This window comes from Isoptericola jiangsuensis (genome assembly GCF_048320105.1).
GTDB lineage: Bacteria > Actinomycetota > Actinomycetes > Actinomycetales > Cellulomonadaceae > Isoptericola > Isoptericola jiangsuensis_A.
In genome coordinates this window covers 399,638-456,506 of record NZ_CP182942.1, presented here as the reverse complement: position 1 = coordinate 456,506, position 56,869 = coordinate 399,638, and the positions used below count along the sequence as shown (strand labels likewise).

Genomic DNA, 56,869 nt, shown 5'->3' with positions numbered 1-56,869 from the left:
GTGCCGACGGCGTCGGTGAAGTACGGGTCCGACAGCAGCAGGGAGAGCTGCGGGTCGCGCTCGTACGCCTCGGTGATCCGGTTGAGGAACCGGGCGCGGATGATGCAGCCGCCGCGCCAGATCCGCGCCATCGCGCCGCGGTCGATGTCCCAGCCGTTCTCGGCGGAGGCCGCGGCGATCTGGTCGAAGCCCTGGGAGTAGGCCACGACCTTGGACGCGTACAGCGCCTGACGGACGTCCTCGACGAAGGCGTCGCGGTCGGTGATCTCCAGGGCGGAGGCCGCCGCGGGCAGCGCCGCGCGGCCGGCCTCGCGCTGCGGGACCGAACCGGACAGTGCCCGGGCGAACGTCGCCTCGGCGATGCCCGTGATCGGCACGCCCAGGTCGAGGCCGTTCTGCACCGTCCAGCGGCCGGTGCCCTTCTGCTCGGCCTGGTCCAGCACCACGTCGACGAACGCGGAGCCGGTCTCGGCGTCGACGTGCTGGAGCACGTCGGCGGTGATCTCGATGAGGAACGACTCGAGGTCGCCCGTGTTCCACTCGGCGAAGATCTCGCCGATCTCCGCGGCCGACGCCCCGAGACCCTGCTTGAGCAGGTCGTAGGCCTCGGCGATGAGCTGCATGTCGGCGTACTCGATGCCGTTGTGCACCATCTTGACGAAGTGGCCGGCGCCGTTCGGCCCGACGTACGTGCAGCAGGGGGTGCCGTCGACCTTCGCGGAGACGGCCTCCAGGATCGGACCCAGCGACTCGTAGGACTCCCGCGTGCCGCCGGGCATGATCGACGGGCCGAGCAGCGCGCCCTCCTCGCCGCCGGACACGCCGGTGCCGACGAAGTGCAGACCCTGGGCGCGCAGCGCCTCCTCGCGACGGATGGTGTCGGGGAAGTGCGCGTTGCCGGCGTCGACGACGATGTCGCCCTCCTCGAGCAGCGGCACGAGCTCGTCGATGACGGCGTCGGTCGCGGCACCCGCCTTCACCATGATGACGACCTTGCGGGGACGCTCGAGCGACGCCACGAAGTCCGCCATCGACTCCGAGGGCACGAAGTCGCCCTCGGTGTCCGCCTCGTCGATCAGGGACTGCGTCTTGGCGAAGCTGCGGTTGTGCACCGCCACGGTGTAGCCGTGGCGGGCGAAGTTGCGCGCCAGGTTCCGCCCCATCACCGCCAGTCCGGTGACGCCGATCTGGGCACGTGCTGTCATCGCTTCCTGCTTCCTCGTGGGGATCGTTCCCGGGGCTGCGCACGGCAGCGCACCGGCAGGCCTCGACCAGCCTAGTCGGATCGCGGACGGGCTCAGCGACCCGTGCCGGGATCCGGACACGGCACGGCTCGCCGGGTCCGTGCGGCACGTCGGTGCCGGTCAGCGCCCGGTGGCGCGTACGGTGTCGTTGTGAGCGTCACACCGCCCGATGTCCCGGAGCGGTTCTCGGCCGCCCTGGACACCCTGCGCGGACGGCGGACCCGGCCGGAGGTCCGCCTGGTCGAGATCCCCGGGCCGAAGCGCGTGGCACCGTTCAGCCTGGCGCTGGAGGGCGAGGTCGTGGCGGACGCCACCGAGCTCGCCACGGGTCGGTTCGTGGTGCTGCACGACCCCGCCGGCCAGGACGCCTGGCAGGGCGACTTCCGCGTGGTGACCCTGGTGCGCGCGCAGCTCGAGGCCGAGCTCGCGGCGGACGAGCTGCTCGGTGAGGTGGCCTGGACCTGGGTGACCGAGAACCTGGAGACCGCCGGTGTCGGGGTCGTCGCCGAGGGAGGCACCGTCACCCGGGTCCACTCGTCGAGCTACGGGGCGCTGGCGGGCACCCCCGACGCGGTCGACCTGGAGATCCGGGCGTCCTGGACGCCGGTGGACACCGACCTCGGGGCCCACCTGGAGGTCTGGGCCGACCTGATGGCCACGGTGGGCGGGCTCCCGCCCCTGCCGGACGGCGTGACGGCCCTGGACGTGCGACGACGTACCGTGGGGCCATGAGTTCCGGCGACCCCCAGGTGATCCCCGACGTCGTCCCGCTGACCGAACCTGCGGGCGGTGTCGGCCCCGTGGTCGCCACCCAGGGGGCCCTCGACCGTGTGGTCGCCGCGTTCGCCGCGGGGTCCGGCCCGGTCGCGGCCGACGCCGAACGTGCGTCCGGCTACCGGTACGGGCAGGCGACCTACCTGGTCCAGGTGCGCCGCGAGGGCGCCGGCACCGCGCTGATCGACCCCGTCCCGCTGCCGGACCTGTCGGCCCTGGGCGAGGCCGTCGGCGACGCCGAGTGGGTGCTGCACGCCGCCTCCCAGGACCTCCCCGGGCTCGCCGAGCACGGGCTGCGCCCGTCACGGGTGTTCGACACCGAGCTGGCGGCCCGCCTGCTCGGGATGCCCCGGGTCGGGCTGGCCGCCGTGGTCGCGGACACCCTCGGGCTGGGTCTGGCGAAGGAGCACTCGGCGGTCGACTGGTCGACCCGTCCGCTGCCCGCGGACTGGCTGCGGTACGCGGCCCTGGACGTGGAGGTGCTCGTCGAGGTCCGTGACGTGCTGGCCGCACGGCTCGAGGCCGCGGGCAAGTCGCAGTGGGCCGCCCAGGAGTTCGAGCACGTGCGCACCCTGCCCGCGCCTCCGCCTCGGGTCGAGCCCTGGCGGCGCACCTCCGGGACGCACACCCTGCGCGACCGGCGACGCCTCGCCGTCGTGCGAGGCCTGTGGCAGGCCCGCGACACCAACGCCCGCCAGCGCGACGTGTCCCCGGGCCGGGTCCTGCCGGACCGCGCGATCATCGCGGCGGCCAAGGCCCTGCCGCGCACGGTGCCCCAGCTCGTGGCGCTGCCCGAGTTCGCCACGAAGGGCGCCCGACGCCGTGCGGCGTCCTGGCAGCAGGCGATCGACCGGGCCCTGGCCCTGCCGGACGCCGAGCTGCCCTCGCTGCGGGGCCCGAAGACCGACGCCCCGCCCCAGCCTCGCATCTGGGCCGACCGAGACCCCGTCGCAGCGGCTCGGCTCGCCGCAGCCCGCGACGTGATCGCCGAGCTCGTCGAGCAGACCGCGGTCCCGGCGGAGAACCTGCTGCAGCCGGACGCGCTGCGCCGCCTGTGCTGGACTCCGCCCGAGCCCGCCGACGCCGACTCGGTGGCGGCGTTCCTGCGCGATCGGCTGGCGCGCCCCTGGCAGGTCGAGCTGCTCTCCGCTCGGCTGGCCGCGGCGTTCGCCGACGCCTGACCGAGGTCCCTCGTCCAGCGGCCTACCCCGGGACGGCCGCGGGGCGACCGCGGGGCCACCACCGCCGGCTCGTCCTGCGACACCTGGCACGGTCGTGCCGAGACCCTCGTGCGCGGCACGAGAGGTGATACCGCGTATCAGCTGGTCTATGCTGTTCCCAGTACTCGCGGTAGCGTGTACTAAGGGCGCGAGGCGATCCCCCGCACCCCGAGCGACGATGCTCCTCGGCACCGTCGGAACCCACAACGCAAGGGACGGAGCTGCCATGACCGTGGCCCCCCAGGCCCGCACCACCCGCGAGCCCCAGCGACGCGCACTGCGCGACGTCGTCTTCGTCGAGGGCGTCCGCACGCCCTTCGGCAAGGCCAGGCCGGACGGCCTCCTCGCCGGCACCCGGGCCGACGACCTCGTCGTCAAGGCGATGCGCGAGCTGCTGCGCCGCCACCCCGAGCTGCCCGCCGACCGCGTCGACGAGGTCGCGATCGCCGCCACCACCCAGACGGGCGACCAGGGCCTGACCCTCGGTCGCACCACCGCGATCCTCGCGGGCCTGCCGACCTCGGTGCCCGGCTACGCCATCGACCGCATGTGCGCGGGCGCCATGACGGCCGTCACCGCCACCGCGTCGTCCATCGCCGTCGGCGCCTCCGACGTCGTCATCGCCGGCGGCGTCGAGCACATGGGACGCCACCCGATGGGCTTCGACGCCGACCCCAACCCGCGCTTCCTCGCCGAGAAGCTCGTGGCACCGGACGCCCTCAACATGGGCGTCACCGCCGAGAACCTGCACGACAAGTTCCCGCACCTGACCAAGGAGCGCGCCGACACCTACGCCGTCGGCACCCAGGCCAAGTACGCCAAGGCCGTCGCGAACGGCGACATCGGCCCGGAGATCGTGCCCGTGGCCGTGCGCAACGAGGGCATCGGCTGGGGGCTCGCCACCACCGACGAGCTGCCCCGACCGGAGACGACCGTCGAGGGCATCGCCGGCCTCAAGACGCCGTTCCGCCCCGGCGGCCGCGTCACGGCCGGCAACGCCTCGCCGCTGACCGACGGCGCCACCGTGGCCCTGCTCGCCGCCGGCGAGACCGCCGACGAGCTCGGGCTGCCCGCCGCGATGCGCCTGGTGTCCTACGCCTTCGCCGGCGTCCCCGCCGAGATCATGGGCTACGGCCCGGTGCCCGCCACCGACAAGGCGCTCGCCCAGGCCGGCCTCGACATCGACGACATCGGCCTGTTCGAGATCAACGAGGCGTTCGCCGTCCAGGTGCTCAGCTTCCTCGACCACTACGGCATCGCCGACGACGACGAGCGCGTCAACGCCTACGGCGGCGCCATCGCCGTCGGGCACCCGCTGGCGAGCTCCGGCGTGCGGCTGATGACCCAGCTCGCGCGCCAGTTCGCCCAGCACCCCGAGGTCCGCTACGGCATCACCACGATGTGCGTCGGCCTCGGCCAGGGCGGCACCGTGATCTGGGAGAACCCGCACCACGCCGACTACTCGGGCCACGTCCCGTCGACCACGGAGGGCTGAGCGACCATGAGCACCACCGACCACACCGCCACGCGTGCCGAGCGCGTCACCCACGCCCTGGTGCGCGACGTCGAGCTGCCGGGCGGGCAGGGCACCCTCGCCCTGGTCACCCTGGACAACGGGCTCGACCACACCAAGCCCAACACCCTCGGGCCCGAGGGCATGGCGGAGCTGACCGGCGCCCTGCAGGGCCTGCAGTCACGGGCCGCCTCCGGCGAGGTCGCCGCCGTCGCCGTGACCGGCAAGCCGTACTACCTCGCCGCGGGCGCCGACCTGCTCGGCGTCGGCGCGGTGGCGTCGCGCGAGCAGGCGCTCGAGCTGGGCCGCTCCGGGCACACCGCCTACGAGCTGCTGCACACCATGGGCGTGCCGACCTTCGCGTTCGTCAACGGCCTCGCGCTCGGCGGCGGTCTCGAGATCGCCCTCAACTGCGACTACCGCACCGTCGCCTCCGACGCCGCCGCCCTCGGCCTGCCCGAGACCGGCCTCGGCCTCGTGCCCGGCTGGGGCGGCGCCTACCTCGTACCGCGCCTCGTCGGCATCGAGAAGGCCGTCGAGGTCGTCCTCACCCGGCCCGCGCAGAACAAGCCGTACAAGCCGGCCGAGGCCCTGAAGGTCGGCCTGGTGGACGAGCTCTTCGAGGCCGCCGACTTCCTCGAGCGCTCGATCACGTGGGCTGCCGCCGTCCTGCGCGGCGACGTCACCCCGACGCGCCGCGAGCTCGACCCGCAGCCCGTGTGGGACGCCGTCGTCACCGGCACCCGCCGCCAGCTCGACCACCTCGTCGCCGGCTCGCGCCCTGCCCCCTACCGCGCCCTGGACCTCATGGCCGCGGCGCGGGAGTCCGACCGCGCCACCGCGTTCGCCGCGGAGGACGAGGCCCTGGCGGACCTCATCATGACCGACGAGATGCGCTCCAGCGTCTACGCCTTCGGCCTCACCTCGGCGGGCAAGAAGCCCAAGGGTGCGCCGTCGTCGGACCTCGCCCGGCCGGTCACGCGCGTCGGCATCGTGGGTGCGGGCCTCATGGCCGCGCAGATCGCGCTGCTGGTCACCCAGCGGCTCGGCGTGCCCGTGGTCATGCGCGACCTCGACGCCGAACGCGTCGAGAAGGGTCTCGGGTACGTCCGCGCGACGACCGAGAAGCTCGTCGGTCGGGGCCGCATGACGCCCGAGGCCGCAGCCCGCATCGTGGCCAGCGTCTCCGGCACCACCGAGATCGAGCAGTTCGCGACCTGCGACGTCGTCATCGAGGCCGTCACCGAGGTGATGGGGCTCAAGAAGAAGGTGTTCGCCGAGCTCGAGGAGATCGTCGGCGAGGACACCATCCTGGCGACCAACACCTCCGCGCTGTCCGTCACGGAGATGGCCTCCGACCTGCGCCACCCCGAGCGGGTCGTGGGCATCCACTTCTTCAACCCGGTCGCCCAGATGCCGCTGGTCGAGGTGGTCCGCGCCGACAAGACCTCCGAAGAGGCCCTGGCCACCGCGTTCGCGATCACCAAGAAGCTGCGCAAGACGGCCGTGCTCGTCGCCGACCGGCCCGGGTTCGTCGTCAACCGCCTGCTGGTGCTCGTCATGGGCAAGGTGGTCGAGGCGGTCGAGAACGGCACGTCGGTCGAGGCGGCGGACACCGCGCTGGCTCCGCTCGGCTTCCCCATGCCGACGTTCGAGCTGTTCGACCTCGTCGGTCCCGCCGTCGGGCTGCACGTGCTCACCTCGCTGCGCGAGGACCTCGGCGAGCGGTTCCCCCGCTCCCCCGGCCTGGAGAAGCTCGTCGCCGACGGCACCCGCGTGGTGCTCGACGCCCCGGCGCCCGGGATGCACAAGCCCGTCGACCCGGCGATCCAGCAGGTGTTCGGCGAGGCGCTGCCGGTCGGCTCCACGGGACGGGCCGGCACGCCCGTCCTCGACGCCGCGGGGGTGCTGGACTCCGTGCTCACCGCGCTGACCGTGGAGATCGGGCACATGCTCACCGAGCAGGTCGTCGCCGACCCCACGCAGATCGACCTGTGCATGATCCTCGGTGCCGGGTGGGGCTTCCACACCGGCGGGATCACGCCCTACCTGGACCGCACCGGGTACTCCGAGCGCGTGCTCGGCCGGCGGATCCTGCCCGACGGCGTCGCGAACGTCCCGGCAGCCTCCGTCTGAGCACGACCCGACGAGGGCGCGCTGCTCGGCGCCCGTGACCGGCGGGGGTCGGGACGATCCGTCCCGGCCCCCGCCGGTGTCTCGTCCCGGCCGCACACGGGTCGCCCGCCTCCCGGTCTCACCGCGCCGGTATCGGACCGGTACCGCACCGGCTCATCCCACGGCACGCAGGCGCCGTCGACCGGCTGCCGTGCCGGGCGTCCCGTGCCCGGCCGGGACGTCGTCGTGCACCCCGAGGGCGACCAGCACCGACGGCACCAACGCCTTGGCGGTACGCCGGTAGCCGGCGGCGCTCGGGTGGAAGCGGTCCAGGCTGAACGCCTCCTCGGGGTAGGTCACGAAGAACGGGCCCACGACGTCCGCCAGCGAGACCGCATGGGCGCCGGCGCGGCGCACGGCCGTCGCCTGCGCCGCGGCGAGCTGGCGCGACGCGCGCGCACCCAGCACCCGCAGCGGTTGCGGCACGGGACGCAGCGCCCCGAGGTCGGGGCACGTCCCCACGACGACGGCGGCGCCACGGGCGTGCAGCCGGTCGACGGCCTCCACCAGGTGCCCGACGGAGACGGCGACCGGGACGCGGTGGGTGACGTCGTTGCCGCCCACCACGACGACGGCGACGTCGGGCCGGTAGTCGTCGTCGAGCCCGTCGAGCTGGGCGGCGAGCGCCGAGGACTCCGCCCCGACGACGGCCGCCACCCGCAGGCGCACGGGTCTGCCGAGCTTCTTCGCCAGGGCGCGGGCGAGCCGACCACCGAGGGTGTCCTTGCGTCGTTCGGCGCCGAGCCCGGCGGCAACGGAGTCGCCCAGGACGAGCAGGTCCACGGCGTCTCCGCCGAGCTTCTTGCGCCACACACGGTCGGCGTCGGGGGCGACCTCCCCGAGGGCCTTGCCGATGCGTCGGCGGGCGACGGCGGCCTGGTGACGCAGCACCTCGGTCGCCGCGAGCGCCAGGGCGGCGAGGGCGACGACGCTGGACGCGGCGAGCACGATCCGGGGACGGTCCATGCCCGAGTTCAACCAGACGGTGCTGAACCGGTGGTGACGGCGGCGTGACGGGTCGGCGTCGCGCGGACGTCGAGTTGCCGGCACCGTCCCCTCGCCGCCCGGCGGGAGCCTGAGGTCCCCGCGCTAGCCTGTCGGCATGACGGACCACGGCGGCATCCCTGTCCACGACGTCACCGAGCTCGAACAGCTCGTCGGGGAGCCCCTGCCCCGCGTCCGGGACAAGGTGCGCGACCGGCTCACCGACGAGCACCGGGCGTGGCTGGCCGCCAGCCCGCTGTGCTTCTTGGCGACGTCGGACGCGGACGGCCGCGCCGACGTGTCCCCCAAGGGCGACCCGGCGGGGATCGTGCACGTCCTGGACGACGTGACCGTGGCCGTGCCGGACCGTCCGGGCAACCGACGGGTGGACGGCTTCCGCAACGTGCTGGCCAACCCGGAGGTGGCGCTGGTCTCGGTGGTGCCGGGTCGAGGTGACACGTTGCGCGTCAACGGCGAGGCCAGGCTGGTGCGCGACGTGCCGTACGCCGACGCCCTGACGGTGCAGGGTCATCGGCCGACGCTGGTGCTCGAGATCCGGGTGCGGGAGGTCTTCATGCACTGCTCGAAGGCGTTCCTGCGCTCACGCACCTGGGACCCGGCGTCGTGGGACCCCGAGGGCCTGCCGCGCCGGGCCGAGCTCGCCCACCGGCTGGAGGCCACGGACGTCCCGCTGGCCGTGCTCGACGAGCACTACGGCCCCCGGTACGCCCAGCGCCTGTACGGCTGACGGCCCGGGTGCGCGGGGTGCCGCGTTCGTGCCCCGACGCGCACTTGGCCCGATTTGGCACCATGATGCCTCCATGAGCGAACCACGCACGATGGGTGTCGAGGAAGAGTTCCTGCTGGTCGGGCCTGACGGCTCGCCCGTGGCCAAGGCGCAGGAGGCTCTGGAGGCCTCGGGCAACGACAACAAGGAGCGGGGCACCGGCGCGCTGGAGCCGGAGTTCATGGAGGAGCAGCTGGAGACGGCCTCCCACCCGCAGGCGTCCCTGGCGGACCTGGCGGTGGAGATCCGTGCCGGCCGCGCCCGGGCGCAGGAGGCGGCAGACCGCGTCGACGCCCGGGCGGTGGCGCTGGCCACCTCGCCGATCCGGTTCACCGGGACCACGGTGTCACGGCTGCGGTACCTGCAGGCGAGGGAGTTCTTCGGCATCACGGCTCGCGAGCAGCTCACGAGCGGCTGTCACGTGCACGTCGCCGTCGCCGACGACGTCGAGGGCGTCGCGGTGCTGGACCGGATCGGTCCGTGGCTGTCGGTCCTGATGGCGCTGAGCACCAACTCTCCGTTCTGGCAGGGCGAGGACAGCGACTACGCGAGCTACCGTTCCCAGGTGTGGGCGCGCTGGCCGACGTCGGGCCCCACCCGGCCCTTCGGCACGCCGCAGGAGTACCACGCGGCGGTGGACGCCCTGGTGTCCACCGGGACGATCCTCGACAAGAACATGGTGTACTTCGACGCCCGCCTGTCGCCGCGCTACCCCACGGTCGAGATCCGGGTCGCGGACGTGTGCCTGGACCCCGACACCACCACGGTCCTGGCGGCCCTGGCGCGCGGGCTGGTCGAGACCGCGGCCCGGGAGGCGGCCGACGGCCGACCCACTCCCCCGGTCCATCCGGAGCTGCTGCGCACCGCGTCCTGGCGCGCGGGTCGGTCCGGCCTGGCCGGTGAGCTGGTGTCGCCGAGCACCTGGCAGCCGGCCGGGGCGCACGACGTCGTGGGGCAGCTCGTGGCCCACGTGCGTGACGCCCTGGTCGACGCCGGGGACCTGGACGTGGTCACCGAGCTCCTGGGCCGGCTCTGGGCGACCGGCGGTGGTGCGGCCCGCCAGCGCGCCTGGCACGCGGAGTCCGGCGGGGACATGCGCCGCGTCGTGGAGCGCGCCGTGGAGGTCACGCACTCCTGAGCCGTCCGGACGCCGCCGGGCTCGGCGACGGACCTCGCGCCCGTCAGTGGGTGGTGAGGCCGCGGGCGCGGAACACCTCGCGCACGGCCTCGGTGGCCTCCGGGGTGGGCGGTTCGGTGCCGTCGAGCTCGTAGGTCCGGCCCAGCTCGGCCCACTTGTCGCGAGCCATCTGGTGGAACGGCAGCACCTCGACGCGCTGCACGGTGCCGGGACGGACGGCGTCGATGGCGGCCGCGTGGTCGGCTACCCGGGCGACGTTCCGCGGGTCGTCGGTCAGGCCGGGCACGAGCACGAAGCGCACCCAGACGGCGACGCCGCGCTCGGCGAGCCGCCGCCCGAAGGCGAGGGTCGGGGCGAGCGAGCGGCCGGTCACCCGGTGGTAGGTGTCCTCGTCACCCGCCTTGATGTCGAGCAGCACCAGGTCGGTGTCGTCGAGCATCGTGTCGGTGGCGTTGGCCCCGAGGAATCCCGAGGTGTCGAGGCACGTGTGCACCCCGAGCTCGGTGGCCCCCCGCAGGACGCGTGCCGCGAAGGCGGGCTGCATGAGCACCTCGCCGCCCGACAGCGTGAGCCCGCCCCCGGTCGCGGCGAACACGCCGCGGTAGCGCTCGACCCGCGCCAGCAGGTCCTGCGCGAGCACCGCTCCCCCGTCCTTCATGGCCAGGGTGTCGGGGTTGTGGCAGTACAGGCACCGCAGCGGGCAGCCCGACAGGAACACCGTCATGCGGGTCCCGGGGCCGTCGACGGCGGTGACGAGCTCCCAGGAGTGCACCGACCCGAGCTCGCCCGAACGCATCAGGGCGAGACGCTCGGAGCGCTCCAGGTCCGTGGGGTCGGTGGCGGCGAGCCCCTGCAGGCCTGCGCCGGCCCGGCGGCGGGTCGTGGGGGGTCCAGCAGCACCGGGCCGGCAGTCATCTCAGATCCCTCCGTGGAAGGTCCGGTTCAGGACGTCCAGCTGCTGCTCGCGCGTGAGCCGGACGAAGTTGACGGCGTACCCCGAGACCCGGATGGTCAGCTGCGGGTAGTTCTCGGGGTGCTCCATGGCGTCGAGCAGGGTCTCGCGCACCAGCACGTTGACGTTCATGTGGTAGCCGCCGGCGCCGAAGGAGGCGTCCAGCAGCCCCGCCAGGTTGGCCACCTGCTCGGCCTTCGTCCGACCCAGCCCGGTCGGCACGATGGTGTTCGTCAGGGAGATGCCGTCCTGCGCCTGCTCGTAGGGGAGCTTCGCCACCGAGAGCGCCGAGGCGAGCATGCCGTGCGTGTCGCGTCCGTTCATCGGGTTGGCGCCCGGGGAGAACGGTTCGCCGGCCCGGCGACCGTCCGGGGTGTTGCCGGTGGCCTTGCCGTACACGACGTTCGAGGTGATGGTCAGCACCGACTGCGTCGGCTCGGCGTCGCGGTACATCGGGTGGCGGCGCACCTTGGCCATGAACGACTCGACGAGGTCGACGGCGATGTCGTCGGCACGGTCGTCGTCGTTGCCGTAGGCGGGGTAGTCGCCCTCGATCTCGTAGTCCACGACGACGCCACGGTCGTCCAGCACGGGGGTGACGGCGGCGTACCGGATGGCCGACAGCGAGTCGGCCGCGACGGACAGCCCCGCGATGCCGCACGCCATGGTCCGCAGGACGTCACGGTCGTGCAGCGCCATCTCGAGCCGCTCGTAGGCGTACTTGTCGTGGGACCAGTGGATGCAGTTCAGCGCCTCGACGTAGGTCTCGGCGAGCCAGTCCATCGTCTTCTCGAAGCGGGCGCGCACGTCGTCGTAGTCGAGCACCTGCCCGGCGGGGACCGGGGGAACGCCGGGGAGACCTGCTTGCCGCTGACCTCGTCGCGGCCGCCGTTGATCGCGTACAGCAGCGCCTTGGCCAGGTTCACCCGGGCGCCGAAGAACTGCATCTGCTTGCCCACGGCCATCGGCGAGACGCAGCAGGCGATCGCCGCGTCGTCGCCCCACGCCGTGCGGATCTCGTCGTCGGACTCGTACTGCACGGCGGAGGTGTCGATGGAGACCTTGGCGCAGAACGCCTTGAACCCGGCGGGCAGGTCCGACGTCCAGAACACCGTCATGTTCGGCTCGGGCGCCGGCCCCAGGTTGTACAGCGTCTGGAGCATGCGGAACGAGTTCTTCGTGACGAGCGTGCGCCCGTCGAGCCCCATGCCGCCGATGGACTCGGTGACCCAGGTCGGGTCGCCGGAGAACAGGGCGTCGTACTCGGGGGTGCGCAGGAACCGCACGATGCGCAGCTTGATGACGAAGTCGTCCATGACCTCCTGGGCCTGGGACTCGGTGATCCGGCCGGCCGCGAGGTCACGCTCCAGGTAGACGTCGAGGAACGTCGAGGTGCGCCCGAGGGACATCGCCGCCCCGTTCTGCTCCTTCACCGCACCGAGGAACCCGAAGTAGAGCCACTGCACGGCCTCCACGGCGGTGCGGGCCGGGCCGGAGACGTCGACGCCGTAGGACGCGGCCATCTCCTTGAGCTCGCCGAGCGCGCGGATCTGCTCCGCGTGCTCCTCGCGCTCGCGCACGACCTTCTCGCTGAAGGGCTCCGCCTCGAGCGTCAGCTTGTCGAGCTTCTTGGCCTCGATCAGGGCGTCCACCCCGTAGAGGGCCACGCGACGGTAGTCGCCGATGATGCGCCCGCGCCCGTAGGCGTCGGGCAGGCCGGTGACGATGTGCGAGCTGCGCGCGGCGCGCACGTTCGGCGGGTAGACGTCGAAGACCGCCTGGTTGTGGGTCTTGCGGTAGGTGGTGAACACCTTCTTGAGGTCTTCGTCGACCGGGTACCCGTAGGTGTTGAGCGCTCCTTCGACCATGCGCCAGCCACCGTTCGGCATGATCGCGCGCTTCAGCGGCGCGTCCGTCTGCAGGCCGACGATGATCTCGTGCTCGGCGTCGATGTAGCCGGGCGCGTGGGCGGTGATGCCGGCGGGGACGTCCGCGGAGACGTCGTGCACACCCTTCTCGCGCTCCTGCGGGAACATCTCGCTCAGCCGCGCCCACAGGGCGCTGGTGCGCGGCGTCGGCCCGGCGAGGAACGATCCGTCACCGGTGTACGGGGTGTAGTTGCGCTGGATGAAGTCGCGCACGTCCACGGCGTCGCACCACGGTCCGGGCTCGAAGCCCTCCCACGCGGCGTCGACGGCTCCGGTGCTGCGCTCTGCCTGGATGGTCATGCTCATCCCCTTCAACGTTTGGTAAGACCACAGTACGTGAAGGCCTTCACAAACGCCGTGACGCACGAGACACGTGCGGTGTCTCCTGCGTCACGCACGCCGGCAGGCCACCCACGGACCGGCCTGACCGGGCCCGAGCGGCTCAGACCCGGCGGAAGGCCGGGGACGCCGCCGCCGCGATCACCTCACGGGCCGTCGGGCCCACCACGTCCGGGCGTGCGCCACCCTCCCAGGTGCGCCCGTGGGACACCCAGCCCGTGCGGGTGCCCGCCGCCCTGCCCACGGCGACGTCGGCGTGAGCGGCGTCGCCCACCATCCAGACCTCGCGACGGTCGACGTCGCCGACCCCGAGCCGGTCGAGCGCGATCTCCACGATGCGCGGGTCCGGCTTGGACACGCCCTCCTCGCCCGAGACGACGACGGCGTCGACGTGCGGCGCGATCCGGCACCGCTCGATCTTGCCGCGTTGCTGCGCCGAGATGCCGTTCGTCACCACCGCTACCGGATGGCCCGCGCCGCGGAGCACGTCGAGGTGGTCCAGGACACCGTCGTAGACGCGCACGTGGTCGAGGATCCCCTGGCGGAACCGGCTCACCACGGCGTCGAGGTCGTCGTCACCGCCGATCCGCTCCACGATGACCCGTGCGACGTCCCGCTTCGGCGCGAACCCGCCGTCGTCCGCGGCGACGATCGCCGCCAGGTCCGCCGACGTTCCACCCGCCTCCCGGACCGCGTCGCTCGCCCACGCGGCGAACGCGTCGTCGCGGTCGACCAGGGTGTTGTCGAGGTCGAACAGCCAGATCATCGGTCACCGGCGAGGACGGTGAGCGTGTCGCGCACCGCGTCCTCGGCGCGCAGCCGCTGGGACGTGAGGATCTGGTCACGGGTCGCGTGCTCCAGGAAGGTCACCGGCAGGCCGCGGTGCACGAACGGCGTCCGCACCCCCGCCTCCGCCGAGCGCTGGGCGAGCATCGCCCCGACGCCGCCGTCGACGACGCCGTCCTCCAGGGTGAGGACCAGGTCGTGCTCCCCGGACAGCTTCACCAGCGCCTCGGGGACCGGCAGCACCCACGTCGGGGCCACGACGTCGACCGCGAAGCCGTGTGCCGCCAGCGACTCGGCGGCCGCGAGCGCCGTGGGCACCATCGCGCCCACGCCGACCACGAGGATCCTGCGCCCGGACGGTGCCCCGGGCCCCGGGGTGTGCCGGGCGACGACGTCGACGCCGTCGAGCTGTTCGAGGGCCTCGATCGGATCGACGAGCGCGCCCTTGGGGAACCGCACGACGGTCGGGGCGTCGTCGACGTCGACGGCGGCGCGCAGTGCGGCACGCAGGGTCGCCTCGTCGCGGGGTGCGGCCAGGCGCAGCCCGGGCACGATGCGCAGCATGGCCATGTCCCACATGCCGTTGTGGCTGGCGCCGTCGTCGCCGGTGATGCCGGCACGGTCGAGCACGAACGTGACGCCCGCCTTGTGCAGGGCGACGTCCATCAGGACCTGGTCGAAGGCCCGGTTGAGGAAGGTGGCGTAGACGGCCACCACGGGGTGCAGGCCGGCGAAGGCCATGCCGGCGGCGCTGGTCGCGGCGTGCTGCTCGGCGATCCCGACGTCGAAGGTGCGGCGCGGGAACTCCTCGGCGAACGGCGCCAGGCCGACGGGGTGCAGCATCGCGGCGGTGACGGCCACGACGTCGGACCGGCTGCGCCCGATCTGGACGATCTCGTCGGCGAAGACCTGCGTCCAGCCGAACCGGGAGGGCGCGACGGGCAGACCGGTCTCCGGGTGGATCCTGCCCACCGCGTGGAAGCGGTCGGCCACGTCCTCCTCGGCGGGGGTGTAGCCGCGACCCTTCTCGGTGATGGCGTGCACGATGACGGGTCCGTCGAAGGCCCGCGCGCTGAGCAGCGCACGCTCCACGGCGGCGACGTCGTGCCCGTCGACGGGGCCGACGTACTTCAGTCCGAGGTCCTCGAACATCCCCTGCGGTGCGACGACGTCCTTGAGGCCCTTCTTCAGCCCGTGCAGCCAGTCGTAGGCGAAGCGGCCCGGTGCGCCGCTGCGGTGCAGGGTGCGCTTGCCCCAGCCGAGGAACGCCTCGTAGCCGCGCGTGGTGCGCAGCGTCTGCAGGTGGTTGGCCACGCCGCCGATCGTCGGCGAGTACGACCGGCCGTTGTCGTTGACCACGATGACGAGCCGGCGGTCGACGTCGGCGGCGATGTTGTTGATCGCCTCCCACGCCATGCCACCGGTCAGGGCACCGTCGCCGATGACCGCCACCACGTGCCGGTCGTCCCGGCCGGCGACGGCGTTGGCCTTGGCGATCCCGTCGGCCCACGACAGCGCGGTGGACGCGTGGGAGTTCTCCACGACGTCGTGCTCGGACTCGGCGCGGCTGGGGTAGCCGGACAGCCCGCCCCGCTTGCGCAGGTCGGTGAAGTCCTGGCGACCGGTGAGGAGCTTGTGCACGTAGGACTGGTGGCCCGTGTCGAAGACGAAGGTGTCCCGCGGCGAGGAGAACACGCGGTGCATCGCGATCGTCGTCTCCACCACGCCCAGGTTGGGCCCGAGGTGCCCGCCGGTCCGTGAGACGTTCTCCACGAGGAACGAGCGGATCTCGGCAGCGAGCTGGGTGGTCTGCGCCGTCGTCAGCCGTCGCACGTCCTCGGGCGAACCGATGGTGCTCAGCAACCCCATGCGTTCCTCCTGCAGATCATCCGAACACTCTAAGCGCTGTGCGGGCGGGACCCGTGCAGGGCCCGCACGGTAGATTTGCGGCGTGCGTTTCCTCCAGGGCCAGCAGCCCACCACCGACCTCACCTACGGCGACGTCTTCATGGTCCCGTCGCGCTCGGACGTGACCAGCCGGTTCGACGTCGACCTGTCCTCGGACGACGGCACGGGCACGACGGTCCCGATCGTCGTGGCCAACATGACGGCCGTGGCCGGCCGGCGCATGTCGGAGACGGTGGCGCGCCGCGGAGGCGTCGCGATCCTGCCGCAGGACATCCCCGTGGACGTCGTCGCGGACGTCGTGGCGGACGTGAAGTCGAAGGACCCCGTCATCGAGACGCCGGTCGTGGTCGGCCCGACGGAGACGGTCGCCACGGTCCTCACCCTGCTCGGCAAGCGGTCCCACGGCGCGGCCGTGGTGGTCGACGGCGGCCGCCCCGTCGGCGTCGTGACCCAGGACGACTGTGCGGTGGTGGACCGGTTCGCGCGGGTCGGTGACGTCGCCGCGCAGGACCTGTTCACCCTCGACGCGGCCGACGTCGAGGCCGACGGCCTGGCCTCGACGTTCGAGCGGCTGCACGCCGCCAAGGTGCAGCTCGCCCCGGTGGTGCGCGACGGCGTCCTCGTGGGGGTCCTGACGCGCAAGGGCGCGGTGCGCTCCACCGTCTACTCCCCCGCGCTCGACGCGTCCGGGCGTCTGCGGGTGGGTGCCGCGGTCGGCATCAACGGCGACGTGGCCGCCAAGACGCGCGAGGTGCTCGCCGCCGGCGTCGACGTCCTCGTGGTCGACACCGCCCACGGGCACCAGGACAAGATGCTCGCCGCGCTGCGCGAGGTGGCGGCGGTCCGCTCCGACTTCCCGGACGTGCCCGTCGTGGCCGGCAACGTCGTGACCGCCGAGGGCGTGCGCGACCTGGTCACCGCCGGTGCGGACATCCTCAAGGTCGGTGTCGGGCCGGGCGCGATGTGCACCACCCGCATGCAGACCGCCGTGGGGCGCCCGCAGTTCTCCGCGGTGCTCGAGTGCTCGGCCGCGGCACGCGAGCTCGGCAAGCACGTGTGGGCCGACGGCGGGGTGCGCCACCCGCGCGACGTCGCGCTCGCGCTCGCCGCCGGCGCCTCGCAGGTCATGATCGGGTCGTGGTTCGCCGGGACGTACGAGTCGCCGGGCGACCTGCACGAGGACGGCTCGGGACGGCTGTACAAGGACTCGTTCGGGATGGCGTCGGCACGCGCGGTGGCGGCACGCACCGCCGGGGCCGGCACGGCGTTCGACCGGGCGCGCAAGGCCCTGTACGAGGAAGGCATCTCCACCGGGAAGATGTACATCGACCCGCGCCGCCCCGGCGTGGAGGACCTGCTCGACGAGATCACCTCGGGCCTGCGTTCGAGCTGCACCTACGCGGGCGCCCGCAACCTGCCCGAGTTCGCCGAGCGGGCCGTGGTGGGCGTGCAGTCCGCCGCCGGCTACGCCGAGGGCATGCCGCTCGCCACCTCCTGGTGACCCCGCAGCACCGCCGCCCCCCTGCCGAGCATGCCCTGGCGGCCCGTCCTCGTCGGATGACGGGCCGTCAGGGCATGCTCGACCGTCATCAGGGCATGGTCGGCGGGTAGCCTGCCGTGGTGATGGACTCGGCCCGGGAACAGCTGCGCGCACTGGCGCACGACGGCGGCTTCGCCGACCCGTGGCGTCACGCCCGCGGCGTGCTGGACCCGGCGGTCGCACGCCCCGCCGCGGTACTGGTGCTGTTCGGCGTCCTGGACGGGCTGCCGTCCGACCACGACGCTCAGGCGGAGGCCGTCTCCGCCGACCTCGACGTGCTGCTGCTGACCCGCGCCGCCACCCTGCGCTCGCACGCCGGCCAGGTCGCCTTCCCGGGCGGCCGCGCCGAGCCGGGCGAGGACACCATCACGTGCGCGCTGCGCGAGGCCACCGAGGAGACAGGCGTGGACGCCGGCGGCGTCGAGGTGCTCGGCACCCTGGCCGAGCTGCCGATGCCGGTGAGCAACCACGTCGTCACACCCGTGCTGGCCTGGTGGCGACGCCAGTCCCCCGTGGGCGTGGTGGACCCGGCCGAGTCCGCGCACGTGTTCCGGGCACCCGTGGCGGACCTCCTCGACCCGGCCCGGCGCGTCACCACCGTGCTGCGCCGGGGCGGCCAGGTGTGGCGGGGGCCCGGGTTCGAGGTCGACGACGGCGACAACCGCCACCTCGTCTGGGGGTTCACCGCCGGCATCCTCGACGCGCTGTTCGACCACCTGGGCTGGACCGAGCCCTGGGACCGCGGACACGAGGTGGAGATCGAGCCCTGACGTCTGTCGGCGGCCGGCACTGGTGTCCCCGAGCGACGAACCTCTTTCTCGCCCTCCGTCCGGGCACGCCCGACGAGCCCCTCGGCGAGGGCGAGGGCGAGGGCGAGGACGAGGACGGCGAGGACGAATGAGCCCGCCGTCGGTGAGAATGGCCTGATGGCCGCAGCAGAGATCGAGATCGACGTCGCGCTCGTGCGGGCGCTGCTCGCCGAGCAGCATCCTGATCTCGCCGGGCTCCCCCTGCGCGTGGTCGCCCAGGGCTGGGACAACGTCATGGCGCGGCTCGGCGACGACCTGGTCGTGCGCGTGCCCCGCCGGGCGCTCGCCGCGCCCCTGGTCGAGCACGAGCAGCGCTGGCTGCCTCAGCTCGCACCGGGCCTGCCCGTGGCCGTCCCGGTGCCCGTGCGCGTCGGTGTCCCGAGCCCTGCGCTCGGGTACCCGTGGTCGTGGTCGGTGGTGCCCTGGTTCGACGGCGTGCGCGCCGCGGACGTGCCGCTCGCGCGGCGACGAGCCCTGGCTTCCCCGCTGGCCGGCGTCCTGCGCGCGCTCCACACGCCCGCACCGGCGGGCTTCCCGGTCAACCCGGTGCGCGGCGTCCCGCTCGCCACGCGCGACGCGGCGGTCCGCGACCGTCTGGCCTCCGGCGTCGTGCCCGAGGCCACCGCCGTGGAGGCCCTCTGGGACCGCGTGGTCGCCGCACCCCCCTGGGACGGACCGCCACGATGGCTGCACGGTGATCTGCACCCGGGCAACCTCGTGGTGACCGAGGAGGTGCCGGACGACGTCGGGCGGGGCGACGTCGGGCTGGTCGCGGTCGCGGACTTCGGCGACCTCACCGCAGGCGACCCGGCGACCGACCTCGCGACGGCGTGGTTGACGTTCGACGCCGTGGGTCGTGCCACGTTCCGCGATCGGCTGGCGGAACGGTACCCCGCCGAGGATCCGGTGTGGGTGCGCGCGCGAGGGTGGGCGGTGTCCATGTCGACGTCGATGCTCACGTCCGGCCCCGAGCACGCCTGGGTGCTGGACATGGGACGACAGGCCCTGGAGCAGGTGCTCGGCGACGCCTGACGCCCCACACCGGGGTGCATGAACGAGCCTGGAGGCGTCGACCAGCCGGACGGCCTGCCGGGCGACGTCCGCTGCGAGGTTCCGGCCGACGTCCAGGCCTTCCTGGCCGCCGTCCAGGTTCCGACGCGTCGGCGGGATGCCGCCACCCGACCACCCCACCTCCGGCTCCGTAGCGCCGCGGGTTGCCATCCCTAGATCTGCGAGGGTTTAATACCTCGTAGATCTAGGGATGGAGGAACCGTGCACATCGACAAGGACCTCGTCGCCGCCTCGGCGACACCGCTCGTCCTCGGCATCCTGGCCGACGGCGAGTCCTACGGGTACGCGATCGCCAAACGCGTCGCCGAGCTGTCCGGCGGCCACATGGAGTGGACCGACGGCATGCTGTACCCCCTGCTGCACCGGCTCGAGCGCAACGGCCTCGTCGAGGCGTCCTGGGGGCGCGCGGAGACCGGACGACGCCGCAAGCACTACGCCATCACCGCCGCGGGTCGCGAGGCTCTCTTCGCCCGCCAGGCACAGTGGGAGATCGTCTCGGCCGCCCTCGGCCGCGCCTGGGAGTCCGTGGCGGACGCCGCCACCGGCCCGGCGGCCGGCGCACCGGCAGCGGGGACCGCCTGATGGACGAGCCCACCGCCCTGGAGACCCAGGTAGAGCGATGGCAGGACTACGTGCGTCGCCACCGCGCCATCGCTCCCGCCGACGTCGACGAGATGACCGACCACCTGCGCGAGCGGATCGCCGACCTGCAGGACGCCGGGCTGGACGACGACGAGGCCTTCCTCGTCGCGGTCAAGCGGATGGGCCGCCTCGACGCCGTCTCCCACGAGTTCGCCCAGGCCCACTCCGAACGCCTCTGGAAGCAGCTCGTCCTCGTGCCCGAGGAGCCGATCGACGGACCGGGCACCCGTACCCGCGAGCTCGGCGTCGTCCTGGCCCTGGCCGTCGGCGCCGGGACGGCGGTCAAGATCGCCGCCGAGACGCTCGCCGACGTCACCTTCGTGGCCAACGTCGCCTTCCTCGTGCTGCCGTTCCTGCTCGGGTACCTCGTGTGGAAGCGTCGACCGGCACCCGGGGTCGTCGTCACGCTGGCCGCCGTCCTCGCCGCCTGCTGCGCCGTCGTCAACCTCTACCCCTTTGACGATGGCGGATCGACGATGCTGCTGGCCGTCGTGCACGCCCCGGTCGTGGTCTGGGCCGTCGTCGGGGTGGCCTACGCCGGCGGCCTCTGGCGGTCCGCGGACCGCCGCATGGACTTCGTGCGGTTCACGGGCGAGCTCGCGATCTACTTCGCGCTGCTCGCGCTCGGCGGCGGCGTGCTGATCGCCCTGACGTTCGGGCTGCTGAGCGTCGTCGACGTCGACCTCGAGCCGGCCATGGAGGGCTGGATCATGCCGTTCTGCGTCCCGGGTGCGTTCCTGGTCGCCGCGTGGCTCGTGGAGGCCAAGCAGGAGGTCGTGGAGAACATCGCCCCCGTGCTGACCAAGGTGTTCACCCCGTTGACCACCGTGATGCTCGTCGTGTCGTTCGGCGTGCTGGTCGCCTCGGGCGGCCTCACGACGGTGGACCGCGAGCTGCTCATCCTGCTGGACGCCGTGCTCGTCCTCGTCCTTGCCCTGCTGCTCTACTCGATCTCGGCGCGCGACCCGCTGACGCGCCCGGGGCTCTTCGACGCCCTGCAGCTCGTCCTGGTCTGTGCCGCGCTGGCGGTGGACGCCCTCGCCCTGACCGCGATGCTGACCCGCATCGCGGAGTTCGGCGCGAGCCCCAACAAGGTCGCGGCGCTGGGCCTCAACCTGCTGCTGCTCGTCCACCTGGTCCGCACCGGCTGGCTCCTGCTGGGGTTCTGCCGCCACCGGCGCGGCTTCCGGGCGCTGGAGCGGTGGCAGACGACGTACCTGCCGGTATACGCCGTGTGGGCGGCGTTCGTGGTCGTCGCGTTCGGACCGCTGTTCGCCTTCGCGTGACCCGAAGACGGCGCCCCGCCGCTCCCGGGTGCGGGAGCGACGGGGCGCCGTCGTCGGGTGCTGCCGGTCAGGTCAGTCGACCAGCGAGCGCAGCACGTACTGCAGGATGCCGCCGTTGCGGTAGTAGTCCGCCTCGCCCGGGGTGTCGATGCGCACCACGGCGTCGAACTCGACGACGGAGCCGTCCGCCTTGGTGGCCTTCACCGCGACGGTGCGCGGCGTCTCGCCGTCGTTGAGCGCGGTGATACCGGAGATGTCGAAGGTCTCCGTGCCGTCCAGACCCAGGGACTCGACCGACTCGCCGACCGGGAACTGCAGCGGCAGGACGCCCATGCCGATGAGGTTGGAGCGGTGGATCCGCTCGAACGACTCGGTGATGACGGCCTTGACGCCCAGCAGCGCCGTACCCTTGGCGGCCCAGTCGCGCGACGAGCCGGAGCCGTACTCCTTGCCGCCGAGCACCACCAGCGGGGTGCCCTGAGCGGCGTAGTCCTGCGCGGCGTCGTAGATCGTGTCCTGGGCGTCCTTGACGAAGTTGTACGTGAAGCCGCCCTCGACGCCGTCGAGGAGCTGGTTCTTCAGGCGGATGTTCGCGAAGGTGCCGCGGATCATGACCTCGTGGTTGCCGCGGCGCGATCCGTAGGAGTTGAAGTCGCGACGCGAGACGCCGTTCTCGGCCAGGTACTTGCCGGCCGGGCTGTCCGCCTTGATGGCGCCCGCGGGCGAGATGTGGTCGGTCGTGACCGAGTCGCCGAGCTTGGCGAGCACGCGGGCACCCGCGATGTCGGTGACGGGCGACGGCTCGGCCGCCATCCCCTCGAAGTACGGGGGCTTGCGCACGTAGGTCGACTCGCCGTCCCACTCGAAGGTGTTGCCCTCGGGCGTCTCCAGCGCCCGCCAGCGGTCGTCACCGGCGAAGACGTCGGCGTAGTCCGACTCGAACATCTTGCGGTCGATCGAGGAGTCGATCGTCGCCTGGACCTCCTCCGGCGCCGGCCAGATGTCGCGCAGGAAGATCGGCTGACCGTCCTGGTCGCGGCCCAGCGGGTCGTGCTCGAAGTCGAACTCCATGGTGCCGGCGAGGGCGTAGGCGATGACCAGCGGCGGGGACGCCAGGTAGTTCATCTTGACGTCCGGGTTGATCCGACCCTCGAAGTTGCGGTTGCCCGACAGCACCGAGACGACGGCGAGGTCGTTCGCCTGGACCGCCTCGGAGATCTTCTCGTCGAGCGGACCGGAGTTGCCGATGCAGGTGGCGCAGCCGTAGCCCACCAGGTGGAAGCCGAGCTTCTCCAGGTACGGCCACATGCCGGACTTCTCGTAGTAGTTCGTCACGACCTGCGAGCCCGGGGCCATCGAGGTCTTGACCCACGGCTTGGACGTGAGGCCCTTCTCGACGGCGTTCTTGGCGAGCAGCGCGGCGGCGAGCATCACCGACGGGTTCGAGGTGTTGGTGCAGCTCGTGATCGAGGCGATCGCGACGGCACCGTGGAACAGCTCGAACTCCTTGCCCTCGGAGTCGGTGACCGGCACCGTGTTGCGCACGTGGGCGTGCGTCGACGGCGAGTCAGACGCCGGGAAGGACTCCTTCTCGGCCTCGTCGACGGCGTCGATCACGTCCGAGGCGTAGTTGGGCAGGTCGCGGGCGAACGCGCTCTTCGCGTGCGAGAGCTCGATGCGGTCCTGCGGGCGCTTCGGGCCGGCGATGGAGGGCACCACGGTCGACAGGTCCAGCTCGAGGTACTCCGAGAAGACCGGCTCGACGTAGGAGTCGGACGACGGGTCGAGCCAGAGGCCCTGCTCCTTGGCGTACGCCTCGACGAGAGCGAGCTGGTCCTCGGAACGGCCGGTCAGGCGCAGGTAGTCCAGCGTCACGCCGTCGATCGGGAAGATCGCCGCCGTGGAGCCGAACTCCGGCGACATGTTGCCGATCGTGGCGCGGTTGGCCAGCGGCACCTGGCCGACGCCCTCGCCGTAGAACTCGACGAACTTGCCGACCACCCCGTGCTGGCGCAGCATCTGCGTGATCGTCAGCACGACGTCGGTCGCGGTGACGCCGGCCGGGATCGAGCCGTTCAGCTTGAAGCCGACCACGCGCGGGATCAGCATCGAGACGGGCTGGCCCAGCATGGCCGCCTCGGCCTCGATGCCGCCGACGCCCCAGCCCAGCACACCCAGGCCGTTGACCATCGTGGTGTGCGAGTCGGTGCCGACGCAGGTGTCGGGGTACGCGCGAAGGACGTCCCCGTCGGCCGTGCTCACGGTGCGGGTCATGACGGTGCGCGCCAGGTACTCGATGTTGACCTGGTGCACGATGCCGGTGCCCGGCGGGACGACCTTGAAGTCGTCGAACGCGGTCTGGCCCCAGCGCAGGAACTGGTAGCGCTCGTGGTTGCGCTCGTACTCGATCTCGACGTTGCGCTCGAAGGCGTCGGCGCGGCCGGCGACGTCGATCTGCACGGAGTGGTCGATGACCATCTCGGCGGGAGCGAGCGGGTTGATGCGGGTCGGGTCGCCGCCGAGCTCGGCGACGGCCTCGCGCATGGTGGCCAGGTCCACGACGCAGGGCACGCCGGTGAAGTCCTGCATGATCACGCGGGCAGGCGTGAACTGGATCTCGGTGTCGGGCTGGGCGTCCGGGTCCCACGACGCGATGGCGCGCACGTGGTCGGCGGTGATGTTCGCGCCGTCCTCGGTACGCAGCAGGTTCTCCGCGAGGATCTTCAGCGAGTACGGGAGGCGCTCGAGCCCCTCGACCGCCGAGAGTCGGAAGATCTCGTAGGAGTTCCCTCCGACGTCCAGGGTTCCCTTCGATCCGAACGTGTCCACGCTGCTCACTGCGGCTCCTTCTTCGGGGGGCTGTCCGGCGCGGGCACCTGGGCTGCTGCTCGCAGCGGTTCCGTCGCCGTCTTGTGCGGGGCTGCGCCCGGCGTACGCACTCGTCACCGGGCAGGACCCAGCATAACCCATATATCTTGACGTCAAGATACTTAGGCGCGCCTCACCCGGGAACACCCGTCCGACGTGCGTCGTTGACCGGTCACCGCCCGAGAACGGAGACCCCGTGCCCCCCGACGTGCCCGCCGTCGTGCCCCGCGACCTGCCGACCCTGCCCGACCTCACCGTCCAGGCCGACCGTCTCCTCCACCTCGGCCTCCTGACCGACGCCGCGGCCCCCGCCCCGGACGCCCTGCGGTCGGCCGCCGTCCGGCTGGCGCAGAACGCTCCGCCGGGCTCGCTGCTCGTCGTGCACCCGCGGCACCTGCCGCCGTCGACCCTGGCCGGTCACCTGGTCCGCACCGTGCGCACCCGCGGTGGCGAGGTCGAGCGACGAGGGTTCGTCGTGGAGGACTTCACCGACGTCGACCGGCTCGAGGTCCCGTCGCACGTCCACCTGCCCGCGGCGGACGTCTACGCCGTCGCCGACCTCGACCGCGGCGACCACCTGACGAACGCGTCCCCGGACGAGGCGGAGTCGGCCCTGGCCGTCGCGGGCCGCAGCCCGCTGACCCTCGTCGAAGGGATGCAGTGGGTCCTGCAGGCACCGGACGTCCTGCAGCCGGGGCACTGCTTCATGACGATCGGCTCACGCCCCCGCAAGCCCGACGGCACCTTCGACGCCCGCACGCCCGCGTTGTGGATCTCCCGGGGCACGGGCCGCGACGGCGCCGGGCGCCGCGGTGCCGCCAAGGTCGGCTGGTGCTGGTGGCGCAACCGGCACACCTGGCTGGGCTTCGCCTCGGCGACCCGGCGGACCGACGTCTGACGGCCGCCGCAGGACCCTGCCGGGCGCCGTGACCCGGGTCGGTTCAGCGCTCCAGGACGGCGACGGCCTCGACGTGGTGGGTGTGGCAGAACAGGTCGAACGCCTGCAGCGTGCCCAGGGAGTAGCCCAGCTCGGCGAAGTAGGCGATGTCCCGCGAGAGCGCCGCCGGGTCGCAGGCCACGTAGACCACGCGCGACGGCGAGCGCTGCGCCACGGCCTCCACCACGCTCTGCCCGGCGCCGGCCCGGGGCGGGTCCAGGACCACGACGTCGACGTCGCCCGCCACCGCGCCCGTCGCGCTCCCCTCGCCGAGCACCCGGTCGACGGCACCCTGGTGGAGCTCGACCTGGGGCCGGTCGTGCACGTTGCGCCGCGCGTCCTTCACGGCACGCTCGTCGCTCTCGACGGCCGCGACGGTGCCCCGCGGCCCGACGGCGTCCGCCAACGGCAGCGTGAACAGCCCGGCACCGGAGTACAGGTCGAGGACCCGGCCGCCGCCGACGTCGCCCACCGCGGCCAGCACGGCCTCCCCCAGCACGCGAGGGGCCTGGCGGTGGACCTGCCAGAAACCGTCGCCGGCGACGCGGTAGCGGTAGGACGAGCCGGCCAGGTCGACGTTCTCGGTCACCGCGCGGCGAGCGGTGGGCCGGGTGTCGAGCCGGCCGCGGCGCCACGGCTCGCCGTCGACGAGCAGCAGCGCCTCCCCGCCGCCCGCGGGCGCCACCAGGTCGATGCGCTGACCGGGCGTCCAGGTCCGCGTGAAGACGTCCTCGGCGTCCGCGAGCGCCGTCACCTCCGGTGTGGCGAGGGGCATCGAGTCCAGTGCGACGACGTCGTGGGAACGGAACGTGCGCATGCCGGCACGGCCGGTCGCGTCGGCGACGAGCTCGATCCTCGTGCGGTAGCCGAGGCCGCCGCGCTCGTCGTCGCCGGGGGCGGCCTCGACGGCGACGTCCCGGGTGAGACCGGCGAGGCGGGTGAGCTGCTCGGCCAGCACCCCGGCCTTCCATCGGCGCTGAGCGGGCAGCGCGACGTGGGAGAGCTCGGCGCCGCCGACGCCGCCGGGCCCGGCGGCCGCCCAGGCGGGGGTCACGCGGTCCGGCGAGGCGGTGAGGATCTCGACGGCGTCGGCCCGCCAGAACTTCTTGCCGCCGTCGGTCACCACGGCGCGGACGCGTTCGCCGGGCAGCGTGTGCCGGACGAAGACGACGCGTCCCTCGTGGCGGGCGACGCAGTGACCGCCGTGGGCGACGGGGCCGACGTCGAGCAGGACCTCGGTGCCGACGTTCGGGTCGACGGGACGGGGGCGCGGGGCGGAGCGGCGAGGACGGGGCACCCGACCATTCTCCCCCGCCGCCGGCCCGGGGCGGACCAGCGGTGCGGTCAGACGCCGTCGGGGTCGGTCTGGCGCGCCGAGGACAGCTGCCACGGCACGGACGCCACGACGACGCCGGGGGTGAACAGCAGCCGCCCCTTGAGGCGCAGCGCGGACTGGTTGTGCAGCAGGTGCTCCCACCAGTGCCCGACGACGTACTCGGGGATGTAGACCACCACGAGGTCGCGCGGGGACTGGGTGCGCAGCGAGCGCACGTACTGCAGGACCGGGCGGGTGATCTCCCGGTAGGGCGAGTCGAGGACGCGGAGCACGACGGGCAGGTCGAGGGCCTCCCAGCGCGCGCGCAGGTCGGTGATCTCGTCGGCGTCGACGCCGACGGTGACGGCCTCGAGGGTGGTGGGGCGCGAGGCGCGGGCGTACGCCAGGGCACGCATGGTCGGCTTGTGCAGCCGGGACACCAGCACGACGGCGTGCACGCGGCTGGGCAGCGCCCGCGCCCCGGAGATGTCGTCGAGGGAGAGCTCGTCGCGGACGCGGTCGTAGTGGCGGTGGATGCCGCGCATGACGGCGAACAGCAGCCCCATGGCGACCAGCGTGATCCAGGCACCGTGGGTGAACTTGGTGGCGAGCACGATGACGAGCACCGCCGCGGTGAGGGCGAAGCCGACGCCGTTGACGACGCGGGACCACCGCATCTGCGAGCGGCGCCTGGGGTTCGGCTCCTTGCGCAGGCCGCGCGTCCAGTGCCGCAGCATCCCGAGCTGGGACAGGGTGAAGGAGACGAACACGCCCACGATGTAGAGCTGGATGAGGGCGGTGACCTCGGCGTCGAACGCGAGGACGAGCACGATCGCGGCCACCGACAGGGTGACGATGCCGTTGGAGAACGCCATCCGGTCGCCGCGGGTGTGCAGCTGACGGGGCAGGTAGCCGTCCTTGGCGAGCATGGACCCGAGCACCGGGAACCGGTAGAACGCCGAGTTCGCCGCCAGGAGCAGCACGAGCGCGGTGATGGCGATGACGATCCAGATGACCAGGGCGGCGCCGCCGAACACCGTCTCGGCGAGCTGGGCGAGCACCGGGTGCTGCTGGTAGTCCTCCCCCACGGGGACCCCGTCGCGCGCCAGGTGGGTCGCGGGGTCCTCGACGAACCGGATCCCGGTGGCCTGCGCGAGGAACAGGATCGTCATGAGCATCACGGCGGAGACGGCGCCGAGCAGCGTCAGGGTGAGGGCGGCGTTGCGGCGCCGGGGCGAGCGGAACATGGGCACCGCGCTGGTGATGGACTCCACGCCGGTCAGCGCCACCGCGCCGGAGGCGAAGGCCCTCGCCACCAGGAACGCGCCGGCGACCCCGAGCAGCCCCTCCTCGAACCCGCTCTGGGGGACGATGTCGAGGGCCGCGCTGTCCGCCTGGTCGAGGTTGCCCGTGAGGTGCTGCACGGCGCCGGTCACGGCGAGGACGGCGACGGCACCCACGAAGCAGTAGATGACCACCACGAACACCCAGGCCGATGCCCGGATGCCGCGCACGTTGACGACGGTGAGGGCGGCGACCAGGGCCGCGGCGACCCACTGCTCGTGCCCGCGCACCGCGGGCACCACCACCGCCACGTACTGCGCACCGGCCGACAGCGAGACGGCGACGGTGAGCACGTAGTCGAGCAGGAGCGCGGACGCCACCCCGGTGCCGGCCTTCGAGCCGAGGTTCTTCGTGGCGACCTCGTAGTCGCCGCCGCCCGACGGGTAGGCCTTGACGATCTGGCGGTAGGAGGCCACGACGACGAGCAGCACCACGACGACCACGAGGCCGACCCACGGAGCGAGCGTCGTCGCCGCGACGCCGGCCACGGCGAGCATCAGCAGGATCTCGTCCGGGGCGTACGCGATGGACGACAGGGCGTCCGAGGCGAAGACGGGCAGCGCCGCACGCTTGCGCAGCGCCAGGGGCGCAGTGCTCTCGCTGCGCAACGGGCGCCCTACCAGCAGCCGTTTGGCCGCGTCCGCGATGTCCGACACGAGGACAAAGCCTAAGCCCGCCGGGCGCTCCCGCGCGGGTCGGCGCACCACACGGTGTGGGTATAGCGTTTCGTGCTGTGCACTTCGTCATCATGGGATGCGGCCGCGTGGGCTCCACACTCGCGCAGACCATCGAGTCCCGCGGCCACTCCGTGGCGGTCATCGACCAGAACCCCGACGCGTTCCGCCGCCTGCCCCCGGACTTCTCCGGCCACCGGGTGACCGGGGTGGGCTTCGACCGCGAGACGCTGCAGCAGGCCGGCATCGAGGACACGTTCGGGTTCGCCGCCGTGTCCGACGGTGACAACTCCAACGTGCTGGCGGCGCGGGTCGCGCGCGAGACGTTCGGGGTGGAGCAGGTGGTGGCGCGGATCTACGACCCGCACCGCGCCGAGGTGTACCAGCGCCTGGGCATCCCCACGGTCGCCACGGTCCGCTGGACGGCCGACCAGGTGCTGCGCCGCATGCTCCCCCTGGGCGCCACGGACGAGTACCGCGACCCCTCCGGGGCGGTGCGGCTCGCCGAGGTGGACTACCACCCGGGATGGCACGGGCTGTCGGTGCGCCGCGTCGAGGCGGCCACGGGCGCCCGGGTCGCGTTCCTGACCCGCTACGCCGAGGGCACCATCGTCGGCCCCGAGACCCTGCTCCAGGAGAACGACGTGCTCCACGTGATCATGCACGCCGACGACGGCCCCCGGGTCGAGCGGATCCTCACGCACGCCCCCGGCCCGGAAGAGGTGCACGACTGATGCGCGTGGTCATCGCCGGTGCCGGCTCCGTCGGGCGCTCCATCGCCGCGGAGCTTCTCGCCAACGACCACGACGTGGTCCTGGTGGACAAGAACCCGTCCGCGATGCGCGTCGCGCAGGTCCCCGACGCCGACTGGCTCCTGGCGGACGCCTGCGAGACCGCGTCCCTGGACAGCGCGGACGTGTCCTCCGCCGACGTGGTGGTCGGGGCGACGGGCGACGACAAGGTCAACCTCGTGTTCTCGCTGCTCGCCAAGACCGAGTTCGGGGTCCCCCGCACCGTCGCCCGCGTGAACAACCCGCGCAACGAGTGGATGTTCGACGAGTCCTGGGGCGTCGACGTCGCCGTCTCGACCCCGCGGATCATGACCGCGATGGTCGAGGAGGCCGTCGCCGTCGGCGACCTGGTGCGGATCTTCACGTTCCACCAGTCCGGCGCCGACATCTACGAGATCACGCTGCCCGACGAGTCGCCCCTGGTGGGCCTGCGCGTCAACGACGTGACCTGGCCCACCGACACGGTGCTGGCGTGCGTCGTCCGCGGCCCGCGCCCGTTCAGCCCCACGGCCGACGACGCGCTGGAGTCCGGCGACGAGCTGATGTTCGTCACCGGACGCGAGGCGGACCCGACCGCCCTGCAGGAGCTGGTGGCCGACGGACCCGAGCTGGGCTGAGCCCCTACGCGCGGCTGGGCTCCACGACGTCGTCGAGCCGCCGCGTGGGGCGCACGACCACCCACGTCAGCCAGAGGACCAGGCCCCACAGCGGCACCCCGAGGACGAGGTGCATCGTGCCGAGCCAGCCAACCTCCTCGCTGAGGTAGAGGGGCACCTTGACCGCGAGACGGACGGCGAACAGGCCGACCCAGAACCAGCTCGCGATCGTGTAGCGCCGCACGAGTCCGGCGTCGGACCGCCACGCCGTCAGACCTGCCCACGGGCTGGGCGAGGCGTCGTCGGGGTCGTCGGGGTCGTCGGCGACGCCGTCGCCGTCGGCTGCCGCGTCCGCACCGACTCTTTCGGAGCCGACGTCCTCGGCCCCGTCGACGCCGTCCCGGGCATCGGCCGGCCGGTCGGTCCGCGCCCCGCCCGTGTCGCCGAACCCGGCGCGCAACGCCTCGACGAACAGCCCGACGAGTGGCCAGCGCACCAGAATCGAGACGAGGAACGCCACCAGGTAGGCGGCGTTCGTCCAGAGCCCGGGGGCGTAGAAGTTCTCCGCGGAGTCCGAGCGCCAGGCCCACACGACACCCACGACGATGCCCAGGATCCCGCCGGCCGCCTGCGTGACGGGGGTGCGCTGCACGAGGCGGACCGCGACCGCGACGAGCGCCGCGACCACCGACACCACCAGCGCGGTCCCCAGGTCGGTCGTGACGACGAACGCGACGACGAAGAGCAGTCCCGGCAGGACCGTCTCGACGACGCCCCGCACACCTCCGACGGCGTCACCCAGGGAGAAGGAGTCGCCCGTCACCGCGCGCATGCCGCGCCGGGCCGCCTCCTGCGCCGGGGACGGGGCCTCAGGTCGTCGCACGCTGCTCACGGGGTCCCCGTCGTTCGGTCGGTCCGTCATTCGCCGGCCCGCGCACGCAGCTCGTAGCGCGGGTTGTACATGGTGCGGCGTCCGCCGCGGTCGGTGACCATCCCGTCGACCCGCAGCCGCCGTCCGGGCACGATGCCGGCGATCTCTCGGCGTCCGAGCCAGACGAGGTCGAGCGTGTCGGTGCCGTCGTAGAGCTCGGCCTCGACCGTGGGGACGTCCTGGCTCGGGTGCAGCACGACCGAGCGGAGCACGCCCGAGGCGGCGAACCGGCGCCGGGTGCACAGATCCTCCAGGGCGGTGCAGCCCGTGACCGTCGCCGCGGCGTGCCGCTCCTCGCCGGCGGCCACGTCGTCCGTGGACGCCAGGGCCGAGCGGACGAGGGTACGCAGGGACATCAGCGGATCTCGGTGATCTCGGGCCCGCGCTTGAGCGGGTCGAAGGTCGGTTCGTCAGCGGGCTGCTCCGGGGCCTCGGAACCGGCGCCGGCGCCGTCCTTGCGGGCCTGCTGCGGCATGGTCAGGGACAGCAGGTCCCGCGGCGGGCGCGGGCTGCTGTCCCGCACGACGACGACGTTGGCGAACACGGACTCCAACGGCTTGGCGGCCTCGGGGTCCACGGCGGCCTGGCCCGACAGCACGCCCCGCAGGAACCAGCGCGGGCCGTCGAAGCCGATGAAGCGGGCGGGGCGCACGGCGGGCTGCCCCTCCGGCGTCGTCGCCGGGATGCGGGCCAGCAGCTCGCGGCCGAACACGCCCGGCACGTCGTCGACGGTGCCGCCCTGCTTGGTCAGGGACGAGGCGATCTCCGAGCGCACCTCCTCCCAGATGCCCTCCGACTTGGGCGCGGCGAAGGCCTGGACCTGCAGCACCGAGCCGTTGAGGGAGGCGGCCACACCGGTGACCTTCTGCGACTTCTTGTCGATCTCCATGCGGAGCTTGAGGCCGGGCAGGACGGGCAGCCAGATCGCACCGAGATCCACGCGGGGGCCCATCACCGACACCTGCGTGGCGTCGTAGGGGCCTCGCCCCGTGGGGCCGTCACCCTGGGGGCTCGCGCCCTCCTGCGTGGTCGGCGTGTCCACGTCCGCGGGGACGGGCTCCGTGGCCTCGGTCGACGCCTTGCGCCGGAACAGACCCACCAGGGATCTCCTTGTCTCGTTGGTCGGGGCGGCGCATGCCGTCCTGTGTCCAGCCTAGACCGCGCTCGCACGCGGTCCCGAACCGTCGGCTCAGCCCTGGGTGAACCCGCCGCTGGATCCGAACCCCGAGGACCCGCGGTGCGACCCGGGCAGCGTGCTCGCCACGAGGAAGCGGGCGTGCTCGACCCGCTGCACCACGAGCTGGGCGACACGGTCCCCGCGGCGCAGGCGCACCGTCTCGTGGGGGTCGGTGTTGGCGAGGATCACCTTGATCTCCCCCCGGTACCCCGCGTCGATCGTGCCGGGCGCGTTGACGACGGTGACGCCGTGCCTGGCGGCGAGGCCGGACCGCGGGTGGACGAAGGCCGCGAAGCCCTCGGGCAGCGCGATCGCCACCCCGGTCGGCACGACGGCGCGCTGCAGCGGTCCGAGCTCGACGTCCTCGGTCGTGGTCAGGTCGGCGCCCGCGTCACCCGGGTGCGCGTACGACGGCGCCTCGACGCCGTCGTCGAGCAGGGTGACGAGCACGTCGACGGTGCTGGGGTCGGTCGCCGCGAGGCTCGAGTCGTGAGGCACCGAGGCAGCCTATCGGACCCGATCAGGCTGCGATGATGTACCCATGAACGACGAGCACGACCGTCCCCGGGACGCTGCCGCGCCCGTGCCGCCCGCCTTCCGGGAGCGCCTCCTGCCCGGACCTGGCGCCTGGGTCCTCGCGATCGGCTTCGGGGTGCTCGTGGTGATCCTGCTGCTGCCGCTGGCCCCGCTGGTCGCCCCCGGCGCGGGAGTCCTGGCCGCGGCCGTCACGGTGGCGGTCCTGATGGCCTCCGCCCCCCTGGTGGAGGTGCGCTCCGGGGAGCTGCGCGCCGGGGCGGCACGCGTGCCCGTGGCGGTGCTGGGGCAGGTGACGCCGATCTTCAGCGCCGAGGAGATGCGGCTCGCGCTCGGCCCGGACCTGGACGCCCGCGCGTACGTGTGCCTGCGGACCTGGGCGCGCACCGGTCTGCGCGTCGACCTGCGCGACCCGCTCGACCCGACGCCCTACTGGTTGGTCTCGACCCGACGTCCCGACGAGCTCGCCGACGCCCTCGTCGAGGCGGGCGCGGGACGCTGAGCCGGCGCGAGGCCCGATCCGAGGCGGGGACGACGAAGGCCGTCACGTCGAGGACGTGACGGCCTGGGTGTCGCGTGCGGACGAGCTGCGCCGTGCCCGGCTCAGGCCGCGCACTCCGTGCAGATCATCTGACCGGACTTCTCGTAGGCCAGCTGGCTGCGGTGGTGGACGAGGAAGCAGCTCGAGCAGGTGAACTCGTCCGCCTGGCGCGGCAGGACGCGGACGGCCAGCTCTTCGCCCGAGAGGTCGGCGCCGGGGAGCTCGAAGCCTTCGGCGGCCTCGGTCTCGTCCTCGTCGACGACCCCCGACGACTTGTCGGAACGACGGGCCTGCAGCTCCTGGATGGAGTCCTGCTCGTTGTCCTCGTCGTTCTTGCGGGGTGCGTCGTAGTCGGTGGCCATGTGTGGTGTCACGCTCCGTGTTCTGGGGATCGGTACGCGCTGATAATGCGGTCCGGGCAGGTTTTGTTCCCTCTCGGCCCACGGATTGTGCACCATCCGCGCCCGCCTCGCGACATCACACGGTGTCACGCCCGTCACACCCGCCCTGACCTGCGCAGACAGTACGACTTCGACACCGGCGCCGACAAGGCCGTCAGAACGTCGGACGACTCCGCCCGAGGTGCCCGGCGGGGGTGGCGACGGCCGCCCCGGCGGGTCGGTCGGCGGCGTCCGCGTCGGCCGACTCGAGCAGCGCGACGAGCTCGCGCTGCCGCTCGGGTGCGCCCGCCACGGTCATGAGGTTCGTCGCCGGCTCGCCGCGCAGACCGCTCAGTGCCGCACCGGCCTCGGCGGCGACCAGCCCTCCGGCGGCCACGTCCCACGGGTTGAGGCCCCGCTCGTAGTACAGGTCCACGGAGCCGTCGGCCACGAGGCACAGGTCGATGGCGGCCGACCCGAGGCGGCGGATGTCGCGCACCCGCGGCAGGACGTGCGCCAGGACCTGCGCCTGCTGGGCACGGCGCGCGGCCGCGTACCCGAAGCCGGTGGCCACCAGGCTGGTGGCCAGGGAGTCGGCGTGGCGCACGCCGATCGGCTCGCCGTCGAGGTCGGCGCCCTGACCGAGCGCCGCCGTCCAGGTGAGCCCGTCGACGACCGAGTGCACGGCCCCGGCCAGCACGGTCCACCGCGCCGGGTCGGGCTCGCCGGCGACCACGGCCACCGACACCGCGTAGGAGGCGACCCCGTAGAGGTAGTTGACCGTCCCGTCGATCGGGTCGACCACCCAGGTGAGCCCGCTGGTGCCCGGCCGGTGGTCCCCCTCCTCGCCGAGCACGGCGTCGGCGGGCCGGCGCGTGGCCAGACGGCGACGCAGCAGCGCCTCGGAGGCCCGGTCCATGTCCGTGACCGGGTCGACGGCGCTGGACTTCGTGTCGGCGACCTCCACGCGCGCGGGGCGACCGCCACGCACGAGGGAACCTGCTTCGACGGCGAGGGAGCGGGCAAGGGAGCGCAGGTCGGCGATCTCGGCGGCGGACGGGAGGGTCGGTGCGTTGCTCACGTGTCCATCCTGCCCGATTCGCGCCCCCAGCGGCCGGTCCATCCAGAACCGACGTGCGGGACCAGCCAGCCCTGGGCGAGCGACAGCAGCCGGAAGCCCAGCACGAGCACCGCCACGATCACCGCCGTCCACCACGTCCACACACCGAGCTGCCACAGGACGACGGCGGCGACCGCCCCCAGGATCGCCGGCACGGCGTACAGCTGACGGTCGGCGAAGATCAGCGGCACCTCGCCCACCAGCATGTCGCGCAGCACTCCCCCGCCGATCCCGGTGAGCACGCCGACCACGGCCGACGCGAGCGGTCCGGCGCCCAGCTCCAGGGACTTGGTGGTGCCCTGCACCACGAACAGGGCGAGCGCAGCGGCGTCCAGCACGATGACACTGCGTCGCAGTCTGCTCAGCCCGGGGTGCAGGACGAACGCGGCGAGCCCGGCGGCGACGGCCGCGGTGACGAGCGGCCAGCTCGAGATCCCCACCGGCGGGGTGTCCCCGATGAGCACGTCGCGCAGGATGCCGCCGCCGAGCCCGCACACCCACGCCAGGACGAGCACGCCGAACATGTCGAACTTCTTGCGCACCGCGGCGAGCCCGCCCGAGACCGCCGACACGAACACGGCGACCAGCTCCAGTGCCGTCGTCCCGGCCGCGAGGGTGTCCATGCGCGCCATCCTGGCACCAGAGCCCCGGACGCACCCGGCGCAATGTGCGGCACACCGGCCCACCCTGCGTCCCGCACGCCGTGCGGGGTGGCACCCTCGAACGAGCGGGTCCGCCGCGCGGGCGGGCGACGTGAGGAGGAACCATGGCCGAGCTGGAGCTCGTGACGCTGCACGAGGACGCCGAGCGCCTGGTCCTGCGCGGCCCGGACGGCGTCGAGCACACCCTGTCGATCACCGAGGCGCTGCGGGCCGCCGTGCGCCGCGACCGGCCGCGGACCGAGGCGCTGCAGGCACAGTCCGAGACGCCGCTGCGCCCCCGCGAGATGCAGGCACGCCTGCGTGCCGGTGCCACCGCCGAGGACCTGGCCGTCGAGTCGGGCCTGCCGCTGGAGCACGTGCGCCGCTACGAGTGGCCCGTGCTCGCCGAGCGCGACCACGTGGTCTCCCAGGTGCGCGGTCACCGCGTCGAGCCCGACGCGGACACCACGCTCGGCGAGCTCGCCGACAGGCGCCTCGCCGCGCGCGCCGTGCCGCTGGACGACGCGACCTGGACGGCCCGCCGCGCGGGGTCCTCCCCGTGGCACGTCGAGGTGAGCTTCGTCGCGGGCGAGAGGCAGCGGACGGCCGCCTGGTCGTACGACCCGCGGGGGCGTGTCGTGGTGGCCCTCGACGACGAGGCCCGCTGGCTGGGCCAGCCGGACGACCCGCTCTCCCCCGAGATCCTCGGCGTGCCGGCCGAGGCGCCGGTGCGGCACCGTCCCGCGCCCCGACCGGACAGCGCCGCCGACGCGACCGCCCTCCTGCTGGACGACCTCGCCGACCGCCGTGGCCAGCGCCCCCACCGCACGCGTCCGCCCGCCGGGCCGCCGCCGGACGAGCTGCCGCTCGACCTCGGCGGCGCCACGTCCGGGGAGCCGGGGGCGAGCGTCGTCGACCTCGGTGCCCGTCGTGACGCCCACCGCACGGCGCAGGACGACAGCGCCGCCAGCGCGGCCAGTGCGGCCAGCGCCGTCGAAACGGCCGGCTCCGAGCCCTCCCGCCCCGGGGCTCCCGACGCCGGCCCTCCGGCACAGCGCCCCGCGCGTCCCACGCAGGACGCGGCGCGACGAGCACCGGAGGCGGAGGCTCCGGCGCGAGCCCGGCCGGCCACCGACGACGTCGGACGGACCGACACAGGACGGACCGAGACCGGACGCGCCGACCCCGCACGGGCCGGGACCGGCAGGAGTTCCGGCCACCGCCGGTCGCCAGAGGCGACACAGCCCTCGGAGCCCTCGACGCCGGCCGACCCGCCGGAGTCCGCCCCGCCCGAGCCCTCGGGCGACACGGCAGGCGACACGGCAGGCGACACGGCAGCCGACACAGCAGCGGCCGGCCGGCCCGCACCGGCACCCGCTCGCGCCCAGGCCAAGCCTGGCGGACGTCGCGGGGCTCGCAAGGGCCGCGCCCAGGTGCCGAGCTGGGACGAGATCGTGTTCGGCGGGGCGCGCCCGAGCCCGTGATCAGGCGGGCGTGTCCACGTCCAGCAGCGTGCCCGACGACGGGGCGAGGCGGCGCGCGGTGTGCGCGGTCATCCGCCGCATGTGGTGACGTCGGCACAGCACCTCGTAGGCGACCTGGCCGGCGCCCGAGGTGACGTCCCCGACGACGACCTGGTCGCCCTCGACCACCATCACGCCGTCGACGGTGCGCGCGTTGTGGGTGGCCCGCACCCCGCACCAGCACAGCGCCTGCACCTGCAGCACCTCGACGCGGTCCGCGAGCTCCACGAGGCGGGCGGACCCGGGGAACAGTCGCGTCCGGAAGTCCGCGGTGATGCCGAACGCGAAGACGTCGATCTCGGTCTCGTCGACGAGCCGCGCGAGCTGCTCCACCTGCTCCGGGGAGTAGAACTGCGCCTCGTCGCACACGAGGTAGTCGACGAGGCGGCCACGCCGCCGCTCGGCGGCGATCACCTCCCAGAAGTCGGTGACGTCGGTCACCTCGCGGGCGTCGACCTCGAGGCCGAGCCGCGAGGAGAGCCGGGCGACTCCGGCGCGGTCGTCGCGCGTGAAGATCAGCCCGTGGCGTCCGCGGGCACGGTGGTTGTGATCGGTCTGCAGGGCCAACGTGGACTTGCCGCTGTCCATGGTGCCGGAGAAGAAGACGAGCTCGGCCATGCCCCTGATCCTTCCAGACGTGCCCGCCGTCAGGGGCGCCGGGCGAGCAGCCGGCGCCGCAGGCCGAGCGCCACGGGCAGGCAGGCGACCAGGGGCAGGGCGCAGACGCCGAGCGCCGCACTGAGACCCACGCCCTGGGCGACGAGCCCGGCACCGGTCGACCCGACACCCGTGCCGGCGTCGTACCCGACGTTCCAGGCGGTGCTCGCGGTGCCGCTGCCCTCCGGACCGGCGTCGCGGAACATGATCACCAGCGTGTCGTTCTGCAGGGCGCCGAACCCCAGCCCGTAGAGCACCCCGGAGGCGATCGCGACCAGCGTGACGGCCGCCCCAGCCAGCGCGCCCGACGCCAGCGCGATGCCGGCCGCACCGACGGCGCACGCCGCGACGCTGAGCGGCAGCAGGGCACCGACGCCCTCCTTGTCGGCCCGGACCCCGGCCCACCACCGGCCGAGCGTGCTCGCCGCGGAGACGGACAGCAGCACCCACGACGCGACCCCGGCGTCCAGCGCCAGCGGGACGAACGCCGTCGCACCGCCGAACGCGCACGACGCCGCCAGCAGCAGGACGCCGGGACGGGCGAAGGTGCGCAGACGCACGGTGACGACGTCGGACGGCTCCTGCCGCGGGACGTCCCTGCTCACGGGAACGGGCTGCGCGCCGCGGGTGAGGGCCATCAGCACGGCGCCCAGGACGCCGCACGCCCCCGCCACCACGAACACGGCCGTGAAGCCGACGTGCTCGACCACCCCCACGGCGGCGGGCAGGAGCACGATCTGCGGCAGCCCGACGGCGACGCCGTACGCGCCGACCCCTCGACCACGACGCTCGGGCGGCACGAGCTCGGCGACCAGGGCGCTGCCGGCCACCACCACGATTCCGAAGCCGACGCCGCGCACCGCGGACACCGCGAGCACCCAGCCCACCTCGGGCGTCACGAGATAGGCCCAGGTGGGCACGCCCAGCAGGAGCGCGCCGACCACGGACGCCCGGCGCAGGCTCAGCACGCGCAGGATGCGCGGCATCGCGAGCTGGACGGCCACGGTCGCGGCCATCATGGCCCCGGTGGTGGCGCCCACCCCTCCGTTCTGCGCACCGCCCGACGCCGCCCACAGGGGCACCACGGACAGCAGCGGCGCGAAGCAGGAGAAGATCGCGAGGGTCGCCAGGAGCAGGAGCCGGAAGTCGCGCCCCACGCTAACGGCCGGCCACGACGAGCAGCGGGACGATCATCTCGGTGGCGGTCAGCGAGCCGTGCACGCCGGGCATCTGCCGCGCCGCGGCCGGGTGCAGCCGGGAGTCGACGACGGTGGCGTGCCCGCGGGCCGCCACGAGCACGTCCCCCGTCCAGGGCCGCACGTGCTCGGCGACGGGACCCAGCCATCCTGCCGCGATCGCCCGGTCGGCGGTGGCCACGACGGCGTCGTCCCCCAGGGAGTCCGCCCACCGGGCCGCGAGCGCGCCGACGTCCGCGCCGTCGGTGGCGTACACGTGCGTCATGCGCGGCTCCCCGCCGAGCAGCGCGACGTCCTGGGCGAGCTCGGGCCGCTCGGCGACGTCGTGCTGGTGGGCCGGCTCGGAGGTCACCATGCCGTGGTCGGCGGTGACGAGCACGAGGGTGCCCTGCGGGGCGGAGGCGGCGAGCCTCCGGATCTCGTAGTCCAGCGACTCCAGGGCGTCGCCCCACTGCCACGAGGTGGGGCCGTGCTGGTGGCCCACCCTGTCGACGTCGCCGAGGTAGAGGTAGACCAGGCCGTCGTCCCGCAGCGCCCGCAGGGTGGCGTCCACGGCGTCGGCGGCCTTCTCCGCGGTGACGTGGCGCGGGCCGCGCAGCGCCGCCCGCGTCATGCCGGAGCCGGCGAACTTCGCCCGGCCGGGCGCCACGACGTCGACGGCCGCGCCGACCTGCTCCAGCAGGGTGGCCTCGCGCTGCAGGTCGGCCGGTTCGACGCCGAAGGGCCCGGACAGCTTCTGGCCGGTCCGGTAGGGGTCGGACTGCTCCGTCCACGACACCAGCGTGGCAAGGCCCCCGGTGGCGGGATTGCGCTGGGTGTAGCCGAGCATGCCGGTCAGGCCCGGCGCGGTGCCGGTGCCGAAGGTGGCCAGCGCCGCGGCGGTCGTGGACGGGAAGCTCGTCACCAGGTGCGCCGCGTCACGCAGGTGGCCGCGCAGGAACGGCGCGTGCCCGCCCCGCTCGGTGAGGTTGTGCAGGCCGAGCCCGTCGACGAGGACGACGACGACGCGACGGGCGTCCGGCAGGCCGAGCGCGGCCTGGCAGTCGGACGAGCGCAGGCCGGTCGACGTGGTCAGGTCGAGTCCGAGCGTTCCTGCCACGGCGGGCAGGACGGCGGCGATCGAGTCGGCGCCGTAGGAGGGGACGACGAGGTCGGGCGGCAGGTCGGTCGCGGGCTGCGTCATCGGCCCGGGCGTCCGCCCGACCCGGTGGCGGCGGACAGCTCGCGGGCGAACGCCATCGCGCGGAGCACGGCGTCACGCCCTTCGGCGGCGCTGCTGACGCGCACGACGACGTCGTCCGGGGTCATCTGCCCCGTCAGCCCGTGGTCGGCGTCGCAGCTCGGGTCCGGGCACTGCGCGGGCTCGAGGTCGATGCGCGAGACGGCACCCCACCCGACGGCGAGGGTGAGCTCGGCGGCGCTGTCCCCGGGCTGGTGCTCGGCGGGCTCGGCGACGACGTGGGTGAGCGCGACGGACCGGATCTCGCTGATCGGCACGGCCTCGCTGGTCGCGGCGGCCGACGACGGGTTCGCGGCGTCGCCCTCGTGGTCGTCGACGTGCGCGGCCACCAGGCGGGTGGGCGTCAGCGCCAGGACCGTCAGGTGACGACGGACCTGGCTGTCGAACGTCGTCTCGGCCTGCACCAGGTGTGCCAGCACCGGCTCGTCGGCCAGCGCGACGTCCAGGACGTCGGTCACCAGGTCCGGGTAGTAGCCGGCCCGGTAGACGTGGGCACCGAGCTCGTCACGGAGGTTCTTGCGTGTGGTCGCGGAAGGCACCAGGGCATTCTCCCACTGAACACGGTCGCCGCGCGCGTGCCTCAGCCCGGCAGCGCGCGACGCAGCCCGTCCGCCCGGCGCCCGGCCGGCCGCAACCGGGCCGAGACGTGCAGCACGGACGCCCCGTGCTCGGCGACCACCACGGGGTACAGCTCGAGCGAGGCGAGCTCGGGGAGGTCGTCGGCCATGACCGCCACCCGGGCGAGCACGTCCTCCAGGGCGTCGACGTCGGCGGGGGGCGTGCCCCCGTACCCGTACAGCCGGGGCGCGGCGCGCACGGTGCTGACCAGCGCGGAGATGTCCACGTCGGTCAGCGGCGGGATGCCGTGGGCGACGTCGTCGAGCAGGTCGACCGCGTCTCCCGCGAGCCCGAAGGACACCATCGGGCCGAACAGCGGGTCCTCCGCGGAGCGCACCACGCACGCCACCCCGGCGGGCGCCATGGCCTGCACCTCCAGCTCCGGGTCCGCCTCGTCCAGCAGGGTCGAGGCCAGCATCTGCAGCCGCGCGACGTCGGTGCGCAGGTCCTCGGGTCCGGCGACGTCGAGCCGCACTCCCCCGAGGTCGTTGCGGTGCCGCAGCCCCGGCGACGCGCTCTTGAGCGCCACCGGCCAGCCGAGGTCGTCCGCCGCCTCGACGGCCTCGTCGGCCGTGCGGACCCGGCGCGCGGGCCACAGGCGGACGCCGTAGCAGTCCAGCAGCTCGCCCGCCTGCTCGACCCCGAGGTCCAGGGCGTCGGTGCCGGCCAGCCAGCCCTCGACGAGGCGACGCGCCCGACGCGCGTCCACGCCGTCCGGCACCACGTAGGTGCCGCGCTCCTCCGCGCGGGAGGCCGCGTGCTCGACCACCTTGCCGAGCGCGACGACGGCGTCCTCCGGCGTCGAGAACGCCGGCACCCGCACCGCCCTGCCGTCGGGCGCGGTGGCGGCGAGCTCGTCGGGCATGCCGTGCAGGCCGAGCATCGACACGACGGTCGTGCGTCCCGTGCGCGCCGCGGCGGACGCGACCGCCCGCGCGATCTCGCCCGTGCGGGGCTGCACCACCGGCACGTCGACCGCGACGACCACGTCGCACGCCCCCGGCGCGTACAGGGCGTCGACGGTGCGGGCGATGTCCGCCTCGCACGCGTGCGGCGGCAGGTAGTCGCTGGACGTGGCGACCACCAGCCCCTCGGAGACGGCGGCCTCGGCCACCAGGGCCGCGAGCGCCGCGGAGGACGCGAGGATCCCCACCCGGTTCCCGGTGGGCAGGGGCTGGTGGGCGAGCACCTGGGCGACGTCCATGAGCTGGTGGGTGTTGACCGCCTGGATGACCCCGGACTGGCGCAGCAGCTCCTCCAGGAGGCGGCGCGGGGCGCGGGTGGCGCGGACGGAGTGCCCGGGCGGGACGACCTGGCCGGAGCGTCCCGCGGTGGCGACGACGACGGGCTTGACGGACGACAGCCGCCGGGCGATCCGCGAGAACTTGCGCGGGTTGCCGATGGACTCCAGGTACAGGCAGACCACCTGGGTGGTGTCGTCGTCCTGCCAGTACTGCATGAGGTCGTTGCCGGACACGTCGGCGCGGTGCCCGGCCGAGACCATGGAGGACACTCCCAGCCCGCGACGTTCCAGGGTCGCGGTGAGGGTGACGGCAGCTGCCGCGGACTGGCAGAAGAGCCCGACGACGCCGGCGCTCGGGGGGCGCTGCGCCAGGGAGGCGCGCAGCGCGGCGCCCGGGGTCGTGGTCAGGACGCCGTAGGACACGGGTCCGACGACGCGCATGCCGGCCGCGTGCGCGGTGCGCAGCAGGTCGCGGCGCCGTTCGACGCCCTGCGGCCCGGACTCCGCGTACCCCCCGGAGAGCACGACGACGCCGCGTGCGCCCGTCGCGGCGAGCCGGCGCACCCGGTCCACGGCCTCGTCGGGGCGGACCGCCAGCAGGGCGAGGTCGACGTCGCCGACGTCGTCCCACCCGTCCGCCCGCGTCACGGAGCCGGGCACGTCCCCGGGGTGGTCGACGACGACGAGCTCGGTGTCCCCCGGGTCGGTCTCGGCGGCGTCGAGCACGCGGCGGGCCAGCAACGCCTCCGGCGAGCCGTCGTCGACGCCCGGTGCGACGAGCAGGACCCGCCGCGCCGTGAGCAGCGCGGCCATGGAGCGTGCCTCGGCCCGGTGCTCGCGGTCGGCCATGACGGCCCGGGAGCGCTCCGTCGGGTCGAGGTCGATGCCGACGGTGACGACGCCGTCGTCGAGGTGCTGGGACAGGGAGTAGCCGGCGTCGCGGAACACGCCGAGCATGGAGGAGTTCTGCGGGAGCACCTCGGCGGTGAAGCGCCGCACGCCGCGTTCGCGCGCGGCGGCGGCGACGTGCTCCAGCAGGACCGACGCCAGCCCCTTGCCCTGCAGGGAGTCGGCGATGTTGAACGCGACCTCCGCCTCGCCGTCGGCGATGACGTCGAACCGGGTGACGCCCAGGATGTCCTCGCGCGGGGCGCCGTCGGCGTCGGTGCCGGGCCGCACCGCCACGAGGGCGACCCGCTCGACGTGGTCGACGTTGACCAGCCGGCCCAGCTCGCGGTCGGTGAGGCGGCGGATGGGGGCGAAGAACCGGAAGTAGGCGGAGCGTTCGGACTGCCCCTCCTGGAACCGCTGCAGCGCGTCGGCGTCGTCCGGGCGGATGGGACGCACGTGCATCGTGCTGCCGTCGCGCAGCACGACGTCGGCCTCCCACTCGACGGGGTAGGCGGTGGCGACGGGGTCCATCCGAGCAGGCTATCCGCTGGGTGCGACGCCGACCGGTCGGTGCCGCCCGGCGACGGGCCGACGTCGGCGCACAGCCGGCGTCCACCCACCTCAGGAGATTGCCAGGCCCGCAGCAGCACCGGCCCAGCCGCGTCGGGGAGGGTCGAACCAGCCCGGAACGGTTCCGGGCCGGAAGGAGCACCACCATGAGGTCCAGCATGATTCGCAGGTCCGCCGTCGTCGGCGCCATCGGGCTCGCCGGCCTCGGTGTCGGCTCGGCCGCCGTGGCGGCCCCGTCGCCCGAGACCGCCGTGGTCACCGAGGACGACGCCGACACCGCCTCCGACGGCACCGACCGCGCGTCGAGCCTCGAGGACAGCCTCCAGGGGCTCGTCGACGACGGGACGATCACCGACGCCCAGCGCGAGGCCGTCGCGGACGCTCTCGCCGAGAGCGCGCCCTCCGGGCACGGCCGTGACCACGGTGGCCGAGGCCCGGTGTCCCTGAGCACCGCGGCCGAGACCCTCGGGCTGACCACGGACGAGCTGCGCGAGGCGCTCTCCGCCGACGGCGCCACCCTGGCGTCGGTGGCCGAGGACGAGGGGGTCTCCACCGACGAGCTGACCGAGGCGCTGGTCGCCGCCGCCGAGGAGCGGGTGGACACGGCGGTCGAGGACGGTCGCCTCACCCAGGAGGAGGCCGACGAGCGCAAGACCAAGATCGCGGACTCGGTCGCCTCCGCGATCTCGGCCGAGCAGCTCGGCACCGGTCGTGGTGGCTCCCGGCCGGAGGGCCGGCAGGGCGGCGACGACGACCAGGGCGCGGAGTCCACGCAGGAGTCCGCGAGCACGGACGCGGCGGCGTACTCCGCCTGACCGCGCGACGGGGCGGCGGCCTGCGCGCCGCCGCCCCGAGGAGGTGGACGATGACGTGGCGCAGGTTCCGCACCACCGCCGTGGCCGGGGCGATCGGCCTGGCGTCGCTGGGAGCCGCACCGACGGCCGACGCCGCACCGACCGTCGTCGGGCCGACCACCGTCGTCGCGGGCTCGCCCGCCGACGACGACGTCGAGGCGCGCTGGTCCGAGGCGCTGCAGGAGCTCGTCGACGACGGGGCGATCACCCGTGCCCGGCGTGACGCCGTGCTCGCCGGGCTCACGGGTCGGCAGGCAGGTCCGGTCGACCCTCCGGCCCCTCGGCTGGACGACCGGCTGGTGTCCCCCGGGGCGGCCGCCCGGGCCCTGGGCCTGAGCGTCGAGGCGTTCGAGACGGCGACGGCGGCCCCGGGAGCCACGCTCGTCTCCGTGGCCGAGGCCCGAGGGATCGATCCCGGCAGCCTCGTCGACGCGCTCGTGACCGCCGCGCTGGGTGGCGTCGACGACGCCGTCGGGGCGGGCCTGCTCACGACCCAGGAGGCCGCCGAGCGTCGGGCCGAGCTGCCCGGGGTGATCGCCGACCTGGTCGAGGCGCAGTCGATCCGTGGTCCGGCGGTCTGAGCCGGCACCCGCCCGGTTGCGCCGTGGGGCCTCCCGCTGACGCTACGCTGCCCTCGAACGTCCGTACGTGGCCGCCGGGCCGACGTCGGGCGCCACTTGTCCGCCGAGCACCACGAGCAGGAGCCGCACCGCATGGCGCGCACGAAGGCCGCACCCGTCGCCGAGGAACCGTTCGACGAGAAGATCGTCGACATCGACGTCGCCTCGGAGATGGAGACGTCGTTCCTGGAGTACGCCTACTCGGTGATCTACTCCCGTGCCCTGCCGGACGCCCGCGACGGCCTCAAGCCGGTGCAGCGCCGGATCCTGTACATGATGGCCGACATGGGCCTGCGGCCCGACCGCGCCTACGTCAAGTCCTCCCGTGTCGTCGGTGAGGTCATGGGCAAGCTGCACCCCCACGGCGACACCGCCATCTACGACGCCCTGGTGCGCCTGGCCCAGGACTTCTCGCTGCGGCTTCCGCTGGTGGACGGCCACGGCAACTTCGGTTCCCTCGACGACGGCCCCGCAGCACCTCGCTACACCGAGGCGAGGCTCGCCGCCCCGTCGACGGCGATGACCGCCGGGCTCGACGAGGACGTCGTCGACTTCGTGCCCAACTACGACAACAAGCTCACCCAGCCGGAGGTGCTGCCCTCGGCCGTGCCGAACCTGCTGGTCAACGGCGCGTCCGGCATCGCGGTGGGCATGGCCACCAACATGCCGCCGCACAACCTCGTCGAGGTCGTCGCCGCGGGGCAGCACCTGCTCGCCCACCCGGACGCCACCCTCGAGGACGTCATGCGGTTCGTCCCCGGGCCCGATCTGCCCACCGGCGGCAAGATCGTCGGTCTCGACGGCGTCCGGGACGGCTACCGCACGGGGCGCGGCTCCTTCCGGACCCGGGCCACGGCCCGCATCGAGAACGTCACCCCCCGCCGCAAGGGGATCGTCGTCACCGAGCTGCCGTACACGGTCGGGCCCGAGAAGGTCATCGAGAAGATCGCCGACGGCGTCAAGAACAAGAAGATCCAGGGTGTCGTCAACGTCCAGGACCTCACCGACCGGTCCCACGGGCTGCGTCTCGTGATCGAGGTCAAGACGGGGTTCGACCCGGAGGCCGTGCTCGAGCAGCTGTACCGCACCACCCCGCTCGAGGACTCGTTCGGCATCAACAACGTCTCGCTCGTCGAGGGGCAGCCACGCACGCTGGGCCTGCTGGACCTGCTGCGCGTGTGGGTCGATCACCGCATGGACGTGGTGCGACGCCGCTCGGCGTTCCGGCTCGGCAAGCGCAAGGACCGGCTGCACCTGGTCGAGGGTCTGCTCGTGGCGATCCTCGACATCGACGAGGTCATCCAGGTGATCCGCGGGTCCGACGACGCGGGCGAGGCACGCTCGCGCCTGCAGAGCGTCTTCGACCTCTCCGAGCCGCAGGCGTCGTACATCCTGGACCTCCAGCTGCGCCGCCTGACGAAGTTCTCCCGCATCGAGCTGGAGTCGGAGAAGTCCGAGCTCGAGGCCGAGATCGCCGCGCTGGAGGAGATCCTCGCCGACGAGAGCCGCCTGCGGGCCGTCGTGTCCCAGGAGATGAGCGACGTCGCCGCCGCCTACGGCACCCCCCGACGCACCGTCCTGCTCGACTCGGCGGGAGGCACGGCGTCGTCCGCCGCGGCCGCACCCGCCCGGGGTCGGGGCGCGCCCGCCATCGACCTGGAGATCAAGGACGCCCCGACCCGCGTGCTGCTGTCCGCGACGGGCCTGCTGGCCCGCACCTCCGGCGACGACGCCGAGGCGCCCGTCGAGCGTGCCGGGCGCCGTCACGCGCACGACGCCCTGCGCGGCGACGTCGCGGCCAGCACCCGGGCGGAGGTCGGCCTGGTCACCTCGGCCGGCAGGCTGCACAAGATCGCCGTGCTGGAGCTCCCCGCCCTGCCCGCGACCGACGGCCCGCCGTCCCTGTCCGGCGGCGTGCCCGTGCGCGAGATGGTCACCCTGGAGGCGGGCGAGGAGCCCGTCGCCGTCGTCTCGCTGGCCGACGACGCCCCCACGCTCGCGCTGGGGACCCGTCACGGCGTGGTCAAGCGGGTGGCGGCGGGCGACGCGCCGCGCAGCGGTGACGTGTGGGACGTCGTGGCGCTCAAGGACGGGGACGTCGTCGTCGGCGCCGCCCCCGCCACCGACGACGACGAGCTCGTGTTCGTCGCCTCGGACGCCAGCCTGCTGCACTTCGACGCCGCTGCCGTGCGCCCGCAGGGGCGCGCCGCCGCCGGGATGGCGGGCATCCGGCTCGCCGCCGGCCAGCGGGTCGTCTTCTTCGGCGTCGTGCGCGCCGCGACGCGGGACCTGCACACCGTCGTCACCGTGGCGGGCGCGTCGGGCGCCCTGCCCGGGACGGGCGGCGGATCGGTCAAGGTCACCCCGTACGAGCTCTACCCCGGCAAGGGGCGCGCGACCGGCGGCGTCCGGGCGCACCGGTTCCTCAAGGGCGAGGACGCGCTCGTCCTGGCCTGGGTGGGCGAGGGACCTGCTCGCGCCGTCGGCTCCGGCGGGCAGCCGGCCGACCTGCCCGAGGAGAGCACCCGACGGGACGGCTCCGGCGTGCCGCTCGCCGGACCGGTCGCCGCGATCGGCTGACGCCGGGCGACGGTCGGGCTAGCGGGCGATCGCCGCGGCGATGGCCTCGCCCAGGTCGACCGGGCGGGTGAACATCGGCCAGTGCCCGGTGGGCAGGTCGACGATCTCGTAGCGGTGGTGCCTCGCCAGCTCGGTGACGTACGGATGGCCCTGCGTCATGAGCCCGCGCAGCACGTCCGCCGACATCTCCGAGGCGACCACGGTGGTCGGGACGTCGAGCCGGGACAGGTCGTCGCTCAGCCGGTGCGGCTCACGCACCGTCCCGCCGGGCTGCGGGACCGCCCGCTCGCGGAACTGCCGGCGCAGGTCGTCGGTGAGGCCGACCACCGCGGCCTCGTGGTCGGCCAGGGTGATGCCCGTGCGGTCCTCGTCCACCGAGGCCGTGCCCGGCAGGGTGAGCGGGTGCACGGTGTGCCCGGCCGCGACCAGCGGCGGCGTGACGGCGTCCCAGGCGGACGCATTCAGCCAGAAACCCGGTACCAGGACGATGTCCGTCCTCCGGACCCGAGGAGTGACCACCGACACACCGGCGCCAGGACTCCTGCCCTGCCGTGCGACGGTGCCCGGTGGTTGGATCGCCGGGTGACGACGTACGAGTTCTCCGCCGACCCGTCCCGCATCGACGCCGTCTGGGTGCACGAGATCCTGTCCACCCAGGCGTACTGGGCGCTCGGACGCTCTCGCGCGACCCAGGACACCGTGATCGCCGGATCGCGCAACTACGGGGTCTACGCCACCGACGGCGCCCAGGTCGCCTACGCCCGGGCCGTGACCGACGGCGCGACGTTCGCCTGGATCGCCGACGTCGTGGTGGACCCGGCCCACCGCCGCCGCGGCCTGGGGACGATGCTGGTCGACGGGCTCATGGGCGACCTGGACACCCTGGGGCTCAAGCGCGTTCTCCTCAAGGCGTCGCCCGAGGGCCGCGACCTCTACCGCCGGGCCGGGTTCGGCGACCTCGACGACCCGGCGACGTGGCTGCTGCGCAAGCTGTCCTGAACCGTCAGAGCTCGATGCTGAGCATCCGCGAGCCGTAGGCCCGGGTGTACCCGAGCCGGGCGTACAGCCCGTGGGCACCTGTCGGGTTGGCGGTGTCCACGCCGAGGCACCCGAACTCCATGCCGTCCGCGGCCATGGCGCGCAGCCCGGCGACGAGCGCCGCGGGTGCCGCCCGGCGCCCCCGGTAGGCACGGCGGGTCCCCAGGATCCCGGTGTAGCCGAACGAGTAGCCGCGCACCGCGAAGTCGGCGTCGAAGCGCTCGTTGAGGGCGTAGGCCACCACCAACGGTTCCCCGGCGCGCAACGACGCGGCGGTCTCGGCGTCGGTGTCCGGGTCGGCGAGCAGGGCCGCGACGTCCGGGGCGTCGTCGACGACGACGACGCTCCAGTGCGGCACGAGCTCCGTGCGTCCGTTGGTCCACTGCGCGGGCGTGTGGGGCTCGCTGCCCCAGTGGTCCCGGAACGCGTCGTTGTGGGCCAGGCGCGTGGCCTCGTCGTGCTCGGGGCCGAAGCGGACGAGCCGTAACCCGTCGGGCTCGATGTCGGGCAGCGGCTCGGCGACCAGGTCGCGCAGGTCGCGACGCAGGTCGGCGTAGAAGCGGCGGTCGGTGAAGCCTGCGCGGGCGAACATCCGCACCTTCGCCGCGGGCCCGTCGTCCTCGGCGAACACGGCGAGCCGGGCCGGCAGCTCCCGGCCGCACGATGCGAGCACCTGCCGGCCGCGTGCGACCTGCCACGCGAACAGCTCGCGTCCGATCCCCTCGCCCCGACGCTGCGGGTGCACCCCGCCCAGGAGCATCACGCGCACCGTCCGGGTGTCGCCCGGCAGGGACTCCACCACCCCGTAGGCCCGCAGGACGCCGTCCGCGTCGACGCCGAGCAGGGAGTCGGTGTCGAAGTGGCGCCAGGGCGCCTCGAACAGGTCCGTGATCTCGCCGAGCACCTCGCGGTACGGCTCGGCGTCGGCCTCGGCGACGGCGTTGCGCAGCTCCAGCAGGGCGGGCGCGTCGTCGATCGTGGCGGGACGCCAGCCGAGCCCGCCGGCGGTGATGCCCGGCAGCGTGGCGGGCGCGGCGGCCCGCTGCGCGATCGGCGCGAGCGCGGGCGAGGACTCCAGGTCGGACATGCGGCGAGCGTACGTCTCACCGCTCGTCGCACGCACGGGATTTCAGGGCGTCGCGACTACCCTGGGTCGGTGACCACCACGCTCGACCTCGCCGCCGCCGACGCCCGTTCCGCCGCCCTGCACGACGCGATCCGCAGCCGCGTGGTCGTCGCCGACGGCGCGATGGGCACGATGATCCAGGCTGCCGACCCGTCGCTGGACGACTTCCAGCAGCACGAGGGCTGCAACGAGATCCTCAACGTGACCCGCCCCGACATCATCTCCTCGGTGCACGACGCCTACCTGGAGGTCGGCGTCGACGCGATCGAGACCAACACGTTCGGCGCCAACTGGTCGAACCTGTCGGACTACGGCATCGACGACCGGATCCGCGAGCTCGCCCGCGCCGGTGCCGCGCTGGCCCGCGAGCGTGCCGACGCCTTCGCCACCGCCGAGCACCCGCGCTGGGTGCTGGGGTCGATGGGGCCGGGCACCAAGCTGCCGTCCCTGGGTCACACCACCTACGACCACCTGCGTCGCACCTTCGCCGAGCAGGCGGCCGGGCTGCTGGAGGGCGGCGCCGACGCGCTGCTGGTCGAGACCAGCCAGGACCTGCTGCAGACCAAGGCCGCCGTGACGGCGTGCCACGACGCGATGCGCGCCGTCGAGGACGGCGGGGTGGGCCGGTGGGTGCCGGTGATCGCGTCGGTCACGGTCGAGACGACGGGCACGATGCTGATGGGCTCGGAGATCGGCGCGGCGCTGACGACCCTGCAGGCGATCGGTGTGGACGCCATCGGCCTGAACTGTGCGACGGGCCCCGAGCAGATGAGCGAGCACCTGCGCCATCTCGCCCGGCACGCGGAGATCCCCGTGACGTGCATGCCGAATGCGGGCCTGCCGGAGCTGGGCCCGCACGGCGCGGTGTACCCGCTGACGCCGGCCGAGCTCGCGACGGCGCACGAGCAGTTCGTCGGCGAGTTCGGCCTCGGGCTGGTGGGCGGCTGCTGCGGCACCACGCCGGAGCACATGGCCCGCGTGGTGGAGGCGGTGCGCGGGCGCGCGCTGCCGCCGCGCACCGTGGAGCGCGAGAACGGCGTCGCCTCCCTGTACGCGCACACCGACCTGAGCCAGGACGCCTCCTACCTGGCGATCGGCGAGCGCACGAACGCCAACGGCTCCAAGGCGTTCCGCGAGGCGATGCTGGAGTCGCGCTGGGACGACCTGGTGGACATCGCCCGTGCCCAGACGCGCGACGGCGCGCACCTGCTGGACGTGTGCGTCGACTACGTGGGGCGCGACGGCGTCGCGGACGTCCGCGAGGTCGTCTCGCGACTGGCGTCGGCGTCCACCCTGCCGCTGGTCATCGACTCCACCGAGCCGGAGGTGATCCGCGCGGGCCTGGAGCTGGTGGGCGGGCGCGCCGTGGTGAACTCGGTGAACTTCGAGGACGGCGACGCCCCGACGTCGCGGTTCCAGCGGGTCATGCCGGCCGTCGTCGAGCACGGCGCCGCGGTGATCGCGCTGACCATCGACGAGGAGGGTCAGGCCCGCACCGCGGACAAGAAGGTCGCGATCGCCTCGCGGCTCATCGACACGCTCGTCGAGCGGTGGGGCATGCGGGTCGACGACATCATCGTCGACACCCTGACGTTCCCCATCGCCACCGGTCAGGAGGAGACGCGCCGCGACGCCATCGAGACCATCGAGGCGATCCGCGAGCTCACCCGTCTCTACCCCGGGGTGCACACCACCCTCGGTGTGTCCAACGTGTCGTTCGGTCTCAACCCGGCCGCCCGCACGGTGCTCAACTCGGTGTTCCTGCACGAGGCGGTCCAGGCCGGTCTCGACTCCGCGATCGTGCACGCAGCCAAGATCCTGCCGCGCACGGCGATCCCGGACGAGCAGTGGCAGGCCGCGGAGAACCTCGTGTGGGACCGGCGCACCTACGACGACGAGGGCAACCTCACCCACGACCCGCTCGCCCACCTGCTGGAGACGTTCTCCGGGGTGGACTCCGCGGCGCTGCGCGACCAGCGGGCCGCCGAGCTCGAGGCGCTGCCCGTGGGTGAACGTCTGGAGCGCCGCATCGTCGACGGCGCGCGCAAGGGGCTCGAGGCCGACCTCGAGGCGGCGCTGTCCGACGGGATGAAGGCGCTCGACATCGTCAACACCCACCTCCTGGGCGGCATGAAGGAGGTGGGCGAGCTCTTCGGCTCGGGGCAGATGCAGCTGCCGTTCGTGCTGCAGTCCGCCGAGGTGATGAAGTCCGCCGTCGCGCTGCTCGAACCGCACATGGAGAAGGTCGAGGGCGCCGAGGAGCAGTCCAAGGGCGTGATCGTGCTCGCCACCGTGCGCGGCGACGTCCACGACATCGGCAAGAACCTCGTGGACATCATCCTGACGAACAACGGCTACACGGTGGTCAACATCGGCATCAAGCAGCCGATCTCGGCCATGATCGAGGCCGCCGAGGAGCACGACGCCGACGTCATCGGCATGTCCGGGCTGCTGGTGAAGTCGACCGTGGTGATGAAGGAGAACCTCGCGGAGCTGGAGTCGCGCGGGCTGGCGAAGCGTTGGCCCGTGCTGCTGGGCGGCGCGGCCCTGACCCGCACGTTCGTCGAGGACGACCTCGCCTCGGCGTTCCCCGGCGTCGTGCGGTACGCCCGCGACGCCTTCGAGGGGCTGCGCCTCATGGAGCCGCTGGTGGCCGTGGCGCGCGGCGCCGACCCGGAGTCCGTCGGTCTGCCCGCGCTGCGCAAGCGCCGGCACAACGTCGTCACGGTCACCGAGACCGCGCCCGAGGACCTGCCCGAGCGGTCCGACGTCGCGACCGACAACGAGGTGCCCGCTCCCCGTTCTGGGGCACCCGCGTCGTCAAGGGCATCCAGCTCGCCGACTACGCGGCGTTCCTCGACGAGCGTGCGACCTTCATGGGTCAGTGGGGCCTGAAGCCGGGGCGCGGGGACGACGGCGCCTCCTACGAGGAGCTCGTCCAGACCGAGGGCCGGCCACGTCTGGCGCAGTGGCTGGAGCAGATCCGCACCGACCAGATCATGGACCCCACGGTCGTCTACGGGTACTTCCCGGTGTGGTCCGAGGGGGACGACGTCGTCGTGGCCCACCACGGACCGGGGCTGGGCGGGCCGTCGGGAGGGATCCAGGCGCCGGACGGCGGCTCCGGCGGCGAGCCCGGCACCGAGCGTCTGCGGTTCACGTTCCCGCGCCAGCGCCGCGACCGGCACCTGTGCCTGGCCGACTTCGTGCGCCCTCGCTCGTGGGTGGAGGAGACCGGCCGGTTCGACGTCCTGCCCATCCAGCTCGCCACCGTGGGCGAGCCCGTCTCGGCGTACACCGCCAAGCTCTTCGAGGCGAACAAGTACCGCGAGTACATGGAGCTGCACGGCCTGTCGGTCCAGCTCACCGAGTCGCTGGCGGAGTTCTGGCACTCCCGTGTCCGCGACGAGCTCGGGTTCGCCGACGAGGACCCCACGGACGTCGAGGGCATGTTCAAGCTCGAGTACCGCGGCGCGCGCATGTCGCTCGGCTACCCCGCCTGCCCCGACATGGAGGACCGCCGCAAGGTCGTCGAGCTGCTCAAGCCCGAACGCGTGGGCGTGATCCTGTCGGACGAGCTGCAGCTCCACCCGGAGCAGTCCACCGACGCGTTCGTCCTGCACCACCCCGAGGCCAAGTACTTCTCGGTGTGAGGCTCCGGGCAGGTCCGCTCGACCTCGTGGTGGGCTCTTCTCGCAGGTCGTGACCCGCGGGGACGTTCGCCGGTCACGTATCCAGCCGCCGCTGGACGGACCTCACCGTACCAAAACGGCTCATCGCAGATAAGGTGTAGCAGCGGTCTGAAGCCGCCGGCTTCCAGGAGAGATCGGGCGATGTAGTGGGCCAGGTTGCGAAATCCGAGGGCGGAGCCGCGTAGGTGCTCGAGCCTGCCGTTGATCGCCTCGGTCGGACCGTTGCTGGTGCCGGGTAGGTCGAAGTAGGCCAGGACGTCGGTGGCACGCTTCGTGAGCGTTCGTCCGAGTCGGCGCAGCTCGACGAGGGCGGCGGGCACGGACTTGCTGACGGAGTTGATGACCGCAGTCATGAGCTCGCGGCCGCGGGCCTTGTCGGGGTGGCGGTAGGCGCTGATCATCCGCTGGTAGATGCCCCAGGTCGCCTCGACCTCGATGTGTTCCTCGACGGCGAACAGTGCTTCAAGTCGAGCGTGCTGCTTGTCGGTGAGCAGGCTGGAACCGGTGTGCAGGGTCCGCCGGGCCCGGTAGAGCGGATCCTTGGATCGTCCGCGGTGGCCGTGCAGGTCTTGCTGGACTCGGCGTCGGCAGCGGTCCAGGGCGTCGCCCGCGAGCTGCACGACGTGGAAAGGGTCCATCACCGCCGTCGCGTCGGGCAGTTCTTCGGTGGTGGCGGTCTTGAAGCCGGTGAAGCCGTCCATCGCGACGACCTCGATGCCGTCGCGCCAGGTCTTCGGGCGCCCGACCAACCACTGCTTGAACGCGTTCTTCGAGCGGCCCTCGACCATGTCGAGCAGGCGGGCAGGTCCGGCGCCGTCGCGGATCGGGGTGAGGTCGATGATGACGGTCACGTACTTGTCGCCCCTGCGGGTGTGTCTCCATACGTGTTCGTCGACGCCGATCATCCTGACGCCGTCGAACCGGGTGTCGTCGTCGATCAGGACGCGCTGGCCCTCGGCCAGGATGGCGTCGTTCGCGGTGTGCCACGCGACCGCCAACGCTTCGGCCACCCGGGCGACGGTCAGGTGCCCGACGACCAGCCCGACCAATGCCCAGCGCACCGCCGCGCGCGACAGCTTCGCCCGCGGTCCAGCAGCCTTCGTGGTGTCCTGGCGCCACACACGCGAGCATCCCGCACAGCGGTAGCGGCGCACCCTGATCAGCAACGTCGTCGGACGCCACCCGAACGGCTCATGCGCCAGACGCCGCGTCACGGTGTCTCGGATGACGCCCTCGGCGCCGCACCTGCGGCAGAACGGATCGTCCTGCCGGCCTGCGACACGGCAGTCCAGCACCGCCCGGTCGGGCTCCACGTGCTGCCCGACAGCGACGAGGCCGAGCTCGTCCAGGCGCGCGAAGGTGGTCAGGTCAGGAGCAGCGAAGGTAGCGTCACGCACGTCGAGGTCTTCCGGATGGCCAGTGTGAGAACTTCCATCCTGGGGGACCTCGACCCCTGCCCGGACGCCGTGTCACCGTGTGTCGCCCTGCGCACCTCATGCAGAAGCGCGTCGGACTGCCCGGTCGAGCCGCCAGCGAGAGTCGAGTGCCATCGACCTCGCAAGACGTGGAGACTTATCGGATGAGTGCACCAACGGAGAAGTTCTCAGTTCACGACGAGCCGGCCTGGCGCGAGCGCGCGAACTTCATCGTCAATGCCGCACTGCCCGAGCAAGAACGCTACGAACAGCTGTGGTGCCGCCAGGTCAGCGACGACACCTTCGAGGTGTGCTGCATCCCGTTCTTCCTGTATGACGTTGCACTGGGAGACCTGGTGCAGACGGCTCCGCAGGCGGAGCGCGAGTACGTCGTAGCAGGAGTGCTGCGCCGATCCGGTCGCTACGTGTTCCGCGTCTACTTCGCAGGCCCGATGTTGGGGCACAGAGAGAGTGCGGTGGGGCATCTGACCACGATGGGAAGCCTCCTTGAGTGGTCGTCGGCGAGTTTGCTAGCCGTGGACGCGCGCGATGCCACGCATGCTCAGGAGATCGCCACCTATCTGATGGAGCGAGAGAGCCAGGGCCACCTCGTCTACGAGACCGGAAGAAGCGCCTGACGCTCACCAGCCTGCTCGGCGATCACATCAACAAGCCCGGCTGCCGCGGGGTTGGACGGAACCCCGCTATCGCGACGCCGCCTGGCTACACCCTCATCTGCGATGAGCCCGTTATGGCTGTCTGACACGACCATAGCCGGCCCGAGCAGCGCCGCGCATGCTTCCATCAGCCCATGCACGTGCGACTCGACGCTGATGTCCACCGTGCAGAAGCGCAGGGAGAATCTGTCGGTCACTGCGTCCCCTTGCCTTCGACTGTGGCTCCGTGGCGCGTGAGCACTTCTTGGATGAACTCGGACTTGGCGTCGGCGTACGCGTTCATTCCGTCCCACTCTCTTCTTGCGAGTTCAGTCTTGAGTCGACCGTAGCGCTCCCGATCGGTAGAGTCCCTACGCAGGTGATCCCGGAAGACAAGATGTGCAGCGATGGCAGGATCTCCTGCCTGCAGAACATGGATGTTGACGTCCAGATCGGGGGACCGGAAGAGGCGATGGCCGGGCTCGCGTCGTCGAAAGTTGTATCCGCAACCTACCAACCGATCGAGATACGCACTTTCAGCATCCACGTCGACAACCACGAGTACGACGTCGATAACTGCCTTCGCGAGCAGCCCAGGTACCGAAGTAGAGCCGATATGGTGGACGTCGAGCGCCACTTCGCCTAGGGCACATGTTATCTCGTCGCGGACCCGCTCGAACGCACGAGGCCATTCGGAATTGTACGGCACAAGGACGACTCTGCGCCTTCCCGTGCGGCCGAAGACTTGTGATGCCGTGACGTTCCCATGATCCGTAGAAGGGCGGTGGGTCATTCCGATAGTTCCTTCCCACAAAAAATGGCCTATTGCTCGTTGCTTTCGAGCAAGTTTGCATACACGGCTAGGTGGTGGAGGGCCATCGTTGCGTAACTGCCGGACGGGAGGAAGAAGCTTACGCGTATGGCGTAGCGGCTCGGGAAGCGCTCGTCAGGGGCGACTGCCAAGGTGCGCATTCGAGTTTGCACTAGGACCGGTCGATGGATGACCTCCGAGGTCAGGGTTCCGTTGACGCTCGTCCAACGCACGTATGGCCGCCGCCCAGGTCAGGCCCCGGAGACCCGGAAACCAAGTACTTCTCGGTGTGAGTCTCAGGCCGGGGCGTCGTGCCACGTCCTGGTCGACGCGCCCGCGGTGGTCACGCGTCGACCAGGACATGACGGGACGTGGGCTGCTCCGGGTTCACGCCTGCTGCGGGGTGCGGACGTCCGCACGCTCCGGGACGGTCGCCGTGGGTACGGTGCGCGGCCACGTCCAGGCCCACCGCACGACGAGGGCGAGCAGGACCAGCTCCACCGCGACGCCGAGGCCGTAGAAGTACAGCCAGGACTCCCCCACCACGTTGAACACGGTGACGGGGACGTAGAGCAGGGCGACGACGAGGTTCACGACGCGGTTCACCGGTGCGGGCAGGGTCGTCGACAGCGTGATCATGAGGATCGGGACGGACATCAGGGCCAGCGCACCGGTCGAGAAGGTCTCGGAGAGAGAGAACTCGAAGACCCTGCCGTCCAGGATCTCCGCGACGACGCCGGGCGTGAAGAAGTTGAGGATGTCCACGTAGGCGTACAGGAGCATCAGGCTCGTCCAGGCGGCGGCGAGCCTGACCCTGACCGAGACCGGCTGACTTTCCCACCTGGTGGGTCGACGTGTTCTCATCGTGCGCTCCTTTGCCGTGGTGAGGATCGGTAGGTCCACGATCTCCGAGCGCAGCAGGAGAGGCATCGGCCCGACGGCTCGAGCTCGCTCGGCCGATGGATCGACCCGGGTCTCGTGCTTTCGGCGGGTACGCGAAGGCGCACCGCTGCCTAGGCTGGGATGGTGAACACTCCCGGGCGCTCCCTCTGGCGTGAGCCGCGGCCCGCCGACGTGCCACCCGTCGGCCGCCTCGACTGGCTGCTGGTGGGTGTGTTCACCGCTGGCTCGGTGGTGGAGGGCGTCGTCCGGCCGGACCTGGCGTGGCGCCCCCTGGTGACGGTGCTGGCCCTG

Annotated in this window: 47 protein-coding genes and 3 pseudogenes (2 of these 50 cut by a window edge); 23 read left to right on the top strand and 27 right to left on the bottom strand. The window is 73.1% G+C overall.

Annotation, left to right across the window (positions count from 1 at the left end; all coding sequences use genetic code 11):
* Nucleotides 1–1,205, bottom strand: partial view of an NADP-dependent phosphogluconate dehydrogenase gene (gene gndA, locus ACNHYB_RS02090; RefSeq protein WP_418276719.1) — the 5' portion only. Its footprint begins 232 nt before the window's first position; the window shows 1,205 of its 1,437 coding nt (coding positions 1–1,205); the start codon lies at nucleotides 1,203–1,205; its stop codon lies beyond the left edge, outside the window.
* Between the two features lie 189 nt (nucleotides 1,206–1,394).
* On the opposite strand from gndA, the gene ACNHYB_RS02085 reads away from it, so the two are divergent.
* From ACNHYB_RS02085 to ACNHYB_RS02070, 4 genes are all read left to right on the top strand, one after another.
* Nucleotides 1,395–1,976: a DUF3000 domain-containing protein gene (locus tag ACNHYB_RS02085; protein ID WP_418276718.1), complete on the top strand. Its 582-nt coding sequence runs from the start codon at nucleotides 1,395–1,397 to the stop codon at nucleotides 1,974–1,976.
* On the top strand, nucleotides 1,973–3,199 hold the full coding sequence (locus ACNHYB_RS02080; protein ID WP_418276717.1) for an HRDC domain-containing protein: 1,227 nt from the start codon (nucleotides 1,973–1,975) through the stop codon (nucleotides 3,197–3,199). The genes ACNHYB_RS02085 and ACNHYB_RS02080 overlap by 4 nt, the downstream gene beginning before the upstream one ends.
* Before the next feature lie 265 nt (nucleotides 3,200–3,464).
* Nucleotides 3,465–4,733, top strand: a complete 1,269-nt coding sequence (locus ACNHYB_RS02075) for a thiolase family protein (protein WP_418276716.1) — start codon at nucleotides 3,465–3,467, stop codon at nucleotides 4,731–4,733.
* A gap of 6 nt (nucleotides 4,734–4,739) precedes the next feature.
* Entirely contained in the window at nucleotides 4,740–6,887 is a 2,148-nt protein-coding gene (locus ACNHYB_RS02070) for a 3-hydroxyacyl-CoA dehydrogenase NAD-binding domain-containing protein (protein ID WP_418276715.1), read from the top strand.
* A gap of 153 nt (nucleotides 6,888–7,040) precedes the next feature.
* Here ACNHYB_RS02070 and ACNHYB_RS02065 read toward each other — a convergent pair whose 3' ends face one another.
* Nucleotides 7,041–7,892, bottom strand: coding sequence for an SGNH/GDSL hydrolase family protein (locus tag ACNHYB_RS02065; protein WP_418276714.1), 852 nt, complete (start codon nucleotides 7,890–7,892; stop codon nucleotides 7,041–7,043).
* Between the two features lie 136 nt (nucleotides 7,893–8,028).
* Here ACNHYB_RS02065 and ACNHYB_RS02060 point away from each other — a divergent pair, with 136 nt between their 5' ends.
* Nucleotides 8,029–8,658, top strand: coding sequence for an MSMEG_1061 family FMN-dependent PPOX-type flavoprotein (locus ACNHYB_RS02060; protein ID WP_418276713.1), 630 nt, complete (start codon nucleotides 8,029–8,031; stop codon nucleotides 8,656–8,658).
* A 73-nt stretch (nucleotides 8,659–8,731) separates the two neighbouring features.
* The gene (locus ACNHYB_RS02055; protein ID WP_418276712.1) at nucleotides 8,732–9,835 is read left to right on the top strand and encodes a carboxylate-amine ligase; all 1,104 of its coding nucleotides are present in this window, start codon (nucleotides 8,732–8,734) and stop codon (nucleotides 9,833–9,835) included.
* Between the two features lie 43 nt (nucleotides 9,836–9,878).
* Here ACNHYB_RS02055 and pflA read toward each other — a convergent pair whose 3' ends face one another.
* From pflA to dxs, 4 genes and pseudogenes are all read right to left on the bottom strand, one after another.
* Nucleotides 9,879–10,691 carry a pyruvate formate-lyase-activating protein gene (pflA, locus tag ACNHYB_RS02050; protein WP_418277970.1) on the bottom strand — a complete coding sequence of 271 codons (813 nt, stop codon included), beginning with the start codon at nucleotides 10,689–10,691 and terminating at the stop codon, nucleotides 9,879–9,881.
* Between the two features lie 60 nt (nucleotides 10,692–10,751).
* Nucleotides 10,752–13,015: pseudogene (gene pflB, locus ACNHYB_RS02045) on the bottom strand (formate C-acetyltransferase).
* Between the two features lie 142 nt (nucleotides 13,016–13,157).
* Nucleotides 13,158–13,820, bottom strand: a complete 663-nt coding sequence (locus tag ACNHYB_RS02040) for an HAD family hydrolase (RefSeq protein WP_418276711.1) — start codon at nucleotides 13,818–13,820, stop codon at nucleotides 13,158–13,160.
* The gene (dxs, locus tag ACNHYB_RS02035) at nucleotides 13,817–15,709 is read right to left on the bottom strand and encodes a 1-deoxy-D-xylulose-5-phosphate synthase (protein WP_418276710.1); all 1,893 of its coding nucleotides are present in this window, start codon (nucleotides 15,707–15,709) and stop codon (nucleotides 13,817–13,819) included. Before dxs ends, ACNHYB_RS02040 begins: the two co-directional genes overlap by 4 nt.
* A gap of 82 nt (nucleotides 15,710–15,791) precedes the next feature.
* Here dxs and ACNHYB_RS02030 point away from each other — a divergent pair, with 82 nt between their 5' ends.
* From ACNHYB_RS02030 to ACNHYB_RS02010, 5 genes are all read left to right on the top strand, one after another.
* Nucleotides 15,792–17,249: a GuaB1 family IMP dehydrogenase-related protein gene (locus ACNHYB_RS02030; RefSeq protein ID WP_418276709.1), complete on the top strand. Its 1,458-nt coding sequence runs from the start codon at nucleotides 15,792–15,794 to the stop codon at nucleotides 17,247–17,249.
* Between the two features lie 122 nt (nucleotides 17,250–17,371).
* A complete protein-coding gene (locus ACNHYB_RS02025) occupies nucleotides 17,372–18,058 on the top strand; it encodes an NUDIX hydrolase (protein ID WP_418277969.1) in 687 nt (228 codons plus the stop codon).
* A 156-nt stretch (nucleotides 18,059–18,214) separates the two neighbouring features.
* Nucleotides 18,215–19,129 (top strand): aminoglycoside phosphotransferase family protein, encoded by a 915-nt coding sequence (locus ACNHYB_RS02020; RefSeq protein WP_418276708.1) that lies wholly within the window; start codon nucleotides 18,215–18,217, stop codon nucleotides 19,127–19,129.
* A gap of 240 nt (nucleotides 19,130–19,369) precedes the next feature.
* Nucleotides 19,370–19,750, top strand: coding sequence for a PadR family transcriptional regulator (locus ACNHYB_RS02015; RefSeq protein ID WP_418276707.1), 381 nt, complete (start codon nucleotides 19,370–19,372; stop codon nucleotides 19,748–19,750).
* Nucleotides 19,750–21,096, top strand: a complete 1,347-nt coding sequence (locus ACNHYB_RS02010) for a permease prefix domain 1-containing protein (protein ID WP_418276706.1) — start codon at nucleotides 19,750–19,752, stop codon at nucleotides 21,094–21,096. The genes ACNHYB_RS02015 and ACNHYB_RS02010 overlap by 1 nt, the downstream gene beginning before the upstream one ends.
* 72 nt (nucleotides 21,097–21,168) lie before the next feature.
* Here ACNHYB_RS02010 and acnA read toward each other — a convergent pair whose 3' ends face one another.
* Nucleotides 21,169–23,934 carry an aconitate hydratase AcnA gene (gene acnA / locus ACNHYB_RS02005; protein ID WP_418276705.1) on the bottom strand — a complete coding sequence of 922 codons (2,766 nt, stop codon included), beginning with the start codon at nucleotides 23,932–23,934 and terminating at the stop codon, nucleotides 21,169–21,171.
* Nucleotides 23,935–24,160: 226 nt separating this feature from the next.
* Here acnA and ACNHYB_RS02000 point away from each other — a divergent pair, with 226 nt between their 5' ends.
* Nucleotides 24,161–24,862 (top strand): DUF5701 family protein, encoded by a 702-nt coding sequence (locus ACNHYB_RS02000; protein ID WP_418276704.1) that lies wholly within the window; start codon nucleotides 24,161–24,163, stop codon nucleotides 24,860–24,862.
* A gap of 43 nt (nucleotides 24,863–24,905) precedes the next feature.
* Here the strand turns inward: ACNHYB_RS02000 and ACNHYB_RS01995 are convergent, their stop codons facing one another.
* Nucleotides 24,906–26,198, bottom strand: a complete 1,293-nt coding sequence (locus ACNHYB_RS01995) for a class I SAM-dependent RNA methyltransferase (protein ID WP_418276703.1) — start codon at nucleotides 26,196–26,198, stop codon at nucleotides 24,906–24,908.
* 47 nt (nucleotides 26,199–26,245) lie between these two features.
* Entirely contained in the window at nucleotides 26,246–28,216 is a 1,971-nt protein-coding gene (locus ACNHYB_RS01990; RefSeq protein ID WP_418276702.1) for an APC family permease, read from the bottom strand.
* Between the two features lie 92 nt (nucleotides 28,217–28,308).
* On the opposite strand from ACNHYB_RS01990, the gene ACNHYB_RS01985 reads away from it, so the two are divergent.
* Together ACNHYB_RS01985 and ACNHYB_RS01980 are read left to right on the top strand one after the other, a co-directional pair.
* Nucleotides 28,309–28,968: a potassium channel family protein gene (locus tag ACNHYB_RS01985; RefSeq protein ID WP_418277968.1), complete on the top strand. Its 660-nt coding sequence runs from the start codon at nucleotides 28,309–28,311 to the stop codon at nucleotides 28,966–28,968.
* Nucleotides 28,968–29,642, top strand: a complete 675-nt coding sequence (locus ACNHYB_RS01980) for a potassium channel family protein (RefSeq protein ID WP_418276701.1) — start codon at nucleotides 28,968–28,970, stop codon at nucleotides 29,640–29,642. Before ACNHYB_RS01985 ends, ACNHYB_RS01980 begins: the two co-directional genes overlap by 1 nt.
* Before the next feature lie 4 nt (nucleotides 29,643–29,646).
* On the opposite strand, the gene ACNHYB_RS01975 is transcribed toward ACNHYB_RS01980, so the two are convergent.
* The 4 genes from ACNHYB_RS01975 to dut all read right to left on the bottom strand — a co-directional run bounded on the left by ACNHYB_RS01975 (nucleotide 29,647) and on the right by dut (nucleotide 32,227).
* Nucleotides 29,647–30,504, bottom strand: a complete 858-nt coding sequence (locus ACNHYB_RS01975; RefSeq protein WP_418276700.1) for a DUF3159 domain-containing protein — start codon at nucleotides 30,502–30,504, stop codon at nucleotides 29,647–29,649.
* 35 nt (nucleotides 30,505–30,539) lie between these two features.
* Nucleotides 30,540–30,908, bottom strand: a complete 369-nt coding sequence (locus tag ACNHYB_RS01970; protein ID WP_418276699.1) for an OB-fold nucleic acid binding domain-containing protein — start codon at nucleotides 30,906–30,908, stop codon at nucleotides 30,540–30,542.
* A complete protein-coding gene (locus ACNHYB_RS01965) occupies nucleotides 30,908–31,651 on the bottom strand; it encodes a DUF3710 domain-containing protein (protein ID WP_418276698.1) in 744 nt (247 codons plus the stop codon). Before ACNHYB_RS01965 ends, ACNHYB_RS01970 begins: the two co-directional genes overlap by 1 nt.
* 90 nt (nucleotides 31,652–31,741) lie before the next feature.
* A complete protein-coding gene (gene dut, locus ACNHYB_RS01960; protein ID WP_418276697.1) occupies nucleotides 31,742–32,227 on the bottom strand; it encodes a dUTP diphosphatase in 486 nt (161 codons plus the stop codon).
* Nucleotides 32,228–32,270: 43 nt separating this feature from the next.
* Between dut and ACNHYB_RS01955 the strand changes: the two genes are divergently transcribed.
* On the top strand, nucleotides 32,271–32,765 hold the full coding sequence (locus ACNHYB_RS01955; RefSeq protein WP_418276696.1) for a DUF3093 domain-containing protein: 495 nt from the start codon (nucleotides 32,271–32,273) through the stop codon (nucleotides 32,763–32,765).
* A 101-nt stretch (nucleotides 32,766–32,866) separates the two neighbouring features.
* On the opposite strand, the gene ACNHYB_RS01950 is transcribed toward ACNHYB_RS01955, so the two are convergent.
* The 3 genes from ACNHYB_RS01950 to ACNHYB_RS01940 all read right to left on the bottom strand — a co-directional run bounded on the left by ACNHYB_RS01950 (nucleotide 32,867) and on the right by ACNHYB_RS01940 (nucleotide 34,927).
* Nucleotides 32,867–33,166, bottom strand: a complete 300-nt coding sequence (locus ACNHYB_RS01950; RefSeq protein ID WP_418276695.1) for a DUF4193 domain-containing protein — start codon at nucleotides 33,164–33,166, stop codon at nucleotides 32,867–32,869.
* 193 nt (nucleotides 33,167–33,359) lie between these two features.
* Nucleotides 33,360–34,307, bottom strand: a complete 948-nt coding sequence (locus ACNHYB_RS01945) for an inositol monophosphatase family protein (RefSeq protein WP_418276694.1) — start codon at nucleotides 34,305–34,307, stop codon at nucleotides 33,360–33,362.
* Complete coding sequence (locus ACNHYB_RS01940; protein WP_418276693.1) at nucleotides 34,262–34,927, bottom strand: trimeric intracellular cation channel family protein; 666 nt, start codon at nucleotides 34,925–34,927, stop codon at nucleotides 34,262–34,264. The genes ACNHYB_RS01945 and ACNHYB_RS01940 overlap by 46 nt, the downstream gene beginning before the upstream one ends.
* A gap of 143 nt (nucleotides 34,928–35,070) precedes the next feature.
* Here ACNHYB_RS01940 and sepH point away from each other — a divergent pair, with 143 nt between their 5' ends.
* The gene (gene sepH / locus ACNHYB_RS01935) at nucleotides 35,071–36,429 is read left to right on the top strand and encodes a septation protein SepH (protein WP_418276692.1); all 1,359 of its coding nucleotides are present in this window, start codon (nucleotides 35,071–35,073) and stop codon (nucleotides 36,427–36,429) included.
* Here the strand turns inward: sepH and ACNHYB_RS01930 are convergent, their stop codons facing one another.
* The 5 genes from ACNHYB_RS01930 to ACNHYB_RS01910 are packed head-to-tail and all read right to left on the bottom strand — an operon-like array spanning nucleotide 36,430 to nucleotide 42,844.
* On the bottom strand, nucleotides 36,430–37,086 hold the full coding sequence (locus ACNHYB_RS01930) for a thymidine kinase (RefSeq protein ID WP_418276691.1): 657 nt from the start codon (nucleotides 37,084–37,086) through the stop codon (nucleotides 36,430–36,432). It lies immediately after the preceding gene.
* A 29-nt stretch (nucleotides 37,087–37,115) separates the two neighbouring features.
* Complete coding sequence (locus ACNHYB_RS01925) at nucleotides 37,116–38,282, bottom strand: MFS transporter (RefSeq protein WP_418276690.1); 1,167 nt, start codon at nucleotides 38,280–38,282, stop codon at nucleotides 37,116–37,118.
* Nucleotide 38,283: 1 nt separating this feature from the next.
* Nucleotides 38,284–39,504, bottom strand: coding sequence for an alkaline phosphatase family protein (locus ACNHYB_RS01920; protein WP_418276689.1), 1,221 nt, complete (start codon nucleotides 39,502–39,504; stop codon nucleotides 38,284–38,286).
* Nucleotides 39,501–40,100 carry a DUF5998 family protein gene (locus ACNHYB_RS01915; RefSeq protein ID WP_418276688.1) on the bottom strand — a complete coding sequence of 200 codons (600 nt, stop codon included), beginning with the start codon at nucleotides 40,098–40,100 and terminating at the stop codon, nucleotides 39,501–39,503. Before ACNHYB_RS01915 ends, ACNHYB_RS01920 begins: the two co-directional genes overlap by 4 nt.
* A 41-nt stretch (nucleotides 40,101–40,141) precedes the next feature.
* Complete coding sequence (locus ACNHYB_RS01910; protein ID WP_418276687.1) at nucleotides 40,142–42,844, bottom strand: GNAT family N-acetyltransferase; 2,703 nt, start codon at nucleotides 42,842–42,844, stop codon at nucleotides 40,142–40,144.
* 185 nt (nucleotides 42,845–43,029) lie between these two features.
* On the opposite strand from ACNHYB_RS01910, the gene ACNHYB_RS01905 reads away from it, so the two are divergent.
* From ACNHYB_RS01905 to ACNHYB_RS01895, 3 genes are all read left to right on the top strand, one after another.
* On the top strand, nucleotides 43,030–43,698 hold the full coding sequence (locus ACNHYB_RS01905; RefSeq protein ID WP_418276686.1) for a hypothetical protein: 669 nt from the start codon (nucleotides 43,030–43,032) through the stop codon (nucleotides 43,696–43,698).
* A 50-nt stretch (nucleotides 43,699–43,748) separates the two neighbouring features.
* Entirely contained in the window at nucleotides 43,749–44,318 is a 570-nt protein-coding gene (locus ACNHYB_RS01900) for a hypothetical protein (protein ID WP_418276685.1), read from the top strand.
* Nucleotides 44,319–44,450: 132 nt separating this feature from the next.
* Nucleotides 44,451–46,937 carry a DNA gyrase/topoisomerase IV subunit A gene (locus tag ACNHYB_RS01895; protein ID WP_418276684.1) on the top strand — a complete coding sequence of 829 codons (2,487 nt, stop codon included), beginning with the start codon at nucleotides 44,451–44,453 and terminating at the stop codon, nucleotides 46,935–46,937.
* Between the two features lie 18 nt (nucleotides 46,938–46,955).
* Here the strand turns inward: ACNHYB_RS01895 and ACNHYB_RS01890 are convergent, their stop codons facing one another.
* Entirely contained in the window at nucleotides 46,956–47,456 is a 501-nt protein-coding gene (locus ACNHYB_RS01890; protein ID WP_418276683.1) for an alpha/beta fold hydrolase, read from the bottom strand.
* Between the two features lie 63 nt (nucleotides 47,457–47,519).
* Between ACNHYB_RS01890 and ACNHYB_RS01885 the strand changes: the two genes are divergently transcribed.
* Complete coding sequence (locus ACNHYB_RS01885) at nucleotides 47,520–47,936, top strand: GNAT family N-acetyltransferase (RefSeq protein WP_418276682.1); 417 nt, start codon at nucleotides 47,520–47,522, stop codon at nucleotides 47,934–47,936.
* 4 nt (nucleotides 47,937–47,940) lie between these two features.
* On the opposite strand, the gene ACNHYB_RS01880 is transcribed toward ACNHYB_RS01885, so the two are convergent.
* Nucleotides 47,941–49,062 (bottom strand): N-acetyltransferase family protein, encoded by a 1,122-nt coding sequence (locus ACNHYB_RS01880; RefSeq protein ID WP_418276681.1) that lies wholly within the window; start codon nucleotides 49,060–49,062, stop codon nucleotides 47,941–47,943.
* 69 nt (nucleotides 49,063–49,131) lie between these two features.
* On the opposite strand from ACNHYB_RS01880, the pseudogene metH reads away from it, so the two are divergent.
* Nucleotides 49,132–52,754, top strand: a pseudogene (gene metH, locus ACNHYB_RS01875) (methionine synthase).
* A gap of 134 nt (nucleotides 52,755–52,888) precedes the next feature.
* Here metH and ACNHYB_RS01870 read toward each other — a convergent pair.
* Nucleotides 52,889–54,190 (bottom strand): annotated as a pseudogene (locus tag ACNHYB_RS01870) (ISL3 family transposase); the annotation flags it as partial.
* A gap of 182 nt (nucleotides 54,191–54,372) precedes the next feature.
* On the opposite strand from ACNHYB_RS01870, the gene ACNHYB_RS01865 reads away from it, so the two are divergent.
* Complete coding sequence (locus tag ACNHYB_RS01865; protein WP_418276680.1) at nucleotides 54,373–54,846, top strand: DUF4265 domain-containing protein; 474 nt, start codon at nucleotides 54,373–54,375, stop codon at nucleotides 54,844–54,846.
* Here the strand turns inward: ACNHYB_RS01865 and ACNHYB_RS01860 are convergent.
* The 3 genes from ACNHYB_RS01860 to ACNHYB_RS01850 form a co-directional block, all read right to left on the bottom strand.
* On the bottom strand, nucleotides 54,822–55,082 hold the full coding sequence (locus tag ACNHYB_RS01860; protein ID WP_418276679.1) for a hypothetical protein: 261 nt from the start codon (nucleotides 55,080–55,082) through the stop codon (nucleotides 54,822–54,824). The two genes, ACNHYB_RS01865 and ACNHYB_RS01860, sit on opposite strands and share 25 nt — an antisense overlap.
* Nucleotides 55,079–55,657 carry a GrpB family protein gene (locus ACNHYB_RS01855; RefSeq protein WP_418276678.1) on the bottom strand — a complete coding sequence of 193 codons (579 nt, stop codon included), beginning with the start codon at nucleotides 55,655–55,657 and terminating at the stop codon, nucleotides 55,079–55,081. The genes ACNHYB_RS01860 and ACNHYB_RS01855 overlap by 4 nt, the downstream gene beginning before the upstream one ends.
* A 405-nt stretch (nucleotides 55,658–56,062) precedes the next feature.
* Nucleotides 56,063–56,539 carry a DUF6326 family protein gene (locus ACNHYB_RS01850; protein WP_418277967.1) on the bottom strand — a complete coding sequence of 159 codons (477 nt, stop codon included), beginning with the start codon at nucleotides 56,537–56,539 and terminating at the stop codon, nucleotides 56,063–56,065.
* A gap of 162 nt (nucleotides 56,540–56,701) precedes the next feature.
* Here ACNHYB_RS01850 and ACNHYB_RS01845 point away from each other — a divergent pair, with 162 nt between their 5' ends.
* Nucleotides 56,702–56,869 carry the 5' portion of a sensor histidine kinase gene (locus ACNHYB_RS01845; RefSeq protein WP_418276677.1) on the top strand. 972 nt of this gene lie beyond the right edge of the window, so the window shows 168 of its 1,140 coding nt (coding positions 1–168); it begins with the start codon at nucleotides 56,702–56,704; the stop codon falls past the right edge of the window.

Coding starts and splice junctions, on each gene's coding strand:
- ACNHYB_RS01970 (WP_418276699.1), bottom strand. CDS start 30,908: ATGTCCCTGCGTACCCTCGTCCGCTCGGCCCTGGCGTCCACGGACGAC.
- ACNHYB_RS01865 (WP_418276680.1), top strand. CDS start 54,373: ATGAGTGCACCAACGGAGAAGTTCTCAGTTCACGACGAGCCGGCCTGG.
- ACNHYB_RS02040 (WP_418276711.1), bottom strand. CDS start 13,820: ATGATCTGGCTGTTCGACCTCGACAACACCCTGGTCGACCGCGACGAC.
- ACNHYB_RS02025 (WP_418277969.1), top strand. CDS start 17,372: ATGGACTCGGCCCGGGAACAGCTGCGCGCACTGGCGCACGACGGCGGC.
- ACNHYB_RS01945 (WP_418276694.1), bottom strand. CDS start 34,307: ATGGACCGGCCGCTGGGGGCGCGAATCGGGCAGGATGGACACGTGAGC.
- ACNHYB_RS02075 (WP_418276716.1), top strand. CDS start 3,465: ATGACCGTGGCCCCCCAGGCCCGCACCACCCGCGAGCCCCAGCGACGC.
- ACNHYB_RS01910 (WP_418276687.1), bottom strand. CDS start 42,844: ATGGACCCCGTCGCCACCGCCTACCCCGTCGAGTGGGAGGCCGACGTC.
- ACNHYB_RS01900 (WP_418276685.1), top strand. CDS start 43,749: ATGACGTGGCGCAGGTTCCGCACCACCGCCGTGGCCGGGGCGATCGGC.
- ACNHYB_RS01895 (WP_418276684.1), top strand. CDS start 44,451: ATGGCGCGCACGAAGGCCGCACCCGTCGCCGAGGAACCGTTCGACGAG.
- ACNHYB_RS02010 (WP_418276706.1), top strand. CDS start 19,750: ATGGACGAGCCCACCGCCCTGGAGACCCAGGTAGAGCGATGGCAGGAC.
- ACNHYB_RS02080 (WP_418276717.1), top strand. CDS start 1,973: ATGAGTTCCGGCGACCCCCAGGTGATCCCCGACGTCGTCCCGCTGACC.
- ACNHYB_RS01950 (WP_418276695.1), bottom strand. CDS start 33,166: ATGGCCACCGACTACGACGCACCCCGCAAGAACGACGAGGACAACGAG.
- ACNHYB_RS02060 (WP_418276713.1), top strand. CDS start 8,029: ATGACGGACCACGGCGGCATCCCTGTCCACGACGTCACCGAGCTCGAA.
- sepH (WP_418276692.1), top strand. CDS start 35,071: ATGGCCGAGCTGGAGCTCGTGACGCTGCACGAGGACGCCGAGCGCCTG.
- ACNHYB_RS01955 (WP_418276696.1), top strand. CDS start 32,271: ATGAACGACGAGCACGACCGTCCCCGGGACGCTGCCGCGCCCGTGCCG.
- ACNHYB_RS01920 (WP_418276689.1), bottom strand. CDS start 39,504: ATGACGCAGCCCGCGACCGACCTGCCGCCCGACCTCGTCGTCCCCTCC.
- ACNHYB_RS01930 (WP_418276691.1), bottom strand. CDS start 37,086: ATGGCCGAGCTCGTCTTCTTCTCCGGCACCATGGACAGCGGCAAGTCC.
- ACNHYB_RS02055 (WP_418276712.1), top strand. CDS start 8,732: ATGAGCGAACCACGCACGATGGGTGTCGAGGAAGAGTTCCTGCTGGTC.
- ACNHYB_RS01980 (WP_418276701.1), top strand. CDS start 28,968: ATGCGCGTGGTCATCGCCGGTGCCGGCTCCGTCGGGCGCTCCATCGCC.
- ACNHYB_RS01985 (WP_418277968.1), top strand. CDS start 28,309: ATGGGATGCGGCCGCGTGGGCTCCACACTCGCGCAGACCATCGAGTCC.
- ACNHYB_RS02070 (WP_418276715.1), top strand. CDS start 4,740: ATGAGCACCACCGACCACACCGCCACGCGTGCCGAGCGCGTCACCCAC.
- ACNHYB_RS01905 (WP_418276686.1), top strand. CDS start 43,030: ATGAGGTCCAGCATGATTCGCAGGTCCGCCGTCGTCGGCGCCATCGGG.
- ACNHYB_RS02020 (WP_418276708.1), top strand. CDS start 18,215: ATGGCCGCAGCAGAGATCGAGATCGACGTCGCGCTCGTGCGGGCGCTG.
- dxs (WP_418276710.1), bottom strand. CDS start 15,709: ATGGGGTTGCTGAGCACCATCGGTTCGCCCGAGGACGTGCGACGGCTG.
- ACNHYB_RS01855 (WP_418276678.1), bottom strand. CDS start 55,657: ATGACCCACCGCCCTTCTACGGATCATGGGAACGTCACGGCATCACAA.
- ACNHYB_RS02065 (WP_418276714.1), bottom strand. CDS start 7,892: ATGGACCGTCCCCGGATCGTGCTCGCCGCGTCCAGCGTCGTCGCCCTC.
- ACNHYB_RS01940 (WP_418276693.1), bottom strand. CDS start 34,927: ATGGACACCCTCGCGGCCGGGACGACGGCACTGGAGCTGGTCGCCGTG.
- ACNHYB_RS01850 (WP_418277967.1), bottom strand. CDS start 56,539: ATGAGAACACGTCGACCCACCAGGTGGGAAAGTCAGCCGGTCTCGGTC.
- ACNHYB_RS01880 (WP_418276681.1), bottom strand. CDS start 49,062: ATGTCCGACCTGGAGTCCTCGCCCGCGCTCGCGCCGATCGCGCAGCGG.